Here is a 57671-nt window from a genome sequence, read left to right as displayed (position 1 = left end):
GGAGGTGTAGAGCTCCTCGATGTCCGCCGCGAACGCCTTGACGATCGCCCGCCGCCGCAGTTTGAGCGACGGCGTCAGCAGCCCCTGCCCGATGCTGAACTCGAACGGCAGGATGCGGAAGGCCCGGATCGACTCGGAGCGGGACACCGCGGTGTTGGCCGTCACGACCACCCGCTGGATCTCCTCCTGCAGGTCCTGGTCGGCGACCGCCCCCCAGTTCGCCGCCGGCTGCTTCTGGTGCACCCGCTGCCAGTGGAGCAGGGCGTCCGGGTCCAGGGTGATCAGCGCCCCCACGTAGGGGCGGTTGTCCCCCACCACGAGGCACTGCGAGATCAGCGGGTGGGAGCGCACCCGCTCCTCCAGCACGGCCGGGGCGACGGACTTGCCGCTGCTGGTGATGATCACGTCCTTCTTGCGGCCGGTGATCGTCAGGTAGCCCTCGTCGTCGAGGGAGCCGAGGTCGCCGGTGGCGAACCAGCCGTCCCGGAGCACCTCGGCGGTGCCCTCCGGGTCGTTGAGGTAGCCGGCGAAGACGACGCCGCCGCGCACCCAGATCTCCCCGTCGGGCGCGATGTGGATGGTGCAGCCGGGCAGGGGCCTGCCGACCGTGCCGAACTTGTGCCTGTCCCGCGGCTGGCCGGTGACCGCGCCCGTGGTCTCGGTGAGCCCGTAGCCGTCGTAGACGGTGATCCCGGCTCCGGCGAGGGCGAGGGCCAGCCGGCGGCTGAGCGGCGAGCCGCCGGACACGGCGTGGCGCACCCGGCCGCCGAGGACCGCGCGCAGCCGGCTGTAGACGAGGCGGTCGTAGACCCGGTGCCGGAAGCGCAGCGCGGGGCCGGGGCCGGGCCCCTCCCCCGTGGCGAGCGCCTGCCGCGCCTCGGCGTAGCGCACCGCGACGTCCATGGCCTTGTCGAAGAGCCCGTCCCGCCCGGCCTCGGCCGCCACCAGCCGCGCCCGGGAGACGATCCTCTCGAAGACGTAGGGGACCGCGAAGAGGAAGGTGGGCCGGAAGGAGGCCAGGGCCGGGAGCAGTTCGGCCGCCGCCGTCTCCGCCTGGTGGCCGAGCCGGACGCCGGCGCGCATGCAGTACACCTGGACCATCAGCCCGTACACGTGCGCCAGGGGCAGGAACGCCAGGAGAGCGGGCTGCTCCCCGGGTTCGGCGATCAGGTCGCCCCAGCCGGCGCGGAGGGTGTCGCACTCCACGGCGAAGTTGGCGTGGGTGATCACGCACCCCTTGGGCCGGCCGGTGGTGCCCGAGGTGTAGGTGATGGCGGCGGGCGAGTGCGGCTCGACCGCGGCGCGGTGGCTGTGCACGGTCTCGTCCGGCACCTGGCGTCCGAGGCGGGAGAGCTGGCGGACGCAGCCGCCGTCGAACTGCCAGATGCGCTGCAGGGTCGGCAGGCCGGCGCAGGCGGTGCCGACGGTCATGGCGTCGTCCTCGTTCTCCACGACGCACGCCACCGCCTGGGAGTCGGCGAGGATCCAGCTGACCTGCTCGGAGGAGGAGGTCGGGTAGATCGGCACCACCTGGGCGCCCATGGACCACAGGGCGTAGCTGAACAGGGTCCACTCGTAGCGGGTGCGGGCCATGATGCCCACCCGGTCGCCGAAGCGGACGCCGCTCGCGAGCAGGCCCTTGGCCAGGGCCATCACCTCGTCGCGGAAGGCGCCCGCGGTCACCTCCGTCCAGGTGGAGGCGCCCGGGGCGCGCCGCGCCAGCTGGACCATGTCCGGGTCCCGCACCGCCACGTCGTAGACCGTGTCGGCCAACCCTCCGGACCGTGGAGCCTCCACCAGTGGCGGAACGCCGAAGTCGCGCACCGTACCACCCTCCCCTCACCCGTTGCACCGCCCTCCGACCGGCGGTGGCAGGGCAAGCTACCGGACCCCGGGGGCGCTGCCTAGACCGTGCAGCAGCACGTGCACGCTGCTGACATGACGTCTCGTCAGCAGCGTTGCGGCGGGCGCCCCCGGGGCGCCCGCCGCCGGGGAGGAGGCGGCGCCGTCAGCCCGCGAAGGAGGCGAAGTAGGAGGCGGCCATGTCCTCGTCGGCGTGCCCCTGGGCGGCGGCGCGCCGGAAGCGCTCCGCGCCCGCCGCGGCGACGTCCATCGCCACCCCCGCCTGCCGGCCCGCCTCGACGATGAGCCGGGCGTCCTTCTCCGCGGTGGCGACCGTGAAGTTCGGGCTGTAGTCGCCGGACAGCACGGCGGCGGCCTTGGCCCGCAGGTACCCCATGTCGAGCGGCCCGCCCGCGACGGCGTCGAGGAAGGCCTGCGGGTCCACGCCGAGCGCGTGGGCGAGGGCGAGCGCCTCCGCGGTGCCGTGGGTGACCGCCAGCACCCAGCTGTTGCAGACCAGCTTCAGGCGGGTGGCGGCGCCGGAGGCGCCGTCCTCGCCGACCCAGGCGGTGCGGCTGCCGACCGCGTCGAGGACGGGCGCGAGGACCGGCCGGGCCTCGGCGGGGCCGGCGGCGAGCACGAGCAGCTGCCCGCTCTCGGCGGGCTGCCGGGTGCCGAGGACGGGCGCGTCGACGTACAGCAGGCCGTGGTCGGCGGCGAAGGCCGCCAGGACCGGCTGGGCCTCCAGCCCCGCCGTGGAGCACTGCGCCCAGACGGCGCCCGGGCGCAGGGCGGGGGCCGCCTGGCCCATGGCCTGCAGGACGGCCGGGCCGTCGTGGAGCATGGTGAGCACCACGTCGGCCCCGTGCACCGCCTCGGCCGGGGTGTCGGCGACCCGGGCGCCGTCGGCGGCGAGAGGCTGCGCCTTGGCGCGGGTGCGGTTCCACACCCGCACGTCGAGCCCGGCGCGCGCCAGGTTGCGGGCCATCGCCGCGCCCATGATGCCGGTGCCGAGGACTGCTACGGAGGTTGTGTCGGCCACAGGTGCTTCCCTCAGTCGGTGGTCGTCCGTTTCCGGGGGCCATCCTGCGCGCCCGGCGCGCCGATGTCACCGACCGCCCCGCCGCCGCGCCCCGCGCCCCCCGGGACCGGGGCCGGCCGGTCGGGGCCGGTCGGGGATCACGGGGAGGCCGCCGGGAGGCCGCCAAGCGGTCAGCAGCCCAGGGGCTAAGGGCCGACCGCCACGTCGTCGAACCAGAGGGTGTCGTCACCGCCGCCGTAGCTCTCCCAGCCGAGGCGGAAGGTCACGGGCCGGGGCGGCACGCCACGGCGCGGCCACCGGCCGCCGGCGCCCGGGACGGACGTGCCGTCCACACGCAGGCCGGGGACCTCGGCGTCGTCCACCCAGGTGCGGGCGGCCTGCCGGACGGTGTCGAGCGCGAAGCGCAGGCAGACCCAGCGGCCGGTGGGCAGCGGGCGGGACGGGGCGGCACCGGCCCGGCCCTGCTCGGGCAGGGTGGCGTCGTCGGACTCGCGGCTCCACTGCAGGGCGCCGTTCCGGCCGCCGATCCGCAGGTCCCGGCCGCCGTCGGACGCGTCGGACAGGGTGATCGCGGTGACCCGGGAGGCGGGCAGCGCGGTGGCGTGCCGGACCCACAGCCGCGCGTGGAGGACCGGGCCCACCGCCGAGACGTCGCGGGTGGTGCCTGCGAAGACGTGGTTGCAGTACCCCGCGCGGCCGTCGACGCGCAGGGAGCGGGTGCCCCCGTGGGCGGTCGAGGCGTCGATCGAGACGGTGCCGGAGCCCTGGCAGTCGGGGGTGACGACCTGCCAGTCGCCGCCGGGGACGGGGCCGGACTGGTCCTCGAAGCCGGAGCACACAACGGCGGTTCCGCACCCGGGCTCGGGGACCGGGGTGGCCGGGTCGCCGGCGGGGGTGGGCGGGCGCGCGGCGGTGACGTCGCCGGTGCCGGTGGGCGCGGGGGCCGGGTCGGCGGCGCCGTTGCAGCGCACGCCGTCGAGGGCGAAGCCGGCGGGCGGGGGGCCCGCGGTGGACCAGGTGCCCTGGAGGCCGAAGCCGGCGCTGCCGCCGGCGGGCAGGGAGGCGTTGCGGGCGGGGGCGGTGGCGGTGACGGTCCTGCCCGACTGGACGACGGAGGCGTTCCAGGCGTTGGTGACGCGCTCCCCGGCGCCGTGGGTCCAGGTCAGCCTCCAGCCGTCGAGGGAGGGGCCGAGGTTGGCGACCCTGACCTGCGCGGTGTAGCCGCCGGCCCACCGGTCGACGGTGTAGGCGACCGTGCAGCCGGAGGCGGCGGCCCGGGCCGGGGGCGGCAGCAGGGCCGCGGCGGCGAGGAGGCAGGCGGCGGCCGCCGCCAGGACGGCGTGGCAGGCGGTGCGGCGGGCGCCGTCCGGGGGGTGCGGGGCGAGGCGGGGGGCGGTGGGGCGCGGGGTCATGGGGCAGTCCTCCGGGGCCCTGGGCGGGGCCCGGTGGGGTGGGGCGGTGGGCGCCGGACGGGTGGTGCCGGGGGCGGGTACAGGGATGCGGGGGTGCGGCGGGGATGGTGCGGCGGGGCACCGGGTGCGGCCGGCGCCCCGCCCGCCGGTCAGGCGCAGGGCGCGCCGTTCAGGGTGAAGGCGCCGGGTGCGGTGCCGCCGCCTGAGAAGGACGCCCGGAAGCCGGGGCCCGCCGTGGCGCCGGAGGCGATCCGGCCGCTCCAGCCCGCGTCCTTCGCGGTGACGTCCCTGCCGGACTGGCTCACGACGGCGTTCCGGGCGTCGGTGGTCGCGGCGGGAGCGGCTGCGGCGGTGGTCCCGGCGGCGGCAGCGGCGAGCGGCAGGGCTCCGGGGAGCGGGGCGGCCGCGCGGCGGCGGACAGGAGGCCGGGCAGGGGTGACGGGAGGCACGGGCGGGGGCCTTTCGTCCGGCGAAGGGCGCGCGAGAGGTGGGAGCGCTCCCAGAATGCGGGCCGCCAGCACCGCCGACGGCTCGGGAGGCGCAGGCCCGGGGGCGGGCCACGCACCCGTTTCGCACACGTGGATGGGGTGGTCGTGTGAAAGACATGAAGCCATTGGTGTCGCGGCCACGTCAAGACACCGGGGGTGTTTCCGTCCCGAGGGACACGTCCGCGTCCACGGCGGATACGGGAGCGCTCCCACTCACGACGGACCTCAGGGCGCTCCGCCCCCGCACCCGCCCCGCGCGGGGCCCGGCACGGCGCCGGTCCGGATCAGGGCCGGTCCCGATCCGGACCGGCCCGGATCAGGCCCGGGTCAGGCCCGGGTCAGGCCCGGGTCAGGCCCGGATCAGGCCCGGGTCAGGCCCGGGTCAGGGCCGGGTCAGGGCCGGGTCAGGGCCGGGTCAGGGCCGGTCCGGTACGCCGGTGAGCTCGTAGGCGTGCATGCCGTCGACGTCGGCGGTCCGGGTGAAGCCCGCCCGGTCCATGACCCGCTGGGAGGGCCGGTTGGCCCGGGCCGCGGTGGCCGTGATGCGGTGGACGCCGGGCTGGTCCAGCGCCCAGGCGCCCAGGGCGCGCAGCGCCTCGGTGGCGTAGCCCCGGCCGCGGGCCCCCGGGGCGAGGTCGAAGCCGATCTCGGCGCCGCCGTCGGCGGGCGGACCGTGGAAGCCGATGCCGCCGACCGAGACGCCGTCGTGGCGGCGGGTGATCCGGTAGAGGGCCCAGCGGGGGGCGTGGCACCCCGCCTCGGCGGCGAGGGTGAGCAGACCGGCGGCCTCACGGGTGCCCGGACCCGGGGTGCCGCCCAGCCACTCGCGGCCGCAGGTGCGCCCGGCGACCAGTTCGGCGGCCTCGGCGGGGAGCACCTCGTGCAGCACCAGCCGCTCGGTGGCGAGGGCGTGCGGGGCCGCCGACGGGGGCGGGCCGGACGGGGCGTCCGGACCGGGCGCGGCGGCCGGGGCGGTGAGCGGATCCATGGCGTCCAGTATGGGGGCTGCCGAAAATATCCTTGAGTGCTCAATTGTTGTGGCATGCTTGAGCACTCAAGGAGGTAGTGATGAACGAGTACCTGGACGCCTGCCTGCGGCTCGCCCGGGCGCAGGCGCTGCTGGTCAAGCGGTTCGACCACCAGCTCGGCCGGCTGCACGGCCTGAGCTTCGCCGACTTCCAGCTGCTGCAGCAGCTGGGCGGCGCCCCCGGCGGCCGGATGCGCCGGGTGGACCTCGCCGCGGCGCTCGGCCTGACCGCCTCCGGCGTCACCCGCTCGCTGGGCCCGCTGGAGCGGATCGGCCTCGTCGAGCGCGAGCCGGACCCGCGCGACGCCCGCGTGGCGTACGCGGCGCTGACCGACGCCGGACGCGAGCGCCTGCAGCACGCGGAGAAGGCCGCCGGCCAGCTGGCCGCCTCCGTCCTCACCGGCGGCGAGTGGGCGGAGGGCGACGTGCCGGCGCTCGCCGGCTACCTGACCCGGCTCGGCGGCACCGGCCTGCCGGAGCGTCCGGCCGCACAGGACTGACGGACGGGACCGGCGGACCGCACCGGCGGGCCGCACCGGGCCGACGGGCCGTCACCAGGGGTCGTGCCCGGGCGTCGCCCGGGACGACGGCCGCCGTGCCCGCCGGGGCCCTCCGCCCCGGCGGGCGCGGCGCGTCCGGGGGTAGCGTGCCGGTATGGCACCGAGATTCGCCACCGCGCGACGCACCGACCTCGACGGACTCCTCGACTTCCTCCGCCCCCGGCACCGGGCGCTGCTGATCACCACGCGCGCCGACGGCCGCCCGCAGACCTCCCCGGTCTCCTGCGGCGTCGACGGCGAGGGGCGGATCGTGGTCTCCACCTACCCGCAGCGGGCCAAGGCCCGCAACGCGCGCCGCGACCCCCGGGTCTCGGTCTGCGTCATCTCCGACGACTGGGACGGCCCCTACGTCCAGGTGGACGGGACGGCCGAGGTGCTGGACCTGCCCGAGGCGCTGGACCCCCTGGTCGACTACTACCGGTCCATCGCGGGCGAGCACCCCGACTGGGACGAGTACCGGGAGGCCATGCAGCGGCAGGGCAAGTGCCTGATCCGGGTCACGCCCGAGCGGTGGGGCCCGGTCGCCACCGGCGGCTTCCCGCCGCCCGCCGACGGACCGGCCTGACACCGGGCGGCTCCCCCTCCGGCCCGCCCCGGGCGGGCGGCTGCGCGCCGGGGGCCCGGGGCGGGCCCGGCGGGCGGCCGCCCGCCGGTACGGCCCCCGGCACGCGGCGTCCGGCCCGGCGCCGCGGCGGCGCCCTGCCGGAGAGGAGCACCGCGGCGAAGCCGCAGGCGTACGCGGCCAGGACCGGCACGGGCGGCCGCCCGCCCGGGGCGAACCCCGCGACGGCGAACCGCGCGAGGGCCGGCACGACGGCCCCGAGGCCGCACAGCAGCAGCACGGACGCCCGCCCGCCGGCCGCCCCGTCCCCCGCCGGCAGGCGGCCGAGCGGCCGCTGCACCCGCAGGACGGCGGCGGTGAGCGGCACCAGCAGGGCGGCCAGGAGCGCCACCCACGCCGCCCGCAGCGCCCACCACCGGGCCGAGCCGACGCCCGGCTGGGGCACGGCACCGGTGGGGTAGAGCGCGACGGCGACGACGACCACCGGCACCATGTGCCACAGGTAGACCGTCATCACCGCCCGGTCGAGGCGGGAGACCCGCCGCCGCACGGAGGGCCGGGCGAGCAGCCGGGACACCGCCGGCTCGGCCGTGAGGAGCAGCCCGGTCTGCGCCGCGGCGAACGCCAGCAGCGCGACCGACGGCGGGGCGGTGTTGCCGGTCCTCGCGCCCGCGCCGACCATGTCGACCGGGAACGGCCCCCACGCCAGCAGCCCGGCCAGGGCCGCGGCGCCGCCGGCGGCCAGGAGCGCGCAGCGCCGGCGGGGGCGGGTCAGCGTGCCGTCCTGCCAGGCGAACCCCCACTGGTGCATCGACCCCCACACCAGCAGGTGGTTCGCGAAGCCGACCAGCGGCAGGCGCGGGCCCAGCACGGCGGCGTCGACCGCGACGGCCCCGGCGGCGGCCGCGGCGGGCACGGCGGCCCCCCACCGCCGGTGCGCGGCGTGCAGGAGCGGGGTCAGCACGACCAGCAGCAGGTAGACGGGGAGGAACCACAGGTGCAGGGCGGTGGACCAGCCCGCCCGGGCCAGGGCGGCCGTGTCCGCACCGGCGGCCGCGGCGCAGGCGGCGGCGGCCGAGGCCGCCGCGACGTAGAGCGTCGTCGGCCACAGCAGCCGCACGGCCCGGCCGCGGACCCAGGACGCCCAGTCCTCCCCCCGGCCGCGGTGGGCGGTCCAGGAGGCGGCGTGGGCGTACCCGCCGACGACGAAGAGCACCGGCACGGTCTGGAGCACCAGCGTCGCCCAGGCGCCCCACGGGACGTACGGGAGGGCGCTGCGGCCGGACAGCCGCCCGCCGCTCCAGGTGACGTCGGTCAGCAGCCAGTGGCCCAGCACCACCGCGCCCACCGCGCCGATGCGCAGCAGGTCGGCGTACCGGTTCCGTGCGGCCATCGCTCCTCCCGCGGGGCGGCGCGGGAGCGCGGGGGCGGCGCCTCTCCGGCCGGGGCCGCCCGCTGCCCGTGCGCCCCTCCCCCATCCTCTGCCGCTCCCGGCCCGCCGGCGAGGAGGCGGGCGGCGTGCGGCGTGCGGCGGGGCGGGGCGCCGGGCGTCAGCCCGGGTGGTGGCCCAGGTGGGCGGTGGAGCCCTCGACGACGCCGCCGAGGCGCAGCCGCAGCGCGGCCAGCAGCTGCGGGTCGCCGCCCACCATCCAGCGGGGGCCCGCCAGGTACAGGCCGTAGCTCTCCGCCTCGGCCCTCCACGCCTGCTGGCCCTCGGCGGTGGTGAAGGTGACCAGGACGATCCGCCAGCCCGACGCCGTGCACACCCCCTGGCGGAAGTCCGCGTTGGCGGTGGCCGGGTGGAGGGTGCAGCCGGAGCGGGCGGCCAGTTCCGCCAGGTCCGCAGGGGCGGCGGAGGCCGCGGGCACGGGCGCCTCCCGTGCCGCCGCGGGGCCGGCCGCCCGCCCGCCGCCGGCGGCGAAGGCCGCCACGGCGAGGGCGGCCGACAGGGCGGAGGCGGCCAGCAGCCGGACCTGGAGGCGCCGCGGCCGCGCAGGGCCGGCGTCCTCCTCGGCGGGGGCTTGGGCGGCGGCGGGCCCCGCCGGTGCCGTCGCGGTGCGGGGGGCCGGGGGCACGGGGGTCGGGGCCGGGGCCACGGGGGTCGGGGCAGGGGCCACGGGGGTCGGGGCCGGGGCCTCCTCCGCGCGCCTCCCGGACCCGTGGGGCTCCTCGGCGGGGGCGGGCGTCGCCGCGGCCGCCTCCCCGGCCGTGCGGGCGGCGGGCTCCGTGGCCGCCCCCGCGGCTCCGTCCCCGGCGGCGGGCACCCGTTCGGGGCCCTCCACGGGCACGGCGGGCTCCTCGGGGCCCGGCCCGGGGGCGGGGGCCCCGTCGGCGGAGCGCGGCAGGGGGGACGGCCCCGCGGCGGGAGCGTCCGCGGCGGGCGCCTCCCCGGAGGGGTCCGGCGGCGCGGCGGGCCCGGCGGACGGCCCCGCCGGGGTGCCGCCCGGCGCGGGGACGCGCCCGGCGGTCGCCCGGATGACGGTCATGGACCCTCCTCGCGTGCTCGGGGACCGTTCACACAGGTGTACGCGCCGCTGGCGCATCCGGTTCACCCGCACGGCAGGACGGGCCCGGGGCGGGGCGCCGTCCGGCCCGTCCCGCCGCGTCCCGCCGCGTCCCGCCGCGCGGGGCGGTGCGGGGCGGTGCGGGGCGCCGCCCCGGGCGCCTGCCGGAGCGGCCGCCCCGCAGGTGCGGGCGCCGCGGATGCCGCCCATCCGGCTGCGTCGGGGCCCCGGAGGCGGTGTAATGACCCCGTGGCCGGCGAGGGAGCGCAGAGACGGGGGGCGGAGGCGCTGCGCGCCGGTCTCGCCGCCCGGCTGCTGGACGCCGGGGAGGGGTCCGCGGTGCCGCTGCGGGACCTGGCCGAGCAGCTGCTGGTGTCCACCGGCGCCACGCTGGCGGCGGTGTACGCGGCGCGGGGCGACGGCGGCCTGGTCCTGCTGGAGGAGGCCGGGGTGCCGCGCTCCCTGTACGGGGTGGAGGACGAGTACCCGCTGTCCGGCCGGTCGCCGCTGGCCGTGGCGCTGTGCTCGGGGCGGGCGCTGTGGCTGACCCCGGCGGAGACGGGGGGCCCGGGGTTCGAGGCGGCGCCGTCGGGCGGGGTGTCGCTGGCCGTGGTCCCGCTGGGCGGGGCCGACGGGCGGGCGGGCGGCTGCCTGCTGGTGGCGGACGAGCGCGAGGACGGCTTCGCGGTCGGGTACCGGCGGGTGGTGGAGGGCTTCGCGGAGCGGATGGCGGCCGACCCGGGCCTCCTCCCGGCCGGCCGCCCGGACCGGGAGGGGCGCGGCGGGCCGGGCGTCGGCGCGTTCCGGCTGGCGCTGCCCACGGGCCGGCTGGACGCGGACGCCCGGGTGCTGGAGCTGTTCGGCCTGACGCCGGAGGAGTTCGACGGCCGGGTGGAGACGCTGCTGGCGCTGACCGTGCCGGAGGACCTGCCGGGCCTGATGTCCGTCCTGGACCCCGGCGACGGCGCGGTCGGGCGCGACCTGGAGTTCCGCATCCGCCGCCGGAGCGGCGAGCTGAGCTGGCTGCGGATGCGCAGCCGGCTCGCCCCCGGCGGGGAGGGCCGGCCCACACAGCTCCTCGGCACCGTCGCCGAGGCGTCCCACCTGCGCCCCGGCGTGGACGACATCGCGCTGGTGCAGCGGCTGGCGGCCACCCTGGCGACGGCCGTGACGGTGCGGGAGGTCGGCCGGGCCGTGGTCGCCGCGCTGCGGCACCCGCTGGGGGCGTCCCGGGTGGCGCTCGCCGAGGTGGAGGCGGACCGCCTGGTGGTCACCATCCTCGACCCGCCGGAGCCGGAGGCGTGGCCGGGCGTGTGGCGCACCGAGTGGCGCACGGAGTGGCCGGACGCGCCGGCGCGGGCGCTGCCCACCCTGGAGGCCGCACTGCGGGAGGGGCGCGCCTCGTACTGGCCCGAGGGGGCTCCGCTGGAGGAGTCGCTGGCCGGGATCGGCCCGGGCGGCCTGGCGATGCTGCCGCTGCCGGCGGAGGGCCGCGTGGTGGGCGCCTGCCTGGTGGGGTGGAACGCGCCGCACGACTTCGGGGCCGACGAGCGGGCGCTGCTGACGGCCGCCGCCGCGCTGGCCGGCCAGGCCCTGGCGCGCGCCCGGGTGCTGGACGCGGAGCACGAGCTGGTCGGCACGCTCCAGCGGAGCCTGCTGCCGCGCCGGCTGCCGCAGGTGGAGGGCGGCACCGCGGTCGCCCGCTACCTGCCGGGGACGGCGGGCCTGGAGGTGGGCGGCGACTGGTACGACGTGATCCCGCTGACCGAGGGCCGGGTGGCGCTGGTGATCGGCGACGTGCAGGGGCACAACGCGGGCGCGGCGACGCTGATGGGCCAGATGCGGACCGCGGTCCGGGCCTACGCCGTGGAGGGCCACCCGGCGGACGTCGTGGTCTCGCACGCCAACCGGCTGCTGGTGGGCATGGGGACCGACCTCTTCGCCACCTGCTGCTACGTGGTGGTCGACATGGAGGACGGCACCGGCTGGTGCGCGCGGGCGGGGCACATCCCGCCGGTGCTGCGCGCGCCGTCGGGCACGACGCGGGTGGTCGCGGCCGAGGGCGGGCCGCCGCTGGGGGTGGACGGCGACGCCCACTACCCCGTCACGCCGCTGGAGCTGTCCCCGGGGACGGTGCTGGTGCTCACCACGGACGGCCTGGTGGAGTCGCGCAGCCTCACCCTGGACGACGGGCTGGCGCACCTGCGCCGGGCGCTGTCCGACGTCGACGCGGAGGACCTGGAGCAGGTGGCGGACGCCCTGCTGGGCGGGTCGGTGCGGCGCGACGACGACGTGGCGCTGCTGGTCCTGCGGTACGACGGCATGGGGACGCTGCCGCAGCGCGCCGGGTGGGCGGTGTGGCGGCTGCCGGAGGCGGTCTCGCACGCCCGCCGCTTCACCGCGCGCACGCTGGCCGCGTGGGGGCTGGGCGGGGAGCGGGACGCGGCACTGCTCGTCGTGTCCGAGCTGGTCACCAACGCGCTGGTGCACACCCGGGGGCCGGTGCGGCTGGACCTCGGCTACGCCGGGGACCGGCTGCGGATCGCGGTGACGGACTCCTCGCCGCGCTCGCCCGTGAAGCCCGCCGGGATCGGCTGGGAGGCCACGGGGGGCCGGGGCGTGCTGCTGGTCGAGGCCGTGTCGGACCGCTTCGGCTCGCTGCCGATGGGCGGCGGCAAGCAGGTGTGGAGCGAGATCGCGGTGCGGCGGCGCTGAGGAGGGCGCCGCCGCACCGCTTCCCTGACGCGGCGTCAGCGGAAGACGCCGGTGTGGCCCAGCGAGTAGCGCCCTGGCTGCGGGTACACGGCCAGGCCGTGCGGACCGCCGCCCACCTTGATCCGGGCGAGCAGGCGGCCGCCGGCGGTGTCGATGGCGTACACCTCGGCGTTGTACCGGCCCGAGAGCCACAGCACCCGCCCGTCGGCGGAGACGCCGCCCATGTCGGGGCTGCCGCCGCCGGGAAGCCGCCACACCCTCTCGACCCTCCCGGTGACGAAGGAGAGGACCGAGACGGACCCCTCGCCGCGGTTGGTGACGTACAGGTGGCGCGAGTCGCGGCTGACGTAGAGCCCGTGGGCGCCGCGGCCGGTGTGCAGCAGGCGCGGGCGGGTGAAGGCGGCGCCGTCGAGCACCCAGACGCCGTTCGCCGTCATGTCGGCGACGTACCAGGTGCGGCCGTCGGGCGAGATCTTGACGTCCTGCGGCATGGCTCCCCGCATCGGCAGCCGCTGCCGCGCGAGGATCCGCATCCCGGCGGTGTCGACCTTGAGCAGGTCGCCGGAGAACTCGCAGGAGACGATGAACCAGCGGCCGTCGGGCGAGAAGTCCGCGTGGTTGACCCCGGCGCACGGCACGGGCACGGACTTGACGACCCGCATGGTGTGCGCGTCGCGGAAGACCAGGGCGTGGTCGGCGGAGGCCATGACCACGGCGTGCCGGCCGTCGGGCGTGAAGTAGAGGTTGTAGGGGTCGTGGACCGCAACCGGGCGGCCGGCGCGGCCGGTGGCCGGGTCGATCGGGGTGAGGCTGTCGCCCCGGTCGTTGTTGACCCACAGCGTCCTCAGGTCCCAGGAGGGGACGACGTGCTGGGGCTGGTGCCCGACCTTGAGGGTGGCGGTGACCCGGTAGGTGGCCGGGTCGATGACGCTCACCGTGTCGGAGAGCGTGTTGGGCACGTAGACGCGGGACGGGAAGCCCTTCACGACGGGCGACAGCATGCCGGGGCGGTCGGCCGCGTACAGGTCGTGCGCGTCCAGGGGCGCGGGCATGCCGGGGAGCAGGGCGGGGTCGGCGGCCGGGTGCGCCGCGGCCGAGGCGGCGGGGTCGGCCGGGCTGCGGCCGCCCCCGGCGGAGCAGGCGGGCACGGCGGCGGCGCAGAGCAGGAGCGCGGCGGCGGCCCGCAGGCGGCCCCGGGAGGGGCGTGCGGAAGGGGCGTGGCGTGGGCTCATGGGGTCAGCATCTCCGTGGTGGTGACGGCCCGCAGGCCGCGTCGGTGCAGGCCGTCGAGGACGGCGGGCAGGGCGGCGACGGTGCCGGGGTGGCCCAGGTGGAGGCTCACCACCGAGCCGCCGCGGACGGCGGACAGCACGGCGTGCGCCACCGCCTCGGGCCCGGGGTCGGTGTGGTCGAGGGGGTCGAGGTCGTAGGAGAGGCAGTGGGCGTACCCGGCGCGGCGGGCCTGGCGGAGCACCAGGGGGGTCGCGTGCCGGGCCCGGGAGGGGCGGAACCACCGGCCGGGGCTGCCGGTGAGCCGCCGCAGCCGGTCGGCGCAGGCGGCGATCTCGGCGTGGGCGGCGTCGGCGCCCATGGCGGAGACGTCCGCGTGGTGCTGGGTGTGGTTGCCGAGTTCGTGGCCGCCGTCCAGGACGCGGTGCGCCATCCGGGGGTACGCGTCCAGCCAGGTGCCCACGGCGAGGACGGTGACCCGGGCGCCGGCCCGCTCGGCCTCGGCGAGCAGCGCTCCGGCGAGGGCCGGGTCGCCCTGGCCGTGGAAGGTGAGGGCCACCAGGGGCCGGTCGCGCGGACCGTGGACGATCTCGGGGGGGCAGTCCGGGGGGCAGCGGGGCGAGGGCGGGCGGCGCCCCGGGGCGGACCGGGGCGCGGGCCGGGGTCGCGGGACCGCCGCCCGGCCGCAGGACGGGGGCGGCGGGCCCCGGCGGGGCGGCCTCCCCCGCGCAGGCGTCGAGGGCCGCGGCCAGGCCGCCGGAGGCCGCAGCGGCGACGGCGCCGCGGACCAGGCGGCGGCGGGTGAGGCCGGACGGGGCGGCGGGGCGGGGCGGACCGGGCGGGTCCGGCCGGGCCGAAGGGTCCGACCGGGCCGAGGGGTCGGCCGGCTCCGGCCGCGCGGGTTCAGCGGCCACGGCGGACCCCCGGTATGCGGGCCCGGGCCGTGCGGACCTCCCGTGTGCGGAGCCGGGCACGCCTCCGCCGGCGGCGCGCACGGGGCGCGGAGCAGCAGGCGCAGAGCGTTCCTGGCACGCGGCACCTCCCTGGTCCGGGGCGGACGCCGCGCGGACGGACCGGCGGCGCCCTCCCCAGTCATCCGCAGGGGTGGCGGCCCCGCAACCGGTGACCGGGCCGTCCGGAGCCTCCGCCCGGGCCGCGCACGTCCCGGACCTGCGCCGTCCGGGTGAGCCGCAGGCCGCCGCCGCCGCGCCGGGCCGGTGCGGCGGCGGGGCCGACCTAGCCTCCTCGCGAGGAGTGCGAGGAGCGCCTCCGTTCCCGGGGCCGCGCCGTGCGCGGCCGGGAAGGCCGTCGCGTCACGGGAGGCACACCCATGCCCGCTGCACCGTCGTCCGCCCCCCGGGGGCGGCGCCTGCTCCCCTCCCTCCTCGGCGGCGGCCGGGCCGTCGGAGCGGGGGCCGCGGCCTTGGTGCTGCTGGCCGCGTACCCCGTGCCCGGGGCGGACGCCCTGGCGGCGGGCCCGGCGGCCGACCCCGCCGCACTGGTGGACCCGCTGATCGGCACGGACGGGGTGGTCCACACCTTCCCCGGACCGGTGACGCCGTTCGGCATGATGCAGCTCGGCCCCGACACCGCGCCCAAGCGGCCGTACGGCGGCGGCTACTCCTACCCGGCGAAGCGGCTCTCCGGCTTCAGCCTCACCCACGTCAGCGGCCCCGGCTGCCCGGCCGGCGGCGACCTGCCGCTGCTGCCGGTGTCCGGGGCGCCGCCGGTGGACCCCGGCTCGGCGACGGTGGGCTTCTCGCACGCCCGGGAGACCGTCCGGACGGGCTTCTACGGCGTCACCGACGACAGCGGCACCCGCACCGAGCTGTCCTCGGCCGCCCGGGCCGGGATCGCCCGGTTCACCTTCCCCGCGGGGAAGGAGGCCCGGCTGCTGCTGAAGCTGCGCGGCAGCGCCACGCCCGTGGACGGCACGCGGGTGCGGTTCGTCTCCGACCGGGAGGTGGTGGGCTCCGTGGAGAGCGGCCACTTCTGCCGGGCGGAGAACACCTACACTCTGCACTTCGCGATCGTCTTCGACCGGCCGGTGGCGGGCGGCGGCACCTGGCGCGGGGACCGCATCGACGCCGTGGAGGGCCCCGGCGGCCGGGAGGTCTCGGGCGGGGACGGCGCGTACGCGGTCTTCGACCCGGCGGCCGGACGGACCGTCACGGCCCGGATCGGCATCTCGTACACCAGCCAGGAGGGCGCCCGGCGCAACCTGGACAAGGAGGTCGCGGGCAAGGACGTGCGCGCCCTGGAGAGCGCCTCGCACGCCGCCTGGAACCGGGTGCTCGGCCGGATCCGGGTCGCCGGCGGCACCCGCGCCGAGCAGGTGCGGTTCTACACCGCGCTCTATCACGCGCTGCTGCACCCCAACGTCTTCAGCGACGTCGACGGCGGCTACGCGGGCATGGACGGCAGGCGGCACACCGTGCCCGCCGGGCACCCCCAGTACGCCACCTTCTCCGGCTGGGACACCTACCGCTCGCAGGCGCAGCTGATGGCGCTGGTGGACCCGCAGGCCGCCTCCGACATGGTCTCCTCCATGCTCCGCGACCACGAGCAGTCCGGCTCGCTGCCGAAGTGGACGCTGAACAATGGCGAGAGCTGGGTGATGATCGGCGACCCGGCGGACGGGATCATCGCGGGGGCGTACGCGTTCGGCGCGCGCGGCTTCGACGCCCGCCGCGCCCTGCAGGTGATGGTCCGCCAGGCGGTGGGCCCCAACCCGGCGCGGCCGGGCCAGGCGGTCCGCGACCGGCTCGGGTACCTGCCGGTGGACGGGAAGGACTGGGGCTGCTGCCACTTCTACGGCACGGTCTCGACGCAGCTGGAGTACGACAACGCGGACTACGCCGTCGCCGCCCTCGCCCGCGCGCTGGGCGACCGGGCGACCTACACCCGCTTCGCCGGGCGGGCGCAGGACTGGGCGAACCTCTTCGACCGCTCGTCGGGCTACCTGCGGCCCCGGCTCTCCTCCGGCGCCTTCGCGTCCGGGTTCACCCCGGGGGCGACCCGGGGCTTCGTGGAGGGCACCTCCGCGCAGTACACGCCGATGGTGGCGTTCAACCTGCGGCGGCTCATCGAGGGCCGCGGCGGCGCGAGGGCGTGGAGCCGCTACCTCGACGGCCTGCTGGCGGACCCCCGCAGGCCGTCCCCCACCCGGGCCGACCTCAACAACGAGCCCAGCATGGGCATCCCGTGGCAGTACGCCTGGACGGGCGAGCCGTGGAAGGCCCAGCGGGCCGTGCGCGCGGTGCAGCAGGCCCTGTGGAACAACTCGCCCGCCGGGCAGTTCGGCAACGACGACCTGGGCGCGATGAGCTCCTGGTACGTGTGGTCGATGCTCGGCCTCTACCCGGCCGTCCCCGGGACGGACCTGCTGGTGCTGAACAGCCCGGCGTTCCCGTCGGCGACGGTGTCGCAGCCGGGCGCCGCGCCGTTCACCGTCCGCGGGCACGGGGCGGCGGCGGACGCGCCGTACGTGCAGGGGCTGCGGCTGGGCGGACGGGCGCACGGCGCGCCGTGGCTGCGCTTCGGCGACCTGCGCGGGCGGACGCTGGACTTCACCCTGGGCCGCTCCCCGGCGAAGGGGTGGGGCGCGGCCGCGTCGGCGGCCCCGCCGTCGGACGCGACCGGGCAGCTGCCCTGGCCGAAGGGCTGAGCGCCGCAGGGCCGGACGCCGCAGGGCGTGCACGTGCCGGAGCCGGGACCCGTCGGACGGGTCCCGGCTCCGGCGCGTGCGGGGACGGTGCGTGGGGAGGCGGTGCGTGCGGGGACAGCGCGTGCGGGGACAGCGCGTGCGGGGATTGCCTTCGGGACCGCTCCCGGCGGGCTCCCCGGGTCAGCGCGGCTCGTGGGCGGCGGCGAACTCCCGCACCAGGGCGGCGACGGCCGGTCCCTGCACCAGCAGCGCCGACCAGTGGCCCGCCCGCAGGGTGCGGCGTCGCAGCCGCGACACCCGGCCCTCCAGGCCCTCGGAGAGCGCCGGGCGGACGTACCGGTCGCCGGTGAGCGTGACCAACTGCACGGGGACGTCAGTGGTGCGCCGGCGCGGGCTGCGCATCCGGGGGCCGAAGCTGGCCCGGTACAGCTCGATGCCGCGGACCGCGTCCCGGGCGAGCGTCGGCGCCGGGTGCCCGGGCCGGGGCTGCACGCCCTCCAGGGCGGCCAGCAGCCGGCCCCAGTGGCGGGCCAGGCCGAGCCGCCAGACGGCGGGGGCGATCCACGGCAGGCGGAAGGCGGCGATGTACCAGGAGTGCGCCGACTGGACGAGCAGCTGCCGCAGCCCGCGCGGCGTGGGGCGGGCCAGCCGCTCCCGGTACCAGAGGCCCACATGGTCGAGGCAGGGCCCGGAGAGGCTGGTGAAGGAGGCGATGCGCCGCCCGGCGTCCGGCTCGGTGACGGCCTCCCAGGACTGGATCGAGCCCCAGTCGTGGGCCGCCAGGTGGACCGGCCGGTCCGGGCTCACCGCGTCGGCGACCGCGCGGAGGTCGGCCGCCAGCTGCTCCAGCCGGTAGCCGCCGCGGGTCGCGGGCGCGCCGGAGCCGCCCGCACCGCGCACGTCGTACCGGACCACGTGGTGGTCGGCGGCGAGGTCGGCGGCCACGTCGTCCCACACCCGGTGGGTGTCCGGGTAGCCGTGCACCAGCAGCACGGTGGGGCGGGCGGGGTCGCCCTGCTCGGTGACGGCGAGCGGCACGCCGCCCGACACGACGGTGCGGCGGCGGGGGTGCGACGGGTCGGCGGGGGCGGTGTCCATGCGGGGAACCTACCGCCTGTCGACAGTCCGTCCAATAGCGTCGCATGATCCGCCCGGACCCTCACCCGCCTCCCCGGGCCGCCGCCCCGCGCCCGCCCCTCCCCTCCGTCCCTGTCGGCAGCCGCCCCCGTCCGTCCCTGTCGGCAGCCGCCCCCGCCACCCGCGGCGGCCGCCCGCCGCCCCATCCCCCGACGGTGGACAGCCGCGTCACCCCCGGCCGCACCCGTCGTTGTACGGACCGTGGAGACCACGCGCATCCCCCGCCAGCTCCCGCCCCCTGCGGAAGCCGCCCGCCCCCGCTCCGCCGCCCCGCCCCCGCCCTCCTGGGTCGACACCCCGCTCTTCGCCTCCCTCGCCGAGCAGTGGCGCGCCGGCGGCCGCACCGTGCCGGGGATGCCCGACACCGAGTGGAACGACCTGACCCGCAGGCCGCCCGGCCGCCGTTTCGACGCCCCGCCTGCGGAGGGCTGACGCGCGGCCGGGAGGCCCGGCCGGCGGGCCCCTCGGCCCTTCGGCAGCACCGGACGGACCGGCCGGGACCGCTGCTCCCGCCCGGGACCGGCACGGGCGGCCGGGCGCGGCGCTTCGCGCGGACCGGCACGGTCCGGCCTGCGCACGGCGGCGCGGCCAGAGCCCTGGACGCCGTCGGCCTCAGGCAGGGGAGCACCGAGCGCCGTGGCCCCGCAGAGGACGTCCGGGGCGGGGGCGGCGAGGACGGCCTCCCTTCCGGCCGTGCCCGGCCCTCCCCCGCACTACGATCAGGCTCGCCCTCCCCGTTCCGGGGGCGGGCCCGATCACGCTTCCGGGGGATGAGGCATGGCCGTCGCTTTCGACCTGCCGCTGGACGACGACGAGAAGGCAGCCGAACTCGCCGCCACGCTCACCGAGCTCGGCAACGACGGCTTCCTGCGCACGGTGGTCCGCGAGGGCTTCACCGTGCACCACCGGTCCACCGGCCGGCTGCTCGGACTCCCGCCGGACGAGCCGGACGAATCCGCCTCCAGCCTGCTGCTGCGCGCGCTGCACCTGTGCTTCTGCGCCCACCTGCCGCTGAGCCTCTCGCCCGAGCTGCTCTGGTACACCGTGGTGCACGAGGTCGCCACCCATGTCCGGCTGAACAGCGACACGTACGCCGGACTCTTCACCGACACCCCGGGGGAGAAGCGGACCATCACCGTCCGCGACGACTCGCTGCTGGACGAGCCCGACTGGCAGCGGTCACTCGACATGGTCCGGCACCCCCTCCGGGAGCGGATCGGCGACGACGTCGCGGACCTCCTCCAGCCGGCCTTCTCCACCACCACGCCCGTGGACGCCTCCGCGACCCTGGTCTCACTGATGGACGTGGTCAGCCCGTACTACGACTTCAGTTGGATCTCGCTCTGCGGCATCCCCCGGATCCGCCTGGAGGGCACCGCCCAGGACTGGCGGCTGCTGACCGCCCGGGTCCGCGGACTGGAGGAGTGGTTCGAGGGCCTGCAGCCGTGGCTGCGGAACCTGCGGCCGGTGCTGGCCTCCATCGCCGCCACGGCCTGCGGCGAGCCGGTCGACCAGGACTTCTGGCGGTCGATCTACAAGTGGCGGTCCGCCTCGGGCGGCGCCCGGGTCACCGGCTGGATCACCGCCTTCTTCGCCCACCGCTACTCCGCCGACGGCCCGCGGCCGGACGTCGGCGACATGATCCAGGAGGACCGGTTCCCGGCCCACGTCTCCCGCGTCCCGTACACATGGGAGCGGCCGGACGGGACCCGCTCGATGGCCTTCCTCGGCGGAGTGCTCGGTATCGAGCGCGACGGGGACTGGATCCGCCCGCGTCTCGGCTTCGCCGTCCTCGAACTCACCGACCGCCCCCTGCCGGCGGACTGGACCGTCGCCGACATCCAGGCCTTCACCGGCCGCCCGGACGCCTCCCTCATCCCGGCCGACCGCCTGGTCGCCGTCTCCGCGGACGGCCTCCCGCTGTCCGCCACCCGGGCGATCTCCTTCGGTGACCACGCCGTGGTGGAGGCCGACGGCCTCTGGCACCCGGGCCACCTCCTCGATCAGGAGTTCATGGCGGTGCACTCCTCCGGCAGCGACCTCGCCACCGCCCTCCGGGCGCTCCCGCGCTGACGCCGGTCACCCGTGGCGGGCCTTGGCTCCCGCCGGCAGACCCTGGAGGATGACCCTGACGACGAGCCGTGAGGAGCCGCTGATGGGTGCGAGGCCGCTGCTGAACCGCAGGCTGGAGGGACTGGGCACGACGATCTTCGCGGAGATGTCGGCCCTCGCCGCCGCCACCGGGTCCGTCAACCTCGGCCAGGGCTTCCCCGACACGGACGGCCCGGCGGAGATCGCCCGGGCCGCCGCCGACGCCGTGCTGGAGGGCCGCGGCAACCAGTACCCGCCCGGCCCCGGCGTCCCCGAGCTGCGCACCGCCGTCGCCGAGCACCAGAAGCGCTTCCACGGCCTCTCGTACGACCCGGACACCGAGGTGCTGGTCACCGCCGGCGCGACCGAGGCCATCGCCGCCGCCCTGCTCGCCCTGCTCGAGCCCGGCGACGAGGTGATCGCCCTCGAACCGTTCTACGACTCGTACACCGCCTGCATAGCCATGGCGGGGGCCGTGCGGGTGCCGCTCACCCTGCGGGCGCCCTCGTTCCGCCCCGACGTGGACGAGCTCCGGTCCCTGATCACCCCCCGGACCCGGATGCTGCTGCTCAACAGCCCGCACAACCCCACCGGCACGGTCCTCACCCCCGAGGAGCTCTCCGCCATCGCCGGGCTGGCCGTCGAGCACGACCTGCTGGTCGTGACCGACGAGGTCTACGAACACCTCGTGTTCACCGGCGGCCACCACCCGATCGCCGCGCTGCCCGGCATGCGCGAGCGGACCGTCTCGATCTCCTCGGCGGGCAAGACCTTCTCCTTCACGGGGTGGAAGGTCGGCTGGGTGACGGCGAGCCCGGCCCTGGTCGCGGCCGTCCGCACCGCGAAGCAGTACCTCACCTATGTCAGCGCCGGCCCGTTCCAGTACGCCGTCGCCGAGGCCCTCCGCCTCCCGGACAGCTACTTCGACACCCTCCGCGCCGACCTGCTCCGCAAGCGCGACCTGCTCGCCGGGGGGCTCGCGGCGGCGGGCTTCCGGGTCTTCGAGCCGGAGGGCACCTACTTCATCACCACCGACATCAGCCCGCTCGGCGAGAAGGACGGCCTGGAGTTCTGCCGTTCCCTCCCCGGGCGCTGCGGCGTCGTCGCCATCCCCAACGTCGTCTTCTACGACAACACCGAGGCCGGCCGGAGCCTGGTGCGCTTCACCTTCTGCAAGCGCACGGACAAGCTGCGCGAAGCGATCGACAGGCTGTCCGGACTGCGCCAACGGCTCTGAGGCACCGGCGGGCACCGCACCGCGCAAGGGCCCGCGCAGGGTCCGCAGAGATCCCCGTGGTCCCACCGCGACCACGGCGGAACGCCCCCGTGCGGCCCGGCGCGCGGAATGCCGGCCGGACGGCGGACGGCACGGGGTCCGGCCGGGCGCCCCGGAGCCGTCGTCCGCCGGCGGCCGTGCTGGGTGCCTGCGAACCCCCGCCGCAGCCTCACCTGCCTTCCCGCTCCTCCCGTCGCGCAGTGCGGCCTTCCGCTGCCGGGCGGGCGCCGGGCACACGTCGCAGCCCTCGAGGCCTTCTCAACGAAATCGCCCCGTGGGGTGACTCGGCCCAGGGGATCCCGCGGGCCGCGACGAGTCCTGCGGCGTCCGGCGGTCGTACTGTCGAACCCGTCACCGAGGAGGACCTCCCATGCGCAGCGTGACCTGTTCGATGAGCGTCTCGCTCGACGGCTGCATCGTCGGGCCGGACGGCGACTTCGGCTGGGCGGCGCCCGACGAGGAGGTCTTCCGCTTCTGGATCGACGAGATCCGACACGTCGGCCTCCACCTGCTGGGACGACGGCTGTACCAGACGATGCTGTCCTGGGAGACCGCCGGCCAGGACCCGTCGCTCGAGGACTCCATGCTCGAGTGGGCCTCGCTCTGGAAGCCGCTGCCGAAGGTGGTCTTCTCCACCACGCTGTCGGCGGTGCAGGGCTGCGCCCGCCTGGCCTCCGGGGGCGTGGCGGAGGAGATCGAGCGGTTGCGGGCCGAGCCGGGGGAGGGCGACATCGCGATCGGCGGCGCGACCCTCGCCGCCGAGGCGGCCGCGTCGGGTCTGGTCGACGAGTACCGGGCCATGGTCCACCCGATGCTGGTGGGCGGCGGGATTCCGTTCTTTCCCCGACGCGAGCGCCGGGTGGATCTCGAACTCGTCGAGACCCGCACCTTCGGCTCGAGAGTCGTCCACCTCGGCTACCGCGTGGCGCGCTAGCCGCCCCGTCCGCCGAGGCGTAGGGAGAACAGGCCGGTCAGGGAGGCTTTCCCGACGTCCGGCGAGGGCAGGGTGGTCGGGGCGGCGAAGGACAGCAACCGCGCCGCCCCTCCCTGGCGGCGGACGGCGATGCCCGTCTTTGCAAGCAGTCCGGCACCTCTCACGGACCACCGTGCCGATTGCCGAGGTCACGCCGTCCGGGCGCTTGTGGAAATCCTCGGACGCCACTCCGTCGGGCCCGGTAGGAACCACCTGTGGATGCGACCCTGGCCGGACTCATCGGTACGACGGTCGGCGCGGTGACGGGCTTCGCCGGCGCATGGCTCGCTCAGCGGGCCCAGATACGCCTTCAACGCGAGGAGCGGATGCACCAGGAGCGGGTGCGCTGGCTGGTCGACAAGAAGCCCTTGTTCCGGGACCTGCTGACCGCTCTGCACGGCTGGCACGACTCCCTCGTCTCCGTGTGGCGGGAGGATGCCGAGCGGGACGACCTCTCGGAGATCCGCGCTTCGGCGACCAAGTGGGCCGTCGAGTCATCGTTGATCGCCTCGAAACCCGTGCGAGTCGCGCTCGACGACGTGCAGCGCAGGTTCTCCGACGTCCAGCGGCTCATCCTCGAGAGGCGTGTGCCCGCAGGCAGCGAGCCGTTGGCCGACGTCCTGAGCAGCCTTGCCGTGCTGGAGGATGCCATGAGGGCCGAACTCGCGGAGCCGATGCGACCTCCTCGTCCCGGGCGCGACGGTCTCCTGCGACGACGAGCGGTCGGGTGACGCGCGGGGAGCGGCCACGGGCGGGCACACCTTCCTGGACCCGGTGTCCCGGTCCGGGGCGCCCTGGCGGACGGAGGGGCGTGGCAGGAGCGCTCCCATACCTGTCGACCGGAGGCTTCCCCGGCAAACCTGGTGACACTCCGACAGCTCGACGACCAGGCGGTCCGCAGAAAGCCCAGCAGCTGACGAGCCGTCAATCATGGACGCAGGAGTCCGGAGCCGGGGAACGCTGCTCGCCGTGACGCCCCCTGCGCATCCGTGCTCCGGGGCCCGGGAAGCCCCCCAGGACCACCGGTGGCCCATGGCCCGCGGAAGCCCGCGAACCCGCCGCGCCGACGTCGTCGCCGGCCCCGGACAGCCCCGTCGGCGGACGCCGGACCTGTCCGGGGTCGCAGGGCGGCACGTGACCGAGTGCGCGCCCGCGGCGGGGCGGGGTGCGCCGCACGGCGGGCGCCGTCGGCGACGGGGCCCGGACGGGGCGGGGGCCGCCCGCCCCCCCGTGGGGCGGGCGGCCGTCCGGGTGCGGATGTCAGGAGGCCGCGGGGGCGGCCGGGTTGACAGGGACGACCTTCCTCCGGAACTCGGCGAGGCAGGTCTCGCAGTACCGCTCGGCGGCGGGCTCCCCGTCGTCCCGGACGGGCTGGACGGCGGAGTCCCGGTGGATCTCGAGACCGCAGAGGGCGACGTCCGCGCCGCTCGCGACGACGTGCCAGTAGTCGACCGGCCGGTCGTCCCCGAACCGCACCGGACCGTGTTCCGCTCGCATCTCGTGCATTGCCTGCCTCCAGGGCGTCGTGCCGCGGCACGGCCGCGGGCCGCGCTCCGGTCGGCCCGGCCGGGCGGTGCGCCGCCAACCATGCCTACACCCGAACGCTAAGCCGAGTGGGGCGCGGCGGCACGCCGGACCGTCCGACCGGATGAGGCGGCGGCCGGTGCGGGCAAGCCGCCGACCGGGGGAAGCCCGGTCGGGGCACGGGGGGTCCGGCCGGGGGACCTGCATCCGGGGGAACCCGCGGCCCCGGGGAGGCGGTCCGGGAGGCGCCCGGCCCGGCCCTCGAGGTGCACGGACGGGGGAACGCCCGTACGGGCGGCGGACCCGTACGGGGGAGGTGCGGCCGCAGCGGGGCGCGGCGGCAGGGGACGACGGGGGCCTCCGGTTAGCGTGGGCCGCCGCGCGACCGCCGGAGCCGGCGGGGCCGGGCGTCGCCGGCGACGGGTCCGGGCCGCCCGGGACCGGAGCCGTCACGGCACGGGCCGCACCCGTGCTGGGCGTGTCCACCACCGCTCCACCGGGCGGCGGCGCAGCGGGAGCGGCCTCACCGCGTCCCGCCGACCGAGAGGGTGCCCCGTGCGGAACCTGCTGCGCCGGACCGTCCTGCCCGCCGCCGGAGCCCTGCTCTGCGGCGCCGCAGCCCTTCCCGCGGCCGCCGCCGACCCGGCCCCCGTCACCGTGCAGCTGCTCGACATCGCCGACTTCCACGGACACCTGCAGCCCCCCGGCCCCGCCGAGGGCGGCACCGTCACCGGTCCCGGCGGCAGGCCCGTCACCGTGGGCGGCGCCGCCTACCTCGCCACCCACCTGCGGCGGCTGCGGGCCGGGCACCGCAACACCGTCACCTTCGCCTCGGGCGACAGCTTCTCCGGCTGGCCGTTCGAGGTGGACGCCTTCCGCGACGAGCCGACCGTGGAGGTGCTGAACCGCCTGGGCGTGCGCTTCTCGGTGGCCGGCAACCACGAGTTCGACGTCTCGCCGGGCTTCCTGGTGGACCACATGGAGCACGGGCGCTGCTTCGGCGTCCCGGACCGCGACAGCTGCTTCACCGACTCCACCGGGCGGCGGTTCCACGGCGCCGACTTCGACTTCCAGTCGGCGAACATCGTCGGCGCCGCGGACGGGCGGCCGGTGCTGCCGCCCTACCGGGTCGAGTGGTTCGCCGCTCCGGGCGGGAGGCGGATCCCGGTCGGCTTCATCGGGGTCACCCTCCCGGGGACGCCGGCCGGCTCCACCTCCTTCCAGCCGGGCCTGCGGGCCCTGGACGAGGTGCGGACCGCCGACCGGTACGCGGCGGAGCTGAGGCGCAGGGGCGTGCGGGCGATCGTGCTCAACCTGCACGACGGAGCCGCGCCCCGGGACCCGGAGGCGGGGTACGACGCCTGCGGGGCGGCCCGGGGGCCCGCGATCGACGTGGCGCGGGCGGTGTCGCCGGACATCGACGCGATCACCACCGGGCACTGGCACACGGCGTTCGACTGCACCGTGCCCGACCCCGCCGGGCACCCGCGCCCCGTGGTGGAGGCGGGCCACCACGGGGCCCTGGTCTCCGAGATCGACCTGGCGCTGGACCCGCGCACCGGGGAGGTCCTGCGGGACCGGACCACCGCCGTCAACCACCCGGTGACCCGCGACGTGCCGCCGGACCCGGCGGTGCGCCGCATCGCCGACCACTGGCGGACCCGCGGCGCTGCCCGCCGCTCGGAGCGGCTCGCCCGCCAGACCGGCTCCTTCACCCGGGCCCCGGACGCGGACGGCGAGTCCACCGCGGCGGACCTCTTCGCCGACGTGCAGTACTGGGAGGCGGGCCGGACCCGGGCCGGCCGGGCCGACCTGGCGCTGGTCGCGGCCCGTCCGGCCACGGGCTCGACGGCGGTGCGCGGCGACCTCCCGTACGCGGCCGGCGCCACGGCCGGGGACGCGGACGGTCGGGTGCTGCTGGGCGAGTCCTGGGACGCCTACGGGTACGGGAACCCGGTGCTCACCGTGGGGCTGACGGGCCGTCGGCTGAAGGCGGTGCTGGAGCAGCAGTGGCAGGAGCGGCCGGACGGGAGCGTGCGGTTCTCGCCGCTGGCCGTCTCGCGGAACGTCTCCTGCCGGTACGACCCCGACCGGGCCCCCGGGGACCGGGTCGACCCGGCGGGGGTGCGGATCGACGGCCGGCCGCTGGAGCCGGACCGCACCTACCGGGTGGCGGCGCTCGCGTACACCGTGCTGGGGGCGGACGGGTTCACGGCCTTCGCCGGGTACACGGACCCGGTGCGCAACGGGACCGACCACGAGGTGTTCGCGGACTACCTGCGGGCGCACCCGGTGATCACGCCGGCGCCGACGGACCGGGTGCGCCGGGCGGACTGACGGACGACGGACCGGCGTACGGCGGACCGGTGTACGGCGGACCGGTGTACGGCGGGCGGAGGGGCGTGCGGGGCCGTCCGCACGCCCCTCGCATGCGCGCACACCCGTCCGGGACCGCGACGGCGCCGGGGCTTGCCGGGACGCCCCGCCCCGGCGGCAACCGGGCGGCTATGCTCCCGATTGCTCAGCGCACCGGAACGGTCACTCCTGGTCAGACGCGAGTGCCGCGCCGGGGTGCGCGGAGCCCCGCGAGCGCCGGCCCGGACGGCCCGTTCACCCGATCGGCCGTATCCCGCGGCCCCTCCGGTCGTTGTTCCGGACGTCGCCCGTCCCGGGCGGCCGCCCGCCGACCCCGTCCGCCGACCCCGTCCGCACGCCCCGGGCCCGCCCGCGGAGCCCCCGTCCCCTCCGGCCCCCGCCCCCTCCGACCTGTTCCGCCGACCGACTCTTCCCTCCGACCGTCCGAGGATGCCGATGGTTCGCACTGGAACACCGCCCGCAGGCCCCAGGTCCGCGCCCCCGCTCGTCTGGATGCTCCCCGCCGCCGTCGTGGCCGCCTGCTCGGTCGGGGCCGTGGTGGCGGTGCAGGCGGCGGCCCGGGTGCCGGTCGCCTGGTGCGGCGCCGCGGCCACGGCGGCGGTCCTGCTGATCGCGGGCGAGACCGCGCGGCGCGGCCGCACCGTCACCGTGCTCCGCCGCCGGCAGGCCGAGCACGACGCCACGCTCCAGCGCAGGCTGGCCGAGCAGGAGGCGGCGACCCGCCGCCTCGCCGAGGCGCTGCTGCCGGAGGCCGTGCTGCGCCTCCAGAACGGCGACACGGCGGCCGAGGTGCTGCGGGCGGCGGCGCAGACCGCGGCGAAGGACCCGGACTTCACCCCCGCGCACCAGGCCGTGCTGCGCACGGTCGTGGACGCCGTGGCGGCCGAGGAGGAGCTCCGCGACTCCGCGCAGCGGGCCTTCGTCAACATCGCCCGCCGCGTGCAGGCGATCGTCCACCAGCAGGCCCAGGACCTGCGGGAGATGGAGCACCGGCACGGCGAGGACCCCGCGGTCTTCGGCGACCTGCTCCACATCGACCACGGCACGGCGCTCATCGGCCGGCTGGCCGACAGCATCGCGGTGCTGAGCGGCGCCCGGCCCGGGCGGCAGTGGAGCCGGCCGGTGCCGATGTTCAGCGTGCTGCGCGGCGCGATGTCGCGGATCCTCGACTACCAGCGGGTGGACCTGCACGCGGTCGCCGAGGTGGCCGTGGTGGGCCCGGCGGCGGAGCCGCTGATCCACGCCCTGGCCGAGCTGCTGGACAACGCCACCCGCTACTCGCCGCCGCAGACCCGGGTGCACGTGAGCGCCACCGAGGTCCAGTCGGGGATCGCCGTGGAGATCGAGGACGGCGGGCTCGGCATGGGCGAGGAGGCCCGGGAGCGGGCCGAGCGGGCGCTGAGCCGGGCCTCCGCCGGCATCGACCTGGACGACCTGGGCGAGACGCCCCGGCTGGGCCTGGCCGTGGTCGGCCGGCTCGCCCGGGCCTACGGGTTCACGGTGGCGCTGCGGCCGTCCGCGTACGCGGGCGTGCGGGCGGTCATGGTGATCCCCGGCGACGTGCTGACGACCCTCCCGCCGCCGCGCCCGGTCCCCCGGCCTGGCACCATGCCGCCGCCGCGGCCGATGCCGACCCGCCCGGCGCAGCCGCGTCCGGGCGACCGGGCCCCGGCCGCGGCGCAGGCGGTGCACGCCTCCGGGGCGCAGGAGCCCGGGCCGCAGGACCAGCCGGCCGGGGTGGAGCACGTCGAGCACAACGCGTACGGGCTGCCGCAGCGGCGGCGGCGCACCGCGGGCGCGCCGCGGCCCCGGCCCGGAGGGGCCGCCCCGGCGGCCCACGCCCGCGGCCGGGTGCCCGCACCGGCGCCCGCACCTGCGAGGGAGCCCGTGCAGCCGGGCATGTGGCTGGCCGCGTTCCAGGCCGGCGTCAACGGGGAGGCGCCGCCCGCGGCGGTGCCCGCCCGCTGGCAGGGTGACGACTCATCGGACGAGGGGCAGTAGCAGTGGTGCAGCAGAAGCGATCCGACATGGACTGGATGCTCCGGGACCTGGCGACGAGCGTGCCGGGCACCCGCCAGGTGGTGGTCCTCTCCGCGGACGGCCTGCGGATGGCCCAGCACGGCGCCGACGCGGACACCGCCGACCGGCTCGCCGCGGCCTGCGCGGGCCTGCAGAGCCTCTCGGCGGCGATCGCGGCCGAGTTCCCGCACGGCGACGGCCGGATGAGACTCGTCGTCATCGAGATCGACGGCGGCTTCTTCTACCTGATGGCGGCCGGCGCCGGGGCCTACCTGGCCGTGCTGGCCGACGAGGGCGTGGACGCCGGGCTGATGGGCCAGCGGATGCGGGACATGGTGCTGCGGATCGGCGAGCACCTCACCAGCCCGCCGCGCGTCGGCGCGGACGCGGGCGCCGCGCCGTACGCGGGCGTCCCCGGCCCCGGCGGCGGGCCGCTCCGCCTCGACGGGACCGTGACGTGAGCGGCGGCGAGGCCGACGACGGCCCGGAGCGCATGTACGTGATCACGGGCGGCCGCAGCGAGGCCGGCGGCCGGGCTGCGGCCGACCTCGACCTGGTCACCCTGGTGGTGGCCCGGTCCGTGCCGGAGCCCGGGATGGCGCCCGAGCACGCCGCCATCGTGCGGATGTGCCAGTACCCGCTCTCGGTGGCCGAGGTCTCCGCCTACCTGGAGCTGCCGGTGAGCGCCGTCCGGGTGCTGCTGGCCGACCTGCTGGCCGGGGGCCGGGCCGAGGCGCGGGCGCCCGTGCCCGCCGCCTCGCTCCCCGACGCCGAACTCCTGGAAGCGGTGATGCATGGACTCCAGAGGCTCTGAGACGCTGCTGCCCGGTCCCCGGCACGAGGTCGGGGCTCCCCCCGGCCCCCGGGCCGAGGACGCCCTGCCCGCGTCCGCCGCCTCCGCCGTCAAGGTGGTGGTGGTCGGCGGCTTCGGGGTGGGCAAGACGACCCTCGTCGGGTCGGTGAGCGAGATCCGGCCGCTGACCACCGAGGAGACGATGACCCAGGCCGGGGTCGGCGTGGACGACACCGCCGGGGTCGAGCGGAAGACCTCGACCACGGTGGCGATGGACTTCGGCCGGATCACCCTGAACGAGCAGCTGGTTCTGTACCTGTTCGGCACACCGGGCCAGGAGCGCTTCTGGTTCCTGTGGAACCGGCTCTTCGACGGCGCCCTGGGCGCCGTCGTCCTGGTCGACACCCGGCGGCTGGAGGTCAGCTTCGACGTCATCGGCCGGCTGGAGGAGCGCGGCGTGCCCTTCGTGGTCGCCGTCAACGCCTTCCCCGGGGCCCCGGTGCACCCGGTGGCGGAGCTGCGGGCGGCGCTGGACCTGGACGCGTCGGTGCCGCTGGTCGAATGCGACGCCCGGCTGCGCACCTCCTGCCGGGACGTCCTGCTGACGCTGATGCGCTACCTGTACACCCTCGCCACCCCGGAGCCGCAGTGACCGCCCCCTCCCCCGAGCACGCCCACGGCACCGCCACCCCGCCCCCCGGCTGCCCCGCGCACGGGGCCGACCGGGCCCACGCGGCCGGGCAGCCGTCCACGCCCGCACAGACCGACGGAGCCGGGCAGGCGTACGCGCCCGCACAGGCCGCGGTGCCCCGGCAGGGCGCACCGGACCCGGACGCCGCGGAGCGGGTGCGGTTCTACGGACCCGCCGCCGACGCGGACCCCGTCGGGCTCTACGCCGACCTGCGGCGGCGCCACGGAGCCGTGGCGCCGGTCCTGCTGGACGGCGGCCTGCCGGCCTGGCTGGTCCTCGGCTACCGGGAGAACCTGGAGGTCATGCGGGCCCCCAAGCGGTTCTCCCGCGACTCCCGCATCTGGCGGGACCTGCGCGAGGGGAACGTCCCCGCGGACTCCCCGCTGCTCCCCATGGTGGGCTGGCGGCCCGACTGCCTCTCCGCCGACGGCGCGGAGCACCGGCGGCTGCGCGGGGCGGTGACCGACAGCCTCGACCGCTTCGACCAGCGCGGCATCCGGCGCCACGTGCACCGTGTCGCCCACCGGCTGGTCGACGGTTTCTGCGCCGACGGCCGGGCCGAGCTGCTGACCCGGTACGCGCAGCACGTGCCGATGCTGGTGCTGACCCGCCTCCTCGGGCTGCCCGAGGAGGACGGCCCCGAGCTGGTGCGGGCCAGCAGCGACCTGATGACCGGCACCGAACGGGCCGCGGCGGCCAACGAGCACATCCTGGAGACGCTGCGGCGCCTCGTGCAGCGCAGGAAGGCCGTGCCCGGCGAGGACCTCGCCTCCTGGATGCTCGCCCACCCGTCCCGGCTCACCGACGAGGAGGTGCAGAACCACCTGCGGCTGGTGCTGGTCGCCGCCAACGCGACCACCACCAGCCTGATCGCGAACACCCTGCGGGTGGTGCTCACCGACCCGCGGTTCCGCGCCTCGCTGGCCGGGGTCCGGATGACCGTCGCCGACGCGGTGGAGCACGTCCTGTGGAACGAGCCGCCGCTGACGGCCTGCCCCGGCGGCTGGGCCACCGCCGACACCGAGCTGGCGGGGCGGAGCATCCGGGCCGGCGACATGGTGATCCTCGGCCTGGCCGCCGCCAACACCGACAGCACCGTCCGCCCCGAGGTCTCGGCGCCGGTGCGCGGCAACCGCTCGCACCTCGCCTTCAGCGGCGGCGCGCACATGTGCCCGGGCCAGGACATCGGACGGACCATCACCGACGCGGCGGTGGACGTCCTGCTCCTGCGGCTGCCCGACCTGCGGCTGGCGGTGCCCGACAAGGACCTGGGCTGGCAGTCGTCGATCTGGGCCCGCCACCTGGAGGCGCTGCCGGTGGAGTTCGCGGCCCGGCCCCCGGAGGAGCGGACGTACCCGTCCGGGCCGCTGGGCGGGGCGGATCCGCGGACGGCGGGCGGAGCGGCTGCGGGCGGAGCGGCTGCGGTGCGGCCGCAGGCCGCCGTGCCCGCCTCCGCGCTCGCGGGGCCCGCCGTGTGGCCGCAGGCGGCGGCGCTGCCGGTCCTGGCGGGCCGGGTGCGGCAGCGCCGCCTGCGGGCACTGCTGCGGCGGCTGCTGCGGTGGTGAACGGGCGGGGCACGGTGTCGGCGGGCGGCGGACAGCCCGGGGCGGTGACGGCCCGGGGCGGCGCAACGTCAGTCCGGCCCGTCCGCCCTGTCCGGCCCGTCGGAGCGGCTCTGCCCGACGGAGGCCGGCCGGTCGGAGTCGGGGGCGACCAGCGTCCTGGTGAGCGGCACCCGGGAGAGGCCCACCGCCCCGCAGAACACCAGCAGGGCGCCGAGCACCTGGGGCAGCAGCCACCAGCCGTCCCGCAGCTCCTCCTCGAAGAGCGCCACGCCCAGGGAGAGGCTCACCAGGGCGTCCCCCAGGGTGAGCGCGGGCTGGGAGGCGGCCAGCGGCCCGGACTGCATGGCGTTCTGCAGCAGGAAGAGGGCGCCGACACCCGCCGCGGCGAAGCCGTAGGTCTGCCAGGCCGTGAAGAACGCGCCGGGGCCGCCGGCGGCCCACGTGTGCGTCGCGTCCTTCATGAGGGCGGCGGTGAGCGCGTAGCCGATCGCGGCCGCCGCACCGAAGCACGCCGCCCGCAGGGCGCCGGCCGGGCGGCGGACCGCGGTGCCGGCGAGCACGGCGACGGCGGCGGCGCAGCCGGCCAGGACCAGCACCCAGCGGAACGTCTCGGGCCGCTGCACCCCCGGGGTGGGCGACGCCGCCCAGAGCGCGGTCCCGAGCCCGGCGACGATGCAGGCGACCGCCGCCCACCCCGGTCGCGGCAGCCGCCGTCCCAGGACGAGGCCGCCGATCAGCAGGGCGAACGGCAGCTCCAGCACGAAGAGGGGCTGCACCAGGGAGAGCTCTCCGTTCAGCAGCGCGAGCGCCTGGAAGCAGGCGGCCGCGACCACGGCGGCGAACCCGCCGAACCACACGGGCCGGTGCAGCAGTTCGACCAGGAGCGCCGGGCGGAAGCCCCGGGAGAGCGGGACGGTGCGCGCCGCGTACCGCTGCAGGGCGGTGGCCAGGGCGTTGCTGGCGGCGGCCAGCAGGGCGAACAGCACGGCGACTGCGGTCTGCACCGGCTTCTCCTTCGGGTGGCGGCGCTCCATCCGTCACGCTACGTGGCACCCGGCGGCGGGGCACGGCGGGCGGCGGCACGGGAGGCACGAGCAGGGAGGCACGGGCGGGGAGGCGGAACCGCGGGACGGTCCCGGGGGCGCACCGGCATGCTGGACGGGCGGCCGTCGTCACCGGCGGACCCCTCCGGCCGGACGGAGCCGCACCGCGGGTCCGGAGTTGCCGGCCCGGACCACGAACCCCGAGGAGCGGCCCACCCGTGGAGCACGACACCTGGCAGACCGTCGACCGTCTCGTCGCCTGGCTGGACGGGGCGGGCCGGACCCCGTCCGAGAGCGAGCGGCTGCTGCGGCTGATGAAGCTGACCGAGGAGGTGGGCGAGGTCGCCGAGGCCGTCATCGGCGCGACCGGGCAGAATCCCCGCAAGGGGGCGAGCCACACCTGGGACGACGTGCAGCGCGAACTGTGCGACGTCGTCGTCGCCGCGCTGGTGGCGCTGCGCAGCCTCACCCCGGCGGCCCGGGAGGTGTTCGAGGGGCACCTGGCGCGGGTGGCGGAGCGCTGCCCGGCGGACTGACCGCCGCAGGCCGCGGTCGGGCCGCCGGCCGGGCCGGTCCGGGGCCCCGGTCACGGCACCCGGCCGGTCACTGCTCCTCGGGGACGATGTGGACGGCCGCCTCCTCCGCCGACGCGGCGGCCCCGTCGATGCCCACGTCGCTGGCGAACAGCTCGGACTCGGTGTCGGCGTGCGCGCCCTCGTCCGGTGCCAGGAGACGGCCCGCGCGCCGGTCGCCGACCTCGTCGTCGAGCAGCTCGCCGTCGGTGCCGACGGTGTCGCCGATACCGTCGCCGTCCTGGACGGCGAGGTCGGGAAGCTCCCGGGCGAGCCGCCGGTCGAGGCCCTCGCCCCGGTGCTGCTCGTCGGCGGTGGTGCCCCACTCGTCGACGGCGAGGGGGCGCTCGGGCGGCGAGTACCCCTCGTCCAGGACCTGGGCGATCCCCCGGTCGTCCAGGGTGTCCTCGAAGTCCAGCGGGCCGGCGTCCTCGACCACGTCGTCACCCTGGGGCTGGTAGACCTCGTCACCCATCGTGTTCTCGCTCACTGCCGCACCTCGCTTCCGCACCCGGCGCCGGACCGGACGGCCCCTTTCGATCATGACCCCGCGGCGCGGCGGAGGCAAGGCGGCCGGGGTCGGAGGGGCCGGAACGGGGCGGAACAGGGCGGAACGGTCCGGCCGGCGGACGCGCAGGCCGCACGGCACGGCGCGGAGAGACCCCCGGACCCCTTGATCACCCCGGCGGGCGGTTTGGGCCGTGCACGGCGTCCACGGCGCCGTCGCGGGCCGTAGCGTCGGGAGCCGTGACCAGCGGTGACCGCTACGGGGAGGTGCCGTGCACGCAGGGAGCGCAGGGGGAAGGGACGGCGGGGGCGGGAACGGCGGGGGCGGGGGCGCGGCCGCGGCGCGCACCCTCTTCACCGCCGACTTCGACGACCGGGGGCAGTGGGTCGCGGGCCGGACCTGGGCCTACCCGGACCAGGGTGCGGGCGGCAACCTCGGCGACCACAAGCTGGACCGGCTGCGGACGTCCTGGCCGCGGCGGGGCGGCCTCTTCGAGGCGGTCCGCCGTGCCGACGGCACGGGCTGGGACACCGACCTGCTCACCACGGCGGGTGCCTCGCGCCCCTTCCGGCTGCGGCCCGGCCACGTGCTGCGGGTCCGCTTCCAGCTGCCGGAGCAGCGGGGGGCCTGGCCCGCGGTGTGGACGTGGGGCGTCGACGACGGCCCGCAGGGCGAGGCGGACGTCTTCGAGTACCACCCGGACCGGCCCGCGGTCCTGGAGCTGACCAACCACCGCGGCGAGGGGTCGTCCCACTACCACGAGGACGCGGCGGCGGTGCGGCCCGGGCGCTGGATCGACGTCGAGACGTCGTTCGGCGAGGAGAGCGTGGTGTGGCGGGTCGGCGGGCGGCAGGTCTTCTCGGACGGGGTGGGCGTGGGGCCCGACTGGCGGGCGTGGCTGATCGTCAACCTGTCGGTGTATGCGCCCTCGCCGCCCGCACCGCGGCCGCAGTACCACGAGGGGCCGGCGCCGGGGGTGGGCCGGATGGACTGGCTGGTGCACTCCCTGACGGTGCACGGGTGACGCAGCTCCTGCGGCCGGCGCCCGCGGAGCGGCGGCCCAGGCCGCCCGGGACGCCCGGGACGCCCGGGACGCCCGGGACGCCCGGGACGCCCGGGACGCCTGGGACGCCTGGGACGCGTGGACGGCGGGCCGGGCTGCCCGGACGGCGGGTCAGGCCGCGTACGCGGCGGGGCGGCGGGTGCGGCGTCCGGCCTCGGTGATCCCGACGACCCGCACCTCGCGCCGCGGGTCCTGCACCGCCGGGCCGACCGTGATCAGCCCCGCGTCCAGCAGGGCGTCGCAGACGGCGGCGGGGAGCGCCGTGTAATGGTTGCCGGTGCCCGTCCGCGCGTCCCAGGGCTGCCAGGACACGAAGCTGCGCCGTCCGGCACGGCCGGAGGTGACGACGAGGTGGACCGGCCGCAGCGGGTCGGCGACGACCGCCAGCACGTCCTGTGCGCCGGCGGGCAGGGCGGAGCCGGGGCGGGCCCGGTGGCGGGCCTGGCCGGCGAGCAGCAGGTTCATGGTGCGGCGTACTCCCCTGTGGGCAACGACGGCGGACGGACCCCGAACGGAGCCCGTCCTAGGACTATTGCCCAGGAGCGTCCGGTTCGCACGTCCATTCCTGTCACAAGATCGCGACAGGCGCAGCCTCCCACGCGCCACCGACAACTGCCCCGGCCCGCCGGACCGGTGGGACCGGCGCTCCGGGGGGAGGGAGGAACCGCCGTTCGGGAGAAGGGAACTGACGCGTCAGCCGACCAGGCCGAGCACCGGGAGGAGGGCGTCCGGGCGGCGGTCGGCGGGGAGGTGGTCCACCAGGTGCACGGGGCAGCCGAGTTCGGCGGCCCCCGCGTCCGCGACGGGGTCGTCACCGACCATGAGGACGTCCGCGGGATCCAGGCCGAGCGTGGCGCAGGCGTGCCGGAAGATCGACGGTGAGGGCTTCTGCATGCCGTGCTCGAAGGAGAGGACGTAGGCGTCGACGAAGGGGTCCGCGCCGTGGTGGCGGAAGACCGGCCGCGGGTCCCAGCCGATGTTGCTGACCACCGGGACCGGGACGCCGCGCCCCTCGAGCCCGCGCAGCACGGGCAGGGTGTCCGGGTAGGGCTGCCACGCGTCCGGCTCCCGGTGGCGGTCGTAGAGCACGTCGGCCAGGGCGGGTGCGGGCGGCGGGGCGAGCCGGGTGAGGGCGGTGTACGCCGCGCGGTGCTGCCCGGCGCCCAGGTCGCGCTCCCGCCAGAGCCGCGCGAGGGCGGGCGGCACCTCGCGGGGCGGCGGCCCGCCGGGCAGCGCCCCGAGCCCCTCCAGCCGGGCGGCGCACTCCTCGGCGTCGGCGCCGGGGAGAACGGTCCCCGTCCGTTCGAGGACGCCGTTCAGCCACCGGGCGGTGGACTCGATGCGGAACAGCGTGCCGGAGAAGTCGAACACGACGCCCTTGACCATGACGCCCAGCATGGCCGTGCCGTGGGACGCCGGACAAGGGCAGGCCCGGCAGCCCGGGAGGAGTGCCGGACCTCCGCCGGTCCTGATCCCCGGCGGGCCGGAGGTCCGGACCGGCGGAGGTCCGGACCGGCGGAAGTTCGGACCGGCGGAAGTTCGGACCGGCGGAAGTTCGGACCGGCGGAAGTTCGGACCGGCGGAGGCCCGCCTCAGCGGGCGGAGCCGAAGTCCTGGGTCCAGTAGTCGCCGGGCTGGGCCAGGCCGACGCCTATCTCCTTGAAGGAGCAGTCCAGGATGTTGCGCTTGTGGCCGGGGCTGGACATCCAGCCGGCCATGACGCTCTCGGGGGTGCCGTAGCCGTAGGCGACGTTCTCGCCGTACGAGGACCAGGCGTACCCGGCGCGGGTGATCCGCTGGTCCGGGGAGGAGCCGTCGGAACCGGTGTGGGACATGGTGCGGTGGGCCGCCATGTCCTCGCTGTGGGCCTGGGCGGCGGCGGTGAGGCGGGCATTCACCGCGAGCGGGGCGCAGCCGGCCTTCTTCCGCTCGGCGTTGACGAGGGTGACCACGCGGGCGGTGGGGCCGGAGGGTGCGGTGGCGGTCGGCGTGGCGGGGGCGGAGGTGGCCGGGTCGGAGGGCTTCGCGGGGGCCGTGGCCGGGGCGGAGGGCTTCGCGGGGGCCGTGGCCGGGGCGGAGGGCTTCGCGGGCGCTGGGGTGGCGGTCACGGAGGGCTTCGCCGGGGCCGGGGTGGCCGGGGCGGAGGACGCGGCGGGGGCGGACGTGCTCGGCGCGGCGGTCGGCGCGGCGCTCCGACCGGGCCGGGCGTGCCTGCGCCAGGCGTCCTCGTGTCCGGTCCGGTGGTGCCCGGCCCACGGCCGTCCCTGCTGCCCGGCCCGCTGCTGACCGGCACCGGCCCGCTCCGGTGCGGTGCGGGCGGCGGGGGCGGCGGGGGCGGCGCGGTCGTACCGCGGGGCCCCCTGGCCGTCCGCGCCCCCGGTGTCGCAGGCGAGCGCGACCGTGGGGGCGCCCACCGCGACCGCCGCGAGGACGGCGATGGCCGTGTTGCGGCGGCGGTTGCTCCTGCGGTGCTTCGTCATGGGTGACCTCGTTCGGTGGTGCGGCGTACGGCGTGCGGCGTACGGCGTGCGGCGCCCCTCGGGGCCCGGTCATTGTGGGAAGGCCGTCCGGGCGGCGGCAAAGCCGTCCGGTACTACCCGGGTCCGTAGGCCGGGCCGGGCCTTGCGGCGGCCCCGGGCGGCGTGCGGGGCCCGCCGGGTCCGTCCCCGCGCCGGATCCGACGCCGCGTCAGGCGTGCCGCGCGGAGCGGGCGGCGGGAGAAGGGCGGGGAGCGGCCGCGGGCCCGGTCCGGCGCCCGCCGACCCGTGTCCGTTTCGCTCCGTTACGGGGTCGTATGCCGCCGCGGGCCGTCCACTACGGCGCCTCGTGGAGGATCCGGATCCCTGTGACCGACCTCACGGCATCGGGGTGGCGGGCGGCGACGCCCGGCCGCGGTTTGGCGGGGGGTGCGGCGGTACGTAGAGTTCCGGCGGAGAACGGCAGGATCGGGCGAGCGAGGAAAGCGGCACCGGGGATGACGGCGAGCATGGAGGGCCTGGGCACGACGGTGCCGCCGGCGAGGTCCGCGACCGGGGGCGCCCCGGCGGAGGGCACCCTGCCCGGGGACGGCGCGGTCAGGGGCGGCGCAGCGGACGCGGTGCCCGCGGGGGCGGCCACCGGAACCGCGGGCGCCCCGGACACGGACGTCCCGGACACGGGCGCCCCGGACACGGACGTCCCGGGCATCGACCCGGCGCGCATGGCCGTCTGCCTCGGCGTCCTGGAGGAGCTGGACCGGCTGCCGCTCGACCACCCGGACGCGGTCGCGGTCCGCCGGGCCACCTCGGGCCTGTACCGGCTGGTGAAGCAGCGCCGCCGCCAGGAGCGGCGGGCGGCCAAGACCGACCACGACCGCGCGGTCACCGAGGCGACCGCGACCGGCGCGGCCGGCCGCATCGACGACGAGACGCAGGGCCTGCCGCTGACCAGCAGCACCGCCGGCGAGATCGCCGGCGTGCTCCGGCGCCCCCGCTCCTGCTACATATGCAAGCAGCGGTACACGGAGGTGGACGCGTTCTACCACCAGCTGTGCCGGACGTGCGCGGCGGAGAACCGCGCCCGCCGCGACGCGCGGACGGACCTCACCGGACGCCGGGCGCTGCTGACCGGCGGCCGCGCCAAGATCGGCATGTACATCGCGCTGCGGCTGCTGCGCGACGGCGCCCACACCACCATCACCACGCGCTTCCCCAACGACGCGATCCGCCGTTTCACGGCGATGCCGGACAGCGCGGAGTGGCTGCACCGCCTGCGGATCGTCGGCATCGACCTCCGGGACCCGGCACAGGTGGTCGCCCTGGCCGACTCGGTGAGCGCCCAGGGCCCGCTGGACATCCTGATCAACAACGCCGCGCAGACGGTGCGGCGCTCGCCTCGGGCGTACGAGGAGCTGATCGCCGCCGAGTCCGCGCCGCTGCCGGCCGGCGAGCTGCCCGAGTCGGTGGTGCTGGGCCGGTTCGGCCCCGGCAGCCACCCCGCGCTGCCCGGTCCGCGGCGCCCGGAGCAGGGCGGCCTGACCCCGGAGGCGATCACCGCGCTCGCGCTGACCAGCGGTTCGGCCTCCCTCGCCCGCATCGAGGCGGGCACCGCGGTGGACGCGGGCGGCCTGGTGCCGGACCTGGACGCGGCCAACAGCTGGAGCCAGCGGGTGCACGAGGTGGACCCGCTGGAGCTGCTGGAGGTGCAGCTCTGCAACGTGACCGCGCCGTTCGTGCTGGTCAGCCGCCTGCGCGCCGCACTCGCAGCGTCACCGGCCCGCCGGACGTACGTGGTGAACGTGTCGGCGATGGAGGGCCAGTTCAGCCGCGGCTACAAGGGCCCGGGGCACCCGCACACCAACATGGCCAAGGCCGCGCTCAACATGCTGACCCGCACCAGCGCCGAGGAGATGTTCACCGACGGCATCCTGATGACGAGCGTGGACACCGGCTGGATCACCGACGAGCGCCCGCACCCGGACAAGATGCGCCTCGCGGACGCCGGCTTCCACGCCCCGCTGGACCTGGTGGACGGCGCGGCGCGCGTCTACGACCCGGTCGTCCGGGGCGAGCAGGGCGAGGACCTGTACGGCTGCTTCCTCAAGGACTACGCCCCCCACCCCTGGTGACCCAGGGGCCCCGGTGCCGCCGGGCGTCGCCGCCCCCCGCGCGGGGCCCGGCGGCAGCAGGACCGGGCGCCGCGGCGCGGGGCCGGACCACGGGGCCGGACCACGGGGTCGCGGCGCGGGGCCGGCACCCCGGGGCCGGGTCTCGGGTCCCGGGCCCCGGGGCGGGACGGCCCCGCGCGGTGGTCAACGAGGGCGCGGCGGCGAGGACACCGCCTCCCCGGCCAGGGGTTCGCCCCCCCGGGTCGGCGGTGCTGCTGCCGGAGGGGTGCGCAGGCCTGCCGGAGCCGGGCGGCACGGCCCTGCTGGAGGGGCTGCTGCGGGAGTGCGGCACCTGGGCCCACGTGGACCTGCCTGCGCCGTTCACCGTCGGCCCCCTGCTGCTGTGCGCGCCGGCCGTGGAGGCCGGGGTGCGGCGGTGGGCCGCCGATCCGGGGCAGCGGGTGCGGCGCGGCGGCGTCCTGGCGTTCCTGCTGCCGCTGCGGCGGCAGGAGACGTTCCCGCGGTGGTTCCCGGCCTTCTCCGCGACCGTGGACCCGCTCCTCGGCGACGACCGGTCCTTCGTCCGCGAGGCGGCCGGGTGGGCGCTGCGCGGCGACCGGGTGGGCGCTGCGCGAGGGCTCCGGGCACCGCCCCGGGGAGGTCGTCGACTGGTTGGAGGCGCGCCTGGACCGGGTCTCCGCGCCGACGCTCCGTGAGGCTGCGCGCCGCCCGGACGACGGGGAGCCCGACCGGCCGGCCGGGGCCCGCACCGCCGCGCGGCCCCGGGGCCGGAGGGCCGGGGCCGCGCGCCGCGCCTGAGCCCGGCGGCCCGGCGGCCCGGTGCCCCGGTGCCCCGGAGCCGGCGGTCGCGGCCCCGCACGCACGCCGCCCCCGCCGTCGTCGTCCCGCGCGTCCTGACGAGGGGTCGACCGGGTGCGTTGTCAGAGGCGGCCGCTAGCGTTCAGCGCATCGTCGCACGTGCAGCCGGGGTCTCCCCCGGGGGTCCTGCGTGCGTCCGTACGGCGGGAGGCGGGGAACAGGTGGGTTGGCTGGCGGCGGGCGACGGCTACGAGGTCGCCCTGGTGGAGGGCCGGGTGACGGCCCGTTCCACGAAGGGCCGGACGGCCGGGCGGCAGCTGAAGGCGCTGCCCCGGGCGCTGCGGGACCATCCCGAGGTGGACCGGCTGCGCCGGCTCGCCGAGTGGCTGGACCGGCACGCCGCCGCCTGCGTGCGGCAGGTGGACGCGTGGATGGTCTCGTCCCTGCCCGTCCCGACCGGCCTGCTGGCGCGGGTGTGGGAGGACGAGGCCTGGCGGTCGGCGCTGCGCGACCTCGTGGTGGTCGGCGACGACCCCGGGGAGGCGGGCTTCCTGAGGGACGCCGGCGGGGCGGACGGGCTGCGGGTGGTGAACCTGGACGGCGAGACCGTGCGGCTCTCCCCCGAGACCGTCACGCTGCCGCACCCGGTGCTGCTGGAGGACCTGGAGGAGCTGCGGGAGTTCGCCGCCGAACTGGGCGTCGTCCAGCGGGTCGAGCAGATCCACCGCGCCACCTGGCGGCGCGGGGAGGAGCCCGCGGCGGGCGCCACCGAGGTGCGGGACTTCGCCGGGGCGTCGTTCCCCTCGCGGTTCGCGCTGGCGGCGCGGGCCACCGCGCTCGGCTACCGCGTCTCCGGCGGGTACGCCACCTGCTCGGTCCGCGACGGGGGCCGCGGCGTCGAGGCGGCGCTGTGGATCGGCGAGCCGTACGGGGACGGGGCGGAGACCGGCGGCCTGGGCTGGCAGGGGCCGGACGGGCGGTCGCTGCCGCTGCGGGAGGTCGGGCCGGTGGCCTGGTCGGAGGGGATGAGGATGGGCGCCGCGCTGTACGCCGGCCGCAGGATCGAGGAAGGGGCCGGCCGGTGAACGGCACGACGACGCAGACGGGGACCGGGCGGCGGACGGAGGCCGCGGAGCTGCTGGGGGCCGGGGCGGTGCTGCCGCCCGGCACCGGCGGCGCCGGGGAGCGCGCCGTCCCGCTGACCGCGCGCGGCTACCGGCACCCCGCCCTGGAGGGGCGGACGGTGGTCCGGCTGGTCGCGCAGGAGCTGGGCGCGGCCGAGGACCTCGCGGCCGGGTTCCTCGGCCTGGAGCCGGCGGGCGAGCCGGCCGTGGTGGGGCTCGGGCTGCGGCAGGCGCTCGGCTTCCCCGAGTGGGTGCTGGCGCACCACCCGGAGGACGGCGCGCAGGCGCTGGCCCTGGTGCCCGGGATGGAGCGGGCCGCCCGGCAGGCCCGCTCCGCGCCGAAGGCCGCGATGGAGGCGTACCGGGGGCTCGGCGCGCGGCTGGCCGCGTCGCTGCCGCACTTCCTGCCCACCTTCCTGGAGCAGGCCGCGCGGGCCTTCCTGGCGGTGGAGAACACCGCGTACGCGGCGCAGCTGTTCGGTGCGGCGCGCCGGGCGGAGGCCGAGCACGGCCTGGCGGTGGACGAGGACCGGCTGGAGGACGTCCTCCTGGAGTTCGCCCTGGCGGGGGCGCTGCCGGTGCGGGTCCTCTCCGGGTACGCGAAGGGGCTGTCGGGGCGGCTCCCGGCCGGGGAGGCGCTGCGCCGGTTCCGGGCGCTGTGCGTGCGGCGGTGCGCCGGGGGCATGCCGCCGTCCGTGCAGATGGCGACCGACCTGCGGCGCCTGGCCCGCGCCGCCGGGGAGGACGCGGAAGCCGCCGAGCAGGAGTACCTGGCGGAGCTGCTGGAACTGCCCGCCGTGCTGCGGGCGCCCGTCGGCTGGTGGCGGGCGCACCGCGCGGCGCTCGCCGCCGCGGGCCGCCGCGACCCGGCGGTGCGCCGGACCCTGCTGGAGGTCCTGCCGCGGGACGGCGACCCGGAGCTGCTGCTGACGTGGCTGGAGGTCCTGGAGGAGTCCGGCGCCGCCGCCGGGCTCACCGGCGAGGACCCGGACGGCCCCTCGCCCGCGGACGGCGCGGCCGGCTGGCTGCAGCGGTTCCTCGACGTGCGCGGCCCCCGCTGGGGCTCCCCGCGCCGGCTGCCGCCGCTGTACGGACTGGTGGAGCGCGCGGCGCCGCGGCTGCGGGAGGAGACGGCCACGGGCGGCGGGGCGCTGCGCCCCGGGGCCGACCTGGACCTGCTGGACCTGCTGCTGTCGCTGGACGTGCCGGTGGCCGACCCCGCCGACAACGCCCTGCTGCACCTGGAGCGGTGGGCCGGGCACGACGGGCGGCGGGACCTGGCGGCGGTGGCCGCCGACAAGCGGTTCCACGACGCCTTCCGCCGCGGTGCCGACCGCCTCTCCGGCGACACGTCCGGCGTGCGGACGGTCCGGGCGCTGGCCGCCGCCGCGGGCGGCCGCCCGCTGCTGGCCGCCTGGGTTGCCGACGCCGCCCGCCGGGCGCGGACGGCCGGCCTGCCCGACCTGCCCGGCGCGCTGGCGCGGCTGGCGTGGATGCCCCGCGAGGCCCTGCTGCTCGCCGCCGAGGAGGTGGCGGAGGCCGCCCGCGGCGACCTGGCGGGCGGGCTGGCACGGACGCTGCGCGGCGGCCTCTTCGACGAACTGGGCTGGTCCGCCTGGGAGGAGGCCCTCGCGGAGCTGGTGCGGCCCGGGCACCGGGGCGGCCCGACCGTCGCCGACGCGTGGCCGCAGCTGGTCGTGGCGGGCCCGGCGCAGGTCCGTGTGATCGACGCGGGCGGCACCGTCCTCACCCACGACCTGCGCATACCGGCGGGGGAGGCGTGGAACGAGCCCGGCTTCCACTGGGTCGACGGCGACCTGCTGGTCTTCTGGTCCTCCCGGCGGCACGGAGGCCGCACCCGCGGCTACTGGCACCGCTCGGCGGACCGCGTCCTCGACCTGGAGGCCGCCGGCGGCTTCTGGGGGGTGCGGGACGGCGGCTTCACGCTGCCGCTGCCCGGCGGCGGGCGCACCACCGGCGCCGGGGTGCTGCACGCCGGCGACACCGCCGTCCCCGGGCGGCGCAGGGTCGTCACCGACGGCACCTCGCACTGGGTGTGGGACCAGGACCTGGACACGCCCGGCTGGCGCGCGTACGACCCGGCGAGCGGACGGCTCGGGCAGCCGGGTCTGCCCGGCTTCCTCGCGGACGCGCTGCGCTCCGCCCCGGAGGGCAGCCGGGCCCAGCCCGGCTGCGGCTGGCTGCGTCCGGCGCCGGCGGACGGCGCGGCCGGGCCGGCGGGCGTGCCGGTCGGCGGCCTGCTCGGCTGGCGAACCGTGCGGCTGCCCGACGGCCGCCACCGCGGCGAGGACCTCGCCGGACGGACCGTCACCACCGCCCCCGGGCAGGGCGGCTGCCCCGACCTGGCACTCACCCTGCCCGGGGACGACCGGCCGCGGGCCGTCGTCGCCCAGGGGCACGGCGTCGTCCTGGTCGACCCGGACGGCTCCGTCACCGCGTCGGCCGGCACCCACCGCTCCCCCGGCCCGTTCGCCGCCGGGACCGCGCAGCTGCCGCCGCTCTCCTCCTGGCACTGCCTGCGCGTCCGCGACCCCGAGGGCTCCGCGGCGCTGCGCCGCGTCGGGCGGGACACCGCCGTCGCCCTGCTCGAGGCGGTGGCGGCCTCCGGCGCGGCCGGCGCGGTCGGCGAGGAGGAGCGGCGGAGGGCGGCGGCCGAGGTCCTGGAGCGGGTGCGGGTGCTGCTTCCCGGGGTCACGCACGAGGCGCTGCTCGCGGGCGTCGTCGGCGTGGCACGCCACGCGGCGGAGCAGCAGGCCGCCCTGGAGCGGATCGCGGCCCGGCTCGCCGGGGCTCCCGGCAGCCCGGCCGACGACGACGGACTGCCGCCGGGCCCCGAGGACGACCTGGTGCGGCAGGCGGCCGCCGGACTCGTCCCCGGCCTGCGCTCGGGCTGGTGGGCGACGGAGAAGGACAGCGCCTTCCGGCAGATGCGGCGGATCGGGCGCGCCCTGCGGGAGGGCGGCGAGGCCGCGCCGGGCGCCTCGCACCTGGCCGAGGGGGCGGAGCTGCCCGTCGCCGGCGCCGCCTGGTGGCTGCTGCCCGAGGCGGCCCCGGCCCTCGCCTACCGGTACGCGGCGCCGCACACGCCGCCGGAGCAGCGGGCCGTGCTCGGGGAGCTGCTCGCCGAACTGGCACGGCTGGGACTGCTGTCCGCCGACGGCGCCGCGAGCTGGCGCGGGGTCGCGATGACGATGGACGAGGCCGCGTGGACGGCGGCGGGCGGGCGGCACGGGCACGGGAAGCAGCCGGGCCTGCTGCCGCTGGGCGGCGGGGCGCTGCTCGCCGTGGTCGACGACGCGCCGCACGGCCAGGCCGGCCGCCGCCTCACGGCGCTGCTGCACGACCCGGCCGGGCGGTTCGCCCTGCCGCACCCCTACACCGGCGCGGCGGTGGAGCCGGCGGCCGACGCCGCCGGTGCGGCGCGCACCGCTGCCGCCGCGGAGGCAGCGGCTGTCCGCGGCCCGGCACCGTGGCGGCCGGAGGCCGCCGAGGAGTTCGCCCGGCTCACGGGGGTCACCCGCACCACCGCCTGCCTGGTCCTGGCCGGCATGCCCGGCATGGAGGGACCGGAGCGCGGCTTCCTGCCCGCCGAGGCCCTCGCCGGACTGGGGGTGAGGGCGTCGGACGCCGCGGTCGCCCGCGACGGTCTGCGGCGCCTCTCCCCGTCCGTGCGCCGCGAGCTGCTCGCCGCCCTGCTGCCCGCCGACCCGGAGCGGCTGTGGAGCGACGGTCCGGACACCGCCGCTGCGGCGGCCGTGTGGGCGGAGCGGGTCGGCCGCCGGGCGGCCGTGCCCGAGTGGCTGGTCGGCGAGGCCGTCCGGTCCCTGCGGCCCTTCCGGGACGCGGGCGTCGTGCTGCCCGCGCTGCTGGACCCCTCCGCCGACCCGGGGCTCACCCGGGACCTGCGGTGGGAGGTACGCGGCGACCGGGCGGTGCCCGCGGGCGACGGCAGCGGCTTCACGGCCCACGTGCTGGCGGACACGGTGGCGGCCGCGGCCTGGCTCGCCCACCGCCTCCCGGTGGGCGACCCGGCACGGGCCGCGCTGCCCGCCGTCGGCCGCCTGCTGCGCGAGCGGCTCGCCCACCCGGGGCTGCTGCTGGACCTGGGGCGGTACGTCTCCCTCCCGGCGTTCCGCAGGGCCGCCGGGGCGCCGTCGGAGACCGGCCCGGGCTTCGAACGGTGGGGCGCCGTCGTCCTGGCGACCCGCGACGACCGTCCCGCACCGGCCGTCCGCCCGGACCTGCTGGACGCCGTCGGCGGCGACCCGTACCTGGCGGCGCTGCGCGGCACGGAGCAGGAGCCGTTCCCCGTCGAGGCGGCGCTGCGCACCGCGCTCTCCGACGGCTTCGCGGCGCTGCTCGCCGACCCCGGCGACCCGGCGGCCGGGGAGCGGGACGCCGACGGCACCTGGTGGCCGCAGGACCCGACCCGCTCGGTGCCGGACCTGGTCGCCGAGGCCGCCGCCGCGCACGGCCTGGGGGCGGACGCCGCCGCGCTGTACCTGGTGCTGCTCGCGATGCCGGACCCCACGGACCGGAGCACCGCGCGCTGGACCGGCTGGAAGCCGCGCCGCCTCAAGGCGGCCCGTGCGGAGCTGGCCGCCTCGGGGCTCGTCGTCGAGGCGGACCGGAGCCGGGCGGGCCGGTCGCTCTTCCTGCCGGGCGGGTGGGCCGTCCTGCGGACGCCGCAGCTGCCGGTGGAGCAGTGGAAGCTCACGATGTTCGGCCTGGCGGAGGGGCAGGGCAGGCCGCCCGGCGCCGTCACCCCGCTGGAGCCCGCCGCCGCCCTGTACCGCAGGGCCTGGCAGCGGGTCCTCGACGGGGACGGCCCCCGCTTCGAGGAGCTGAGGACAGCCCGCGGCAGGCGCCGCTGACGGGCCGCCGCCCCCGCCGCGCCCCGCCCGGGGGCGGCGGGGGCGGCGGGGGCGGCGGGGCGCGGCAGCCGGCCGGTGCGGGGACCCGCCCACAGGCCCCGCGCGCCTCCGTACACGTCCGCGCACGCGCCCCGGTCCGCACCCCGCCCCGCACGTCCGCGCACGCGCCCCCGATCCGCACGTCCGCACGTCCGCACGACCCGGAAGACACGAGGACACCGCTGATGACCACCCTGACCGACCAGCCGCCGTCCGCGGCCGTACCGGCCCGGCAGGTCCTGCCCGCCGAGGAGCGGCACGCCGCCGAGCTCGCCTTCCTCGCCGCCCGCGACGACGGCCCCCGCCCTCCCGGCTGGGCGCTGACACCGCGCGCCGTCGTCACCTTCGTCTGCGGCAGCGGCGGTGAGCAGCTGACGCTCCCCCGGGGCCGCCGCGCGGGCCGGGACGGCACCGCGGAGCTGCCCGCCCGGATGGCCGTCGCCCCGAAGTTCGTCGGCGAGCGCGCCCTGGTGGAACGGTGCGTGGTCACGCTGGCCGGGGAGCGGGGGCTGCTGCTGGTCGGCGAGCCCGGCACCGCCAAGTCCATGCTGTCCGAACTGCTCGCCGCCGCCGTCTCGGGGACGAGCGCGCTCACCGTCCAGGGCACGGCCGGCACCACCGAGGACGCCTTCCGCTACGGCTGGAACTACGCCCTGCTGCTCGCCGAGGGCCCCAGTCGGCGAGCGCTGGTGGACTCCCCCGTGCTCACCGCGATGCGCAGCGGGCGCGTGGTCCGGGTGGAGGAGATCACCCGCTGCCTGCCCGAGGTGCAGGACGCGCTGGTCTCCGTCCTGTCCGACCGGCGCGTCAGCGTGCCCGAGCTGGCGGACACGGCCGACGGCACGGTCGCCGCCGCGCCCGGGTTCACCGTCATCGCCACCGCCAACCTGCGCGACCGGGGCGTCTCGGAGATGTCGGCCGCGCTGAAGCGGCGCTTCAACTTCGAGACGGTGCACCCCATCGCCGACGCGGAGGCCGAGACCGCCCTGGTGCGGCGCCAGGCGGCCGCCGCCGTGGAGCGGGCCGGCGCCGCCTTCGCCGTGGACGACGCGGTGCTGGACGCGCTGGTGACCGTCTTCCGCGACCTGCGCGCCGGCCGCTCCGCCGAGGGCTGGGACGTGGAGCGGCCCGGCACCGTCCTCTCCACCGCGGAGGCCGTGCAGGTCGCCGCCTCCCTGGGCGTCGCGGCCGCGTACCTGCCCGCCGGGGACGTCCTCGACCTGGTCCCGGGCCACCTGCTGGGCGTGGTCCGCAAGGACGATCCGGCCGACCACGGACGGCTGCTGGGCTACTGGGACGGGCCGGTGCGGCGGCGCGCCGAGGACGGCTCGGCGATGTGGCGCCGGCTCTGGGACCTGCGGGAGACGCTGCGTTGAGCGGGAACGACAGGGCTGCCGGGGACGACGGGCCGGCCGAGGACGGCGGGACGGCCGGGACGGCAGCAGGCGCCGGGGCCGCCGCTGCGGCTCCGGAAGCCGGTCCGGCCCGGGGTGCCGAGGGGCGCAACGCTCCGGAGGGGAGCGGCGCAGCAGGGAACACCGAGGAATGGGGCGCCGCGGAAGGGGACACCGGGGAGCGGGGCGGCCCCCGGGCCGCGGTCGACGCCCTCGCCGCGTCGGCGCACCCGTACCTGCTGGGGGTGCGGCACCACAGCCCCGCCCTGGCCTCGGCGGTCCCCGCGCTGCTGGACGAGGCCCGCCCGGACGTGCTCTGCGTCGAGCTGCCGGCCGACTTCCGGGACTGGCTGGCCCACCTGTCCGACCCCGGTACGGTCGCCCCCGTGGCGCTGGCCGGTGCGGACGCCGGCGGACGGCTCGCCTTCCACCCCTTCGCGGACTTCTCCCCCGAGCTGGCCGCGCTGCGCTGGGCGCGCGAGCACGGTGTGGAGGCGGTCTGCTGCGACCTCCCGCTCGCCGACCCGGCCTGGTCCCGCGACGGCGGCCGGGACGGGGACGGGGCCGGTCCGGTCAGCGGAACGGCCCCGGCCCGCCCGGCCCCGGCGGGCCGGACGTTCGCGGAGGGGCTCGCCGCGGCCGGCACCGGCCGGGACGGCGACGACCTGTGGGACCGGGCCGTCGAGGTCCACGCGCCCGGCAGCACGCCCGGGGCCGTCCGCCGCGCCGCCCTCGGCGTCGGGTGGGCGCTGCGCCGCGACGCCGAGGAGCGGGGCGGTGTCCCCGCGGCCGACCTGGCCCGCGAGGACCACATGCGCCGCACGATCGCCGCAGCCGCGCACGGGGGGCGCCGGGTCGCCGCCGTCGTCGGGGCCTTCCACGCCCCGGCGCTCGCCGGGGCGGCCTCCGGGCCGCAGGGCGGGGCGGGCGGGACCGACGGCGACGGCGGCGACACGGCGGGGACGGCCGCGAAGGACGGCGGCGGTGCCCCCGGGTCCGCAGCCGGCACCGGACCGCGGGCGGTCCGGGAGACGCGGACCGGTACGGGCGGCGGGAGCAGCACGGGCGGCAGGACCGGTGCGGCCTCCCGGCCGGGCACCGCCGCGCCGGACCCCGGAGGGGTCGTCACCTCACTGGTCCCGTACGCCTTCGACCTGCTCGACGCCAGGTCCGGCTACCCGGCCGGGATCCGGGACCCGCGCTGGCAGCAGGCCGTGTTCGCCGCGGGCGGGGACCCGGAGCGGGTGCGCGAGGCCGCCGCACGGGCCGTCACCGACGTGTGCCGGGAGCTGCGCGCCGCCGGCCACACCGCCGGCACCGGCGAGGCCGCGGAGGCCCTGCGCATGGCGGGCGACCTGGCCCGCCTCCGCGGGCTGCCCGCACCCGGCCGGGGCGAGCTGCTGGAGGCCGTGGCCTCGGTCCTGGGCCGGGGCGAGCCGCTGGGCCGCGGCCGGGCCCTTGCCCGGGCGCTGGAGACGGTCATGGTCGGCAGCGTGCGCGGCCGGACCGCGCCGGGGACGCCGCGGTCCGGCCTCGGTCCCTCCGTGGAGGCGGAGCTGGCCGCGCTGCGGCTGCCCCGCCCCGAGGAGCCGGAGTCGCGGGAACTGCGCCTGGACCCCCTCCGGTCCGCCCTCGACGCCCGGCGCGAGACGCTCCTGCAGCGCCTGCGGGTGTGCGGGGCCGGCTACGGCACCCCGCTGGCGGTGGCGGGCACCGGCGACGGTGCCGCGCTGACGACCCGCTGGAGGGCGGCGTGGACGCCGTCCGTGCCGGCGCTGCTGGACCTGGCGGGTGTCCGCGGCGTGACGGCGGAGCAGGCGGCGGCCGGCACGCTGCGCGACACCTTCCGGCGGGAGTCCGCCGACGGCGGGCCCGCCTGCGCGCAGCTGCTGGACGGGCTGCGCGCAGCCGCCCGCTGCGACCTGCCGGCCCTGGTCGCGGACCGGCTCGCCCTGGCCGCCGAGGTGCTGCCCGCCGCCGCCTCGCTGCCCGAGCTGCTCGACGCGCTGGACCTCCTGGAGTCCCTGCACCGCGGCCACCTGGCCGGCACCACCCCGGGGCTGCGGGAGGAGGCGGCCGACCTGGCCGGCGTGCTGCTGGAGACCGCCGTGCGCTCGCTGCCCGGCCTGGCCGGCAGCGACCGGCCGGAGGACGCGGCGGCGCTCGTCGCCCTCGCCGTCCGGGCCGGGGACCGCCGCCTCGGACTGCGGCTGGACGACGCGCTGGCGGACCTGGCCCGCACCGGGTCGCCCCTGGTGCGGGGCGCGGCCCTGGCCGTCCGGGTGCTGCTCGACCTGGACGGCGCGGACACCCTCGGCGTCCGCGCCGCGGCCTGGGTGGACGCCGCCACCGGACCCGACGGCCGCAGGCGGCTCTCCCTGCTGCTCGGCGGCGTGCTCGCCGCGGCCGGTCCGCTGCTGGACTCCTCCCCCGCCGCCCTGGACCCGCTGCTGGACCGGGTCGACGGCCTGTCGGACCGGGAGTTCACCGACCGGCTCCCGGCACTGCGCGGCGGGTTCGACGCGCTGCCGCCCGCCGGGCGCGACCGGCTGCTGCGCACGGTCTCCGAGCGGCTCGGCGACCGGCCGGACCTCTCCCTCGGCGCCCCGCCGGACCTGCTCGCCCGGTGGGCGGCCGCCGACGCGGCCGGCCTCGACGCGCTGGCGGCGCTCGCCGCCCTGCTCCGCCCGCGGGAGGACGCCCCCGGGGCCGCCGGGCCCTCCGGCGCCCCGGGCGCCTCCGGCGGACCGGGTCCGGAGCGCCCCAAGGGCGGCCCCCGCCCCGCCGCCGTTTCGAACCCTGCCGCCGTTTCGAACCCTGCCGCGGACGGCATCGCCGTGGACACCGTCGTGGACGGCATCGGGAACGGGAACGGGAACGGGACCGGGAACGGCACCGGGCCCGCTGCCGCAGCGGCGCCCGGCAGCGGCGGCGCCGGCACCTCCCGGCTCCTGTCCCCCGCGGACCGGTGGCGCCTGCTGCTCGGCCGCGAGACCGAGCGGCTGCCGGCGGGCGCCCGCCGCTACGCGCACGCCCTCGACGAGCTGTACGGGACGGGCCGCGGCGAGGGCGCAGGCGGCCTGGACCGGACGCCGGGGAGCCCCGGTGCAGGCGGCGGCACGGAGCCGTCCTTCCCCACGGCCCGGGAGTGGGCCGCCGAACTGGAGGCGCTGTTCGGCGCCGACGTCCGCGAGGAGGTGCTCGCCCGCGCCGCCGACAGCGGGCGCGGCGACGTGCTCGCCGAACTCGACCCGGCGTCCGTGCGCCCCTCGGTCGACCTGCTGACCTCGGTCCTCTCCCTGGCCGGCGGCATGCCCGAGCAGCAGCTCTCCCGGCTGCGCCCGCTGGTGCGCCGCCTGGTGGACGAGCTGGCGCGGGAGCTGGCCACCCGGATGCGCCCCGCCCTCACCGGCGCGGCCACCGCCCGGCCGACCCGCCGCCCCGGCGGCCGCCTCGACCTGCCGCGCACCCTGCGCGCGAACCTGTCCCGCACCCGCCGGCTCGCCGACGGCCGCACCCTGGTCGTGCCCGAGCGGCCCGTCTTCGCCGGCCGCGGCCGGCGGGAGGCCGACTGGCGGCTGGTCCTGGTGGTCGACGTGTCCGGGTCGATGGAGGCGTCCGTGGTCTGGTCGGCGCTGACCGCCGCCGTCCTGGGCGGCGTGCCGACGCTCTCCACCCACTTCCTCGCCTTCTCCACCCGGGTCGCCGACCTGACCGGACACGTCGCGGACCCCCTCTCGCTGCTGCTGGAGGTACGGGTCGGCGGCGGCACCAGCATCGCCACCGGCCTCGCCCACGCCCGGTCCCTGGTGACCGTGCCCGGCCGCACCCTGGTCGTCGTCGTGAGCGACTTCGAGGAGGGCGGGCCGCTGGGCGGCCTGCTCGCCGAGGTCCGCGCGCTGACCTCCTCCGGGGTGCACCTGCTGGGCTGCGCCGCCCTCGACGACACAGGCACCCCCCGCTACTCGGTGCCCGTCGCCGAGCAGCTCGTCGCGGCCGGGATGCCGGTCGCCGCCCTCAGCCCGCTCGCCCTCGCCCGCTGGGTGGGCGACCGCCTCCGCGGAGAAGCCCGGTGACCACTCCCCCGACCGCACCGCCCGTCCTCCCGCCCGCGGCACCGCAGGTGGTGGCGGACGCGGTGGAACAGCTCACCCCCCGCCTGCGCAGGCGGCTGGACGCGGCCGCCGCACGCGTCCCGGACGCCCCGACGACCGCCGTGGACGGCGCGGTGCGCGTGGTCCTCGGCGAGGACGCCGTGGTCGTGCTGCGCCCCGGCCCGTCCGGGGCGGTGGCCTCCCCCGAGGCGGCGGAGTGCAGCTGCCTGCTCGCACCACGCTGTCTGCACCGTGCGGCGGTGCTGGGCGCCTGCCCGGTCCCCGACACCGCGGCAGAGCCGGACGACCCGCCCGGGGACGCGCGCACGGACAACGGCACGGACAGTAAAACGGACGCGGGCGACGGCACGGACGGCGGAACGGACGCGGGTGACGGCACCGACGGGGGCGCGGCGGGCGCGGGGTCGCCGACGGCGAGGACGGCCCGGGCCCGCCCGGCCGGCCCCGTCGCAGGCGCGCCCCCGGAGGCGCCGACCGTCGACGCACCGTCGGGGATCACCCCTGCCGCCGCCTCCGCCCCGGCCTCGCACGGCGCGGCAGCAGGCGGTACGGCAGCACGCGGCACGGCGGCAGGCGGCACGGCACCCGCCCCCGTGCCCCCGCACCCGGCCCAGGTGGCCGCGGCCGCGGCGCTCTGGTCGGCGGGGGCAGCCGTGCTCGCGGCCGGTACGCCCGCCGCGGGCGCCGTGCTCCAGGCCGGACTGCTGCGCGCCGCCCACACCGCCAGGCTGGCGGGCCTGCCGCGGGCGGAGGCGGCCGCGCTGCGCACGGTCCGCGGGGTGCGGGCCGCACGGGCCCGCCACGACGGGCACCGGACGGCCGACCTGGTGGCCGCCCTGCGCGAACTGCTGCTCACCGCGGGCAGGCTGGCGGCCGCCGACCCGGACCCGGCCCTGGTGGGAGCCGTCCGCCGCGACTACCGGCCGGGCGGGACCCTGCGGGTGTTCGGCCTCTGCCGGGAGCCGCTGATCAGCGCCACCGGCTACGCCGGCGTGGTGACGCACCTGGTGGCGGAGGACGGCAGCCGGTTCACCGTCGCCGACGTGAAGCCCGGCGGCCCGTCCCGGGCGCGCGCGGCGGCGGCCGCTCCGGTGGCTCTCTCCACCGCCCTGGACCACGCGGGGCTGGCCCGCGGCGGACTGCTGGTCTCCGGCGCCACCGTGTCGCCCGACGGCCGTCTGGGCGCCGGCCGCTCGGTGCGGGCGCACCCGGTGCCCGGCGTGTCCTGGTCGGCCGGACCGCTCGCGGCGCTGTTCGCGCGCCCTCCGGCGGAGGCGGTGGCGGCCCGCCTCGCGGCGGAGGACGGAGGCGGCGGTCCCGAGGAGCTGGTCGGCTGCGACCTGGTGGTGACCGGCGTGTCCGGAGGGAGCCTGACGGCGCGCCACCTCGCGACCGGGACGCCGGTCCGGCTGGCGCCCGCCTCGCGCCACCCCGACCTGGCCCACACCGGCAACCTGCGTCTGCTCGGCTCGCGTCCGGGCCTGCACGTCCGGGTGGTGGGCCGCCCCGACCCCGACCGGGCCGCCACCCTGCGGCCGCTCGCGGCCGGTCCCGTACCGGGGGCGGCCGCGACGCTGCGCCTGCCCGGGGAGTGGCTCGGGCGGGCGGACCTCGGCTACGACCGGCTGCAGGGCGTCCACCTGCCCCCCGCCGCGGACTGCCCGCCGCCCCCGCCGGACCCGGTCGGGCCGGACCCGCTGGCCGACTCCCCGCTGTGGCGGGTGCACCGGCTGGTGGAGCTGGCCGTCGCCGGCGGCCGCCGTGCTGCGGCCGAGGCGGGCCGGGACGCGGGCCGGGGTCCGGGGCCGGGTCCGGAGGCGGCCGCGCTGCGCCGCGGGGGCTTCCCGGGCGCCGCCGGCCTGGCCGCGGCGCTGGTGTCCGAGGCCGGCCGCCGCGGCCGGGACGTCTTCGGCCGCCCGGCCGACCCGGATCCGGACCGGTACGCGCGCGCGTGGCTGGCCGCCGCCGTGCACCTCGCCGCCGCCGAGCGGGCGCTGGTCCGCTGGTCCTGGTCGCCCGCGGACGGGACAGCTGCAGCGGGGCTCCCGTCCGCCGGGGCGGAGGATCCGGCGGACGCAGCGGGGCCGGCAGGCACGGACGGTCCGGCAGGCACGGACGGGCGTCCGGGCACGGGCAGGCACCCCGGCGCATCCTGCTGACGCACCGTCGGCGGAGGGCGTGGCACCGGTGCGCGCCCGACCCGTTCCGGGTACTGTTCGTTCGAACGAACAGTACCCGGAACGGGGGTCCGCACGATGTCCGGTGACACCCACGACGGCCTGGCCGCCCAGGCCCGCGCCCTCGCGGACGGCCTCACCTCCTCGCGCCTGCTGGTCGAGGAGGCGCTGCGGAGGATCGAGGCCACGCAGCCCGTCCTCAACGCCTTCCGCCGCGTCCGCACCGAGGCGGCCCTCGCGGAGGCCGACGCCGCCGACCGGCGGCTGGCCGCCGGGGAGCGGCTGCCGCTGCTCGGCGTGCCGATCGCCGTCAAGGACGACACCGACGTGGCCGGCGAGCCCACGGCCTTCGGCTGCGCCGGGGAGTTCCCCGTCCGGGAGGCCGACGCGGAGGCCGTGCGGCGGCTGCGGGAGGCGGGGGCGGTGGTGGTCGGCAAGACCAACACGCCCGAGCTCGGCCAGTGGCCCTTCACCGAGGGGCCCGCGTTCGGTGAGACCCGCAACCCGTGGAGCACCGGCCACACCCCCGGCGGCTCCTCCGGCGGCGCCGCCGCGGCCGTCGCGGCCGGCGTCGTCCCCGCCGCGCTCGGCTCCGACGGGGCCGGCTCGGTCCGCATCCCGGCCGCCTGGACGAACCTCGTCGGCATCAAGCCGCAGCGCGGCCGCATCTCCGCCTGGCCGGAGCCGGAGTCCTTCCACGGCCTCACCGGCCTCGGCCCGCTGGCCCGCACCGTCGCGGACGCGGCCCTGCTGCTGGACGCCGCCGCGGGCAGCCACCCGCGCGACCGGCACCGGCCCGACGCGCTGCCGCTGCTGCCGCACGCCGGCCGCGACCCGGGCAGGCTGCGGATCGCGCTCTCGCTGCGGCCGCCGTTCACCTTCCTCCGCACGCCGCTCGACCCGCACGTGCGGGACGCGGTGGTGCGGCTCGCCGGGGCGTTGGCCCGGCTCGGCCACGACGTCGCCCCCTTCGACCTGCCGTACGGGCCGGTGGGCCCGGCCTTCGTGCCGCGCGGGATCGTCGGGGTCGCCGACTGGTGCGAGCGGGTGCCCGACCCGGAACTGCTGGACCCCCGGACCCGCGGCGCCCTGCGCAGCGCACGGCTGCTGCGGGGACCGGCGCTGCGGGCGGCCCGGGCGGCCGAGGAGCCGCTGCGCCGCCGCTACGCGCAGGTCTTCGACCGCTTCGACGTGGTGCTCACCCCCACCACGGCCGTCCCGCCGCTGCCGATCGGCGCGATGGCGGGCTGGTCGGGGTCGCGGACCGACCGGGCGATGATCGCGGCCTGCCCGTACACCTGGCCGTGGAACGTCGTGGGCTGGCCCGCCGTCGGCGTGCCCGCGGGCTTCACCCCCGCCGGGCTGCCGGTGGGCGCGCAGCTGCTCGGACCGCACTGCGGGGAGCCGCGGCTGGTCTCGCTCGCGGCGCAGCTGGAGGCCGACCGGCGGTGGCACGAGCGGCGGCCGCCGGTGCACACCGGGCGGAACGGACAGGACGGGCGGGGCGGACAGGACAGGCCGCACGGGTCCGCGGGCACGGCGAGCTCCGTGCCGGCGGCCCGGCGGGAGGAGGCCGCCGCAGTGGGAGAATGAGCCCATGTCCAAGCCGAGCGGCACCCGCGACCGCATCGTCCACGCCGTGCTGCGGATCATCGGGGAGCACGGCGTCGCCGGGGTCACCAACCGCCGGATCGCCGCCGAGGCCGGGGTGTCGCTGGGCTCCCTCACCTACCACTTCGCCACCCAGCACGACCTGCTGCGCGAGAGCCTGCTGCAGTTCGTGCGGGAGGAGACGCAGCGGTTCACCGACCTGGCCGACGGCCACCGGCGCGACGGCGTGGACACCCTGGAGGAGGCGGGCGCGCTGGTGGGCCGGGTGGCGGCCGGCATCGACTTCGACAGCGAGCGGATCGCGCCGTTCGAGCTGTACATCCAGGCCGGGCGCGACCCGCAGCTGCGGGAGGCCGCCGCGGAGTGCTTCGCCGCCTACGACCGGCTGGCGGCCTCCATCCTGTCCGCCCTGGGCGTGCCGGACGCGGAGCGGGCGGCGGGCGCGGTGGTGGCCCTGGTGACGGGGCTTCAGCTGCGGCGGCTGGCGACCGGTTCGGCGGCGGAGGACCTGGTGGACGCACTGCTCATGGTCACCCGCGGGGCCGGGCAGCCGGCCTGACACCACCGGGCTCCGTCCGGTCCCGTCCGGGCCCGTGTCAGGAGCCGGCGGCGCCCCCGGTCCGGGAGGCGCCGGAGCCGCGCACCTCCAGGTCCCCGAGGAGGCGCCGGGTCGCCTCCGCGACCTCGGCCACCGCCCGGTCGAAGGCCTCGCGGTTGTGGGCGGCCGGGCTGCGGAAGCCGGAGACCTTGCGGACGTACTGCAGGGCGGCGGCCGTGATGTCGTCGTCGCCGACCTCGGGGGTGACGGGCGGGCGGAGGGTCCTGATGCTGCGGCACATGCCCCCAGTGTGCTCCCCCCTGCCCCCCCGGGGGCGCCGCTCGGTGCCCATGAGGGGCGGTGTCCGCGCGGCGGACGCCCGCTCCCGGAGTCCGCAGGGCCCGGACCCGCGGACACGCGCCGGGGACACGCGCCCGGGGGCCGGGGAGGAACCGGGGCGGCGAGGCCGCCGGGACACACCGGCGGATGCCGCCGCCCGGTCGGCCGCGGAGCCGCGGCGAAGAACGCGCCGACCGCACCGGCCCCCGCACGGACGAGGCCGCCCGGCGGACACGCGACGGGGCCGGTCCAGGCCGGGGGCCGACGCGGGCCCCCCGGGCCGCGACCGCCGGGACCGGCGCCTACCCGCGGTCCGGACGCGGCTCGGCGGTGGCGCCCGACCCCGCTTCGGGCTTCGTGTGGAGGACGTCGCGGACCTGCTCCGCGGCGCGGAGGATGCTCTCGCTGATGAAGTCGCTGAAGCGGGCGATGTTCTCCAGGCGGGCGGCGGCCGGGGTGCCGGGGCCGAGGACGCCGACGCCCTGCCGCGCGGTCTCGGCGACCTGGGCGATGCCGCGGGCGCTGGCGATCGTCGACCGGTACCAGACGTCGTCGTCGACGACGTAGCGTTCGCGGCGTCGTTCGTCGCGCTCCCGCCGGACGAGGCCCAGGCCCTCGAGGGCCGCGACCGCCTTGGAGACGGAGGCGGGGCTGACCTGGAGGCGCTGGACGAGTTCGGCCGCGGTGAGGCTGCCCGCGTCGGTGGTGAAGAGGCAGGTCAGCACCCGGGACGTCATCTTGGGCAAGCCCTGCTGCATGAAGAGGGTCGTGAACGTCTCCTCGTACTCGCGCACGGCCTCGCTGTCGCGCCCGTGGCCCTGCGCCGGCGCCCCCTGCTCGCGGGGCGCGGTGTGCCTGCGCCGGTGGGCGCGGCGTTCGGTGGCGCGATGGGCCAGGTCGGCGCGGTAGGCGGTGGGGCCGCCGTTGCGCATCACCTCACGCGTGATCGTCGAGGTGGGACGGTCGAGGCGTCGGGCGATCTCCGCGTAGGCGAGGCCGTCGGCCAGCCCCAGCGCGATCTGCTGACGTTCCTGCTGAGTGAGTCTGCCTCCCGGCACCGCGCTCTCCTTTCGTGCCCCCCCTGGCCCCCTGGCGGCGCCAGTGTAGCGTTCATTCCCATTCCAATGCAACGACCCGGACATCTGTCATTGCGTTAGATCCACAGCCGTTGCAACGAAAACCGATCCTTTACCTGCATAGATGCACTTCCTGCGCAACGAAAGTGTTGCGCGATCCTCGAACGCAACGTAGCTTTTCATACATCGGAAACGAAGAGCACGCGAGGAGAGCATGATGCAGACGTTCACCACCCCCGCCGCGATCTCCGCCGTCCTGGACGTCCCCGCCGGACGCAT

The 57671-nt window shown here is 78.2% G+C and carries 44 protein-coding genes and 1 pseudogene (1 of these 45 running past the window's edge); 26 read left to right on the top strand and 19 right to left on the bottom strand.

Features of this window, described 5'->3' with window-relative positions:
• The 5 genes from ACFY07_RS25480 to ACFY07_RS25460 all read right to left on the bottom strand — a co-directional run.
• Positions 1-1824 carry the 5' portion of a long-chain fatty acid--CoA ligase gene (locus tag ACFY07_RS25480; RefSeq protein ID WP_230745875.1) on the bottom strand. Its footprint begins 3 nt before the window's first position, so 1824 of the gene's 1827 nt are visible here — the first part of the coding sequence; the start codon lies at positions 1822-1824; its stop codon lies beyond the left edge, outside the window.
• A 184-nt stretch (positions 1825-2008) separates the two neighbouring features.
• Entirely contained in the window at positions 2009-2884 is an 876-nt protein-coding gene (locus ACFY07_RS25475; protein WP_390871881.1) for an NAD(P)-dependent oxidoreductase, read from the bottom strand.
• 185 nt (positions 2885-3069) lie between these two features.
• Positions 3070-4296, bottom strand: coding sequence for a cellulose binding domain-containing protein (locus tag ACFY07_RS25470; protein ID WP_390871880.1), 1227 nt, complete (start codon positions 4294-4296; stop codon positions 3070-3072).
• Positions 4297-4445: 149 nt separating this feature from the next.
• Positions 4446-4745 carry a cellulose binding domain-containing protein gene (locus ACFY07_RS25465; protein ID WP_390871879.1) on the bottom strand — a complete coding sequence of 100 codons (300 nt, stop codon included), beginning with the start codon at positions 4743-4745 and terminating at the stop codon, positions 4446-4448.
• Positions 4746-5199: 454 nt separating this feature from the next.
• A complete protein-coding gene (locus tag ACFY07_RS25460) occupies positions 5200-5772 on the bottom strand; it encodes a GNAT family N-acetyltransferase (RefSeq protein ID WP_390871878.1) in 573 nt (190 codons plus the stop codon).
• An 80-nt stretch (positions 5773-5852) separates the two neighbouring features.
• Here ACFY07_RS25460 and ACFY07_RS25455 point away from each other — a divergent pair, with 80 nt between their 5' ends.
• The gene (locus ACFY07_RS25455) at positions 5853-6311 is read left to right on the top strand and encodes a MarR family winged helix-turn-helix transcriptional regulator (protein WP_390871877.1); all 459 of its coding nucleotides are present in this window, start codon (positions 5853-5855) and stop codon (positions 6309-6311) included.
• Between the two features lie 154 nt (positions 6312-6465).
• Positions 6466-6936: a PPOX class F420-dependent oxidoreductase gene (locus ACFY07_RS25450; RefSeq protein ID WP_230745856.1), complete on the top strand. Its 471-nt coding sequence runs from the start codon at positions 6466-6468 to the stop codon at positions 6934-6936.
• On the opposite strand, the gene ACFY07_RS25445 is transcribed toward ACFY07_RS25450, so the two are convergent.
• Positions 6869-8326, bottom strand: coding sequence for an acyltransferase family protein (locus tag ACFY07_RS25445; protein WP_390871876.1), 1458 nt, complete (start codon positions 8324-8326; stop codon positions 6869-6871). The genes ACFY07_RS25450 and ACFY07_RS25445 overlap by 68 nt on opposite strands.
• Before the next feature lie 157 nt (positions 8327-8483).
• Positions 8484-9419, bottom strand: coding sequence for a hypothetical protein (locus tag ACFY07_RS25440; RefSeq protein WP_390871875.1), 936 nt, complete (start codon positions 9417-9419; stop codon positions 8484-8486).
• A gap of 267 nt (positions 9420-9686) precedes the next feature.
• On the opposite strand from ACFY07_RS25440, the gene ACFY07_RS25435 reads away from it, so the two are divergent.
• Positions 9687-12152, top strand: a complete 2466-nt coding sequence (locus ACFY07_RS25435) for a SpoIIE family protein phosphatase (RefSeq protein WP_390871874.1) — start codon at positions 9687-9689, stop codon at positions 12150-12152.
• Positions 12153-12187: 35 nt separating this feature from the next.
• On the opposite strand, the gene ACFY07_RS25430 is transcribed toward ACFY07_RS25435, so the two are convergent.
• Together ACFY07_RS25430 and ACFY07_RS25425 are read right to left on the bottom strand one after the other, a co-directional pair.
• A complete protein-coding gene (locus ACFY07_RS25430; RefSeq protein WP_390871873.1) occupies positions 12188-13384 on the bottom strand; it encodes a beta-propeller fold lactonase family protein in 1197 nt (398 codons plus the stop codon).
• Positions 13381-13941: a polysaccharide deacetylase family protein gene (locus tag ACFY07_RS25425; RefSeq protein ID WP_390871872.1), complete on the bottom strand. Its 561-nt coding sequence runs from the start codon at positions 13939-13941 to the stop codon at positions 13381-13383. The genes ACFY07_RS25430 and ACFY07_RS25425 overlap by 4 nt, the downstream gene beginning before the upstream one ends.
• 771 nt (positions 13942-14712) lie before the next feature.
• On the opposite strand from ACFY07_RS25425, the gene ACFY07_RS25420 reads away from it, so the two are divergent.
• Positions 14713-17049, top strand: coding sequence for a GH92 family glycosyl hydrolase (locus ACFY07_RS25420; protein WP_390871871.1), 2337 nt, complete (start codon positions 14713-14715; stop codon positions 17047-17049).
• Between the two features lie 180 nt (positions 17050-17229).
• Here ACFY07_RS25420 and ACFY07_RS25415 read toward each other — a convergent pair whose 3' ends face one another.
• Complete coding sequence (locus ACFY07_RS25415) at positions 17230-18147, bottom strand: alpha/beta fold hydrolase (protein WP_390871870.1); 918 nt, start codon at positions 18145-18147, stop codon at positions 17230-17232.
• Positions 18148-18387: 240 nt separating this feature from the next.
• Here ACFY07_RS25415 and ACFY07_RS25410 point away from each other — a divergent pair, with 240 nt between their 5' ends.
• From ACFY07_RS25410 to ACFY07_RS25390, 5 genes are all read left to right on the top strand, one after another.
• Positions 18388-18618: a hypothetical protein gene (locus ACFY07_RS25410; protein ID WP_390871869.1), complete on the top strand. Its 231-nt coding sequence runs from the start codon at positions 18388-18390 to the stop codon at positions 18616-18618.
• Positions 18619-18963: 345 nt separating this feature from the next.
• The gene (locus ACFY07_RS25405) at positions 18964-20259 is read left to right on the top strand and encodes a DUF4419 domain-containing protein (RefSeq protein WP_390871868.1); all 1296 of its coding nucleotides are present in this window, start codon (positions 18964-18966) and stop codon (positions 20257-20259) included.
• An 82-nt stretch (positions 20260-20341) separates the two neighbouring features.
• Positions 20342-21514, top strand: a complete 1173-nt coding sequence (locus tag ACFY07_RS25400) for a pyridoxal phosphate-dependent aminotransferase (protein WP_390871894.1) — start codon at positions 20342-20344, stop codon at positions 21512-21514.
• A 409-nt stretch (positions 21515-21923) separates the two neighbouring features.
• Entirely contained in the window at positions 21924-22487 is a 564-nt protein-coding gene (locus ACFY07_RS25395; protein WP_390871867.1) for a dihydrofolate reductase family protein, read from the top strand.
• A 254-nt stretch (positions 22488-22741) separates the two neighbouring features.
• Complete coding sequence (locus ACFY07_RS25390) at positions 22742-23257, top strand: hypothetical protein (protein WP_390871865.1); 516 nt, start codon at positions 22742-22744, stop codon at positions 23255-23257.
• A 529-nt stretch (positions 23258-23786) separates the two neighbouring features.
• Here the strand turns inward: ACFY07_RS25390 and ACFY07_RS25385 are convergent.
• Positions 23787-24032, bottom strand: coding sequence for a hypothetical protein (locus ACFY07_RS25385; RefSeq protein WP_390871864.1), 246 nt, complete (start codon positions 24030-24032; stop codon positions 23787-23789).
• A gap of 573 nt (positions 24033-24605) precedes the next feature.
• On the opposite strand from ACFY07_RS25385, the gene ACFY07_RS25380 reads away from it, so the two are divergent.
• From ACFY07_RS25380 to ACFY07_RS25355, 6 genes and pseudogenes are all read left to right on the top strand, one after another.
• Entirely contained in the window at positions 24606-26387 is a 1782-nt protein-coding gene (locus ACFY07_RS25380; RefSeq protein WP_390871863.1) for a bifunctional metallophosphatase/5'-nucleotidase, read from the top strand.
• Positions 26388-26861: 474 nt separating this feature from the next.
• Complete coding sequence (locus tag ACFY07_RS25375; protein ID WP_390871862.1) at positions 26862-28427, top strand: ATP-binding protein; 1566 nt, start codon at positions 26862-26864, stop codon at positions 28425-28427.
• A 26-nt stretch (positions 28428-28453) separates the two neighbouring features.
• Positions 28454-28819, top strand: a pseudogene (locus tag ACFY07_RS25370) (roadblock/LC7 domain-containing protein); the annotation flags it as partial.
• 119 nt (positions 28820-28938) lie between these two features.
• Positions 28939-29259: a DUF742 domain-containing protein gene (locus ACFY07_RS25365; RefSeq protein WP_230746083.1), complete on the top strand. Its 321-nt coding sequence runs from the start codon at positions 28939-28941 to the stop codon at positions 29257-29259.
• Positions 29240-29890 carry an ATP/GTP-binding protein gene (locus ACFY07_RS25360; protein WP_390871861.1) on the top strand — a complete coding sequence of 217 codons (651 nt, stop codon included), beginning with the start codon at positions 29240-29242 and terminating at the stop codon, positions 29888-29890. Before ACFY07_RS25365 ends, ACFY07_RS25360 begins: the two co-directional genes overlap by 20 nt.
• Positions 29887-31494, top strand: a complete 1608-nt coding sequence (locus tag ACFY07_RS25355; protein WP_390871860.1) for a cytochrome P450 — start codon at positions 29887-29889, stop codon at positions 31492-31494. The genes ACFY07_RS25360 and ACFY07_RS25355 overlap by 4 nt, the downstream gene beginning before the upstream one ends.
• A gap of 68 nt (positions 31495-31562) precedes the next feature.
• On the opposite strand, the gene ACFY07_RS25350 is transcribed toward ACFY07_RS25355, so the two are convergent.
• Positions 31563-32498, bottom strand: a complete 936-nt coding sequence (locus ACFY07_RS25350) for a DMT family transporter (protein WP_390871859.1) — start codon at positions 32496-32498, stop codon at positions 31563-31565.
• A 257-nt stretch (positions 32499-32755) separates the two neighbouring features.
• On the opposite strand from ACFY07_RS25350, the gene ACFY07_RS25345 reads away from it, so the two are divergent.
• Positions 32756-33073 carry a MazG-like family protein gene (locus ACFY07_RS25345; RefSeq protein ID WP_390871858.1) on the top strand — a complete coding sequence of 106 codons (318 nt, stop codon included), beginning with the start codon at positions 32756-32758 and terminating at the stop codon, positions 33071-33073.
• A 67-nt stretch (positions 33074-33140) separates the two neighbouring features.
• Here ACFY07_RS25345 and ACFY07_RS25340 read toward each other — a convergent pair whose 3' ends face one another.
• Positions 33141-33584, bottom strand: coding sequence for a DUF5709 domain-containing protein (locus ACFY07_RS25340; RefSeq protein ID WP_230746080.1), 444 nt, complete (start codon positions 33582-33584; stop codon positions 33141-33143).
• 304 nt (positions 33585-33888) lie between these two features.
• Here ACFY07_RS25340 and ACFY07_RS25335 point away from each other — a divergent pair, with 304 nt between their 5' ends.
• The gene (locus tag ACFY07_RS25335) at positions 33889-34641 is read left to right on the top strand and encodes a beta-glucanase (RefSeq protein ID WP_390871857.1); all 753 of its coding nucleotides are present in this window, start codon (positions 33889-33891) and stop codon (positions 34639-34641) included.
• A gap of 150 nt (positions 34642-34791) precedes the next feature.
• Here the strand turns inward: ACFY07_RS25335 and ACFY07_RS25330 are convergent, their stop codons facing one another.
• The 3 genes from ACFY07_RS25330 to ACFY07_RS25320 form a co-directional block, all read right to left on the bottom strand.
• Complete coding sequence (locus ACFY07_RS25330) at positions 34792-35145, bottom strand: hypothetical protein (RefSeq protein ID WP_230745807.1); 354 nt, start codon at positions 35143-35145, stop codon at positions 34792-34794.
• A gap of 228 nt (positions 35146-35373) precedes the next feature.
• Positions 35374-36078, bottom strand: coding sequence for an HAD family hydrolase (locus ACFY07_RS25325; RefSeq protein ID WP_390871856.1), 705 nt, complete (start codon positions 36076-36078; stop codon positions 35374-35376).
• 194 nt (positions 36079-36272) lie between these two features.
• Complete coding sequence (locus ACFY07_RS25320) at positions 36273-37160, bottom strand: CAP domain-containing protein (protein WP_390871855.1); 888 nt, start codon at positions 37158-37160, stop codon at positions 36273-36275.
• A gap of 719 nt (positions 37161-37879) precedes the next feature.
• On the opposite strand from ACFY07_RS25320, the gene ACFY07_RS25315 reads away from it, so the two are divergent.
• From ACFY07_RS25315 to ACFY07_RS25275, 9 genes are all read left to right on the top strand, one after another.
• The gene (locus tag ACFY07_RS25315) at positions 37880-39286 is read left to right on the top strand and encodes an SDR family oxidoreductase (protein WP_230746078.1); all 1407 of its coding nucleotides are present in this window, start codon (positions 37880-37882) and stop codon (positions 39284-39286) included.
• A 248-nt stretch (positions 39287-39534) separates the two neighbouring features.
• Complete coding sequence (locus ACFY07_RS25310; protein ID WP_390871854.1) at positions 39535-39981, top strand: DNA alkylation repair protein; 447 nt, start codon at positions 39535-39537, stop codon at positions 39979-39981.
• 324 nt (positions 39982-40305) lie between these two features.
• Entirely contained in the window at positions 40306-41169 is an 864-nt protein-coding gene (locus ACFY07_RS25305) for a DUF4132 domain-containing protein (RefSeq protein WP_390871853.1), read from the top strand.
• Positions 41166-46103, top strand: a complete 4938-nt coding sequence (locus tag ACFY07_RS25300; RefSeq protein ID WP_390871852.1) for a DNA-binding protein — start codon at positions 41166-41168, stop codon at positions 46101-46103. The genes ACFY07_RS25305 and ACFY07_RS25300 overlap by 4 nt, the downstream gene beginning before the upstream one ends.
• Positions 46104-46327: 224 nt before the next feature.
• A complete protein-coding gene (locus ACFY07_RS25295) occupies positions 46328-47518 on the top strand; it encodes an AAA family ATPase (protein WP_390871851.1) in 1191 nt (396 codons plus the stop codon).
• A 254-nt stretch (positions 47519-47772) separates the two neighbouring features.
• Complete coding sequence (locus tag ACFY07_RS25290) at positions 47773-51612, top strand: DUF5682 family protein (protein WP_390871893.1); 3840 nt, start codon at positions 47773-47775, stop codon at positions 51610-51612.
• Positions 51609-53810, top strand: a complete 2202-nt coding sequence (locus tag ACFY07_RS25285; protein ID WP_390871850.1) for a hypothetical protein — start codon at positions 51609-51611, stop codon at positions 53808-53810. The genes ACFY07_RS25290 and ACFY07_RS25285 overlap by 4 nt, the downstream gene beginning before the upstream one ends.
• Before the next feature lie 96 nt (positions 53811-53906).
• Positions 53907-55421 (top strand): amidase, encoded by a 1515-nt coding sequence (locus ACFY07_RS25280; RefSeq protein WP_390871849.1) that lies wholly within the window; start codon positions 53907-53909, stop codon positions 55419-55421.
• A gap of 4 nt (positions 55422-55425) precedes the next feature.
• Positions 55426-55998: a TetR/AcrR family transcriptional regulator gene (locus ACFY07_RS25275; protein ID WP_390871848.1), complete on the top strand. Its 573-nt coding sequence runs from the start codon at positions 55426-55428 to the stop codon at positions 55996-55998.
• 37 nt (positions 55999-56035) lie between these two features.
• Here the strand turns inward: ACFY07_RS25275 and ACFY07_RS25270 are convergent, their stop codons facing one another.
• From ACFY07_RS25270 to ACFY07_RS25260, 3 genes are all read right to left on the bottom strand, one after another.
• Positions 56036-56278, bottom strand: coding sequence for a DUF2277 domain-containing protein (locus ACFY07_RS25270; RefSeq protein WP_230748269.1), 243 nt, complete (start codon positions 56276-56278; stop codon positions 56036-56038).
• Positions 56279-56618: 340 nt separating this feature from the next.
• Positions 56619-57374, bottom strand: coding sequence for a helix-turn-helix domain-containing protein (locus ACFY07_RS25265; RefSeq protein ID WP_390871847.1), 756 nt, complete (start codon positions 57372-57374; stop codon positions 56619-56621).
• An 87-nt stretch (positions 57375-57461) separates the two neighbouring features.
• The coding region (locus ACFY07_RS25260; protein ID WP_390871846.1) for a hypothetical protein at positions 57462-57671 on the bottom strand (210 nt) is incomplete at its 5' end.

Origin of the sequence: Streptomyces sp. NPDC001380 (assembly GCF_042895785.1) — a bacterium.
GTDB lineage: Bacteria > Actinomycetota > Actinomycetes > Streptomycetales > Streptomycetaceae > Peterkaempfera.
Note: the sequence above shows the minus strand (reverse complement) of the source record. Positions and strands in the feature narration are given on the sequence as shown.

What these genes read in the sequence shown, in the direction of transcription:
- ACFY07_RS25470 (WP_390871880.1), bottom strand. Translation starts at nt 4,296, where the DNA reads ATGACCCCGCGCCCCACCGCCCCCCGCCTCGCCCCGCACCCCCCGGAC.
- ACFY07_RS25460 (WP_390871878.1), bottom strand. Translation starts at nt 5,772, where the DNA reads ATGGATCCGCTCACCGCCCCGGCCGCCGCGCCCGGTCCGGACGCCCCG.
- ACFY07_RS25455 (WP_390871877.1), top strand. Translation starts at nt 5,853, where the DNA reads ATGAACGAGTACCTGGACGCCTGCCTGCGGCTCGCCCGGGCGCAGGCG.
- ACFY07_RS25450 (WP_230745856.1), top strand. Translation starts at nt 6,466, where the DNA reads ATGGCACCGAGATTCGCCACCGCGCGACGCACCGACCTCGACGGACTC.
- ACFY07_RS25445 (WP_390871876.1), bottom strand. Translation starts at nt 8,326, where the DNA reads ATGGCCGCACGGAACCGGTACGCCGACCTGCTGCGCATCGGCGCGGTG.
- ACFY07_RS25440 (WP_390871875.1), bottom strand. Translation starts at nt 9,419, where the DNA reads ATGACCGTCATCCGGGCGACCGCCGGGCGCGTCCCCGCGCCGGGCGGC.
- ACFY07_RS25430 (WP_390871873.1), bottom strand. Translation starts at nt 13,384, where the DNA reads ATGAGCCCACGCCACGCCCCTTCCGCACGCCCCTCCCGGGGCCGCCTG.
- ACFY07_RS25420 (WP_390871871.1), top strand. Translation starts at nt 14,713, where the DNA reads ATGCCCGCTGCACCGTCGTCCGCCCCCCGGGGGCGGCGCCTGCTCCCC.
- ACFY07_RS25415 (WP_390871870.1), bottom strand. Translation starts at nt 18,147, where the DNA reads ATGGACACCGCCCCCGCCGACCCGTCGCACCCCCGCCGCCGCACCGTC.
- ACFY07_RS25405 (WP_390871868.1), top strand. Translation starts at nt 18,964, where the DNA reads ATGGCCGTCGCTTTCGACCTGCCGCTGGACGACGACGAGAAGGCAGCC.
- ACFY07_RS25400 (WP_390871894.1), top strand. Translation starts at nt 20,342, where the DNA reads ATGGGTGCGAGGCCGCTGCTGAACCGCAGGCTGGAGGGACTGGGCACG.
- ACFY07_RS25395 (WP_390871867.1), top strand. Translation starts at nt 21,924, where the DNA reads ATGCGCAGCGTGACCTGTTCGATGAGCGTCTCGCTCGACGGCTGCATC.
- ACFY07_RS25385 (WP_390871864.1), bottom strand. Translation starts at nt 24,032, where the DNA reads ATGCACGAGATGCGAGCGGAACACGGTCCGGTGCGGTTCGGGGACGAC.
- ACFY07_RS25375 (WP_390871862.1), top strand. Translation starts at nt 26,862, where the DNA reads ATGGTTCGCACTGGAACACCGCCCGCAGGCCCCAGGTCCGCGCCCCCG.
- ACFY07_RS25365 (WP_230746083.1), top strand. Translation starts at nt 28,939, where the DNA reads ATGTACGTGATCACGGGCGGCCGCAGCGAGGCCGGCGGCCGGGCTGCG.
- ACFY07_RS25360 (WP_390871861.1), top strand. Translation starts at nt 29,240, where the DNA reads ATGGACTCCAGAGGCTCTGAGACGCTGCTGCCCGGTCCCCGGCACGAG.
- ACFY07_RS25340 (WP_230746080.1), bottom strand. Translation starts at nt 33,584, where the DNA reads ATGGGTGACGAGGTCTACCAGCCCCAGGGTGACGACGTGGTCGAGGAC.
- ACFY07_RS25330 (WP_230745807.1), bottom strand. Translation starts at nt 35,145, where the DNA reads ATGAACCTGCTGCTCGCCGGCCAGGCCCGCCACCGGGCCCGCCCCGGC.
- ACFY07_RS25325 (WP_390871856.1), bottom strand. Translation starts at nt 36,078, where the DNA reads ATGCTGGGCGTCATGGTCAAGGGCGTCGTGTTCGACTTCTCCGGCACG.
- ACFY07_RS25320 (WP_390871855.1), bottom strand. Translation starts at nt 37,160, where the DNA reads ATGACGAAGCACCGCAGGAGCAACCGCCGCCGCAACACGGCCATCGCC.
- ACFY07_RS25315 (WP_230746078.1), top strand. Translation starts at nt 37,880, where the DNA reads ATGGCCGTCTGCCTCGGCGTCCTGGAGGAGCTGGACCGGCTGCCGCTC.
- ACFY07_RS25295 (WP_390871851.1), top strand. Translation starts at nt 46,328, where the DNA reads ATGACCACCCTGACCGACCAGCCGCCGTCCGCGGCCGTACCGGCCCGG.
- ACFY07_RS25280 (WP_390871849.1), top strand. Translation starts at nt 53,907, where the DNA reads ATGTCCGGTGACACCCACGACGGCCTGGCCGCCCAGGCCCGCGCCCTC.
- ACFY07_RS25275 (WP_390871848.1), top strand. Translation starts at nt 55,426, where the DNA reads ATGTCCAAGCCGAGCGGCACCCGCGACCGCATCGTCCACGCCGTGCTG.
- ACFY07_RS25270 (WP_230748269.1), bottom strand. Translation starts at nt 56,278, where the DNA reads ATGTGCCGCAGCATCAGGACCCTCCGCCCGCCCGTCACCCCCGAGGTC.